This is a genomic window from Streptomyces speibonae (assembly GCF_984686075.1).
The window spans coordinates 4,697,134-4,754,804 of the sequence record NZ_OZ480260.1; the positions used below are offsets into that span (position 1 = coordinate 4,697,134).

At 68.7% G+C, this 57,671-nt stretch carries 44 protein-coding genes, 1 tRNA gene and 2 pseudogenes (2 of these 47 only partly in view); 20 read left to right on the forward strand and 27 right to left on the reverse strand.

The features are described 5' to 3' along the window. A protein-coding gene (gene trkA, locus AC5L3C_RS21355) for a Trk system potassium transporter TrkA (RefSeq protein WP_493650353.1) crosses the window boundary here: on the reverse strand, positions 1-220 show its beginning. The gene continues 1,094 nt to the left of window position 1, outside the view; only the first 220 of its 1,314 coding nucleotides appear in the window; the start codon lies at positions 218-220; its stop codon lies beyond the left edge, outside the window. Between the two features lie 238 nt (positions 221-458). Here trkA and AC5L3C_RS21360 point away from each other — a divergent pair, with 238 nt between their 5' ends. The 5 genes from AC5L3C_RS21360 to AC5L3C_RS21380 all read left to right on the forward strand — a co-directional run bounded on the left by AC5L3C_RS21360 (position 459) and on the right by AC5L3C_RS21380 (position 6,310). Continuing rightward, entirely contained in the window at positions 459-1,505 is a 1,047-nt protein-coding gene (locus tag AC5L3C_RS21360) for a Clp protease N-terminal domain-containing protein (RefSeq protein WP_493650354.1), read from the forward strand. 122 nt (positions 1,506-1,627) lie between these two features. Further along, positions 1,628-3,532 (forward strand): P-loop ATPase, Sll1717 family, encoded by a 1,905-nt coding sequence (locus tag AC5L3C_RS21365; RefSeq protein ID WP_493650355.1) that lies wholly within the window; start codon positions 1,628-1,630, stop codon positions 3,530-3,532. 111 nt (positions 3,533-3,643) lie between these two features. Further along, positions 3,644-5,161: a serine/threonine-protein kinase gene (locus tag AC5L3C_RS21370; protein WP_493650356.1), complete on the forward strand. Its 1,518-nt coding sequence runs from the start codon at positions 3,644-3,646 to the stop codon at positions 5,159-5,161. Positions 5,162-5,303: 142 nt separating this feature from the next. Then, entirely contained in the window at positions 5,304-5,663 is a 360-nt protein-coding gene (locus tag AC5L3C_RS21375) for a hypothetical protein (RefSeq protein WP_493650357.1), read from the forward strand. 149 nt (positions 5,664-5,812) lie between these two features. Continuing rightward, positions 5,813-6,310, forward strand: coding sequence for a hypothetical protein (locus AC5L3C_RS21380; RefSeq protein ID WP_493650358.1), 498 nt, complete (start codon positions 5,813-5,815; stop codon positions 6,308-6,310). Between the two features lie 8 nt (positions 6,311-6,318). Here AC5L3C_RS21380 and AC5L3C_RS21385 read toward each other — a convergent pair whose 3' ends face one another. Both AC5L3C_RS21385 and AC5L3C_RS21390 read right to left on the reverse strand, forming a co-directional pair. Next, a complete protein-coding gene (locus tag AC5L3C_RS21385) occupies positions 6,319-7,098 on the reverse strand; it encodes a GntR family transcriptional regulator (RefSeq protein WP_493650359.1) in 780 nt (259 codons plus the stop codon). 36 nt (positions 7,099-7,134) lie between these two features. After that, positions 7,135-7,785, reverse strand: coding sequence for a TetR/AcrR family transcriptional regulator (locus AC5L3C_RS21390; protein WP_493650360.1), 651 nt, complete (start codon positions 7,783-7,785; stop codon positions 7,135-7,137). Between the two features lie 92 nt (positions 7,786-7,877). Here AC5L3C_RS21390 and AC5L3C_RS21395 point away from each other — a divergent pair, with 92 nt between their 5' ends. The 5 genes and pseudogenes from AC5L3C_RS21395 to AC5L3C_RS21415 all read left to right on the forward strand — a co-directional run bounded on the left by AC5L3C_RS21395 (position 7,878) and on the right by AC5L3C_RS21415 (position 10,623). Continuing rightward, a complete protein-coding gene (locus tag AC5L3C_RS21395) occupies positions 7,878-9,053 on the forward strand; it encodes an FAD-dependent oxidoreductase (protein ID WP_493650361.1) in 1,176 nt (391 codons plus the stop codon). Positions 9,054-9,166: 113 nt separating this feature from the next. Beyond that, on the forward strand, positions 9,167-9,364 hold the full coding sequence (locus AC5L3C_RS21400) for a hypothetical protein (RefSeq protein WP_493650362.1): 198 nt from the start codon (positions 9,167-9,169) through the stop codon (positions 9,362-9,364). A gap of 207 nt (positions 9,365-9,571) precedes the next feature. Continuing rightward, a pseudogene (locus AC5L3C_RS21405) lies at positions 9,572-9,916 on the forward strand (YxiG-like protein); the annotation flags it as partial. A 37-nt stretch (positions 9,917-9,953) separates the two neighbouring features. Further along, positions 9,954-10,166, forward strand: a complete 213-nt coding sequence (locus tag AC5L3C_RS21410; protein WP_493650363.1) for a prevent-host-death protein — start codon at positions 9,954-9,956, stop codon at positions 10,164-10,166. Further along, on the forward strand, positions 10,156-10,623 hold the full coding sequence (locus AC5L3C_RS21415; RefSeq protein ID WP_493650364.1) for a type II toxin-antitoxin system VapC family toxin: 468 nt from the start codon (positions 10,156-10,158) through the stop codon (positions 10,621-10,623). The genes AC5L3C_RS21410 and AC5L3C_RS21415 overlap by 11 nt, the downstream gene beginning before the upstream one ends. Positions 10,624-10,949: 326 nt before the next feature. Here AC5L3C_RS21415 and AC5L3C_RS21420 read toward each other — a convergent pair whose 3' ends face one another. The 6 genes from AC5L3C_RS21420 to AC5L3C_RS21445 form a co-directional block, all read right to left on the reverse strand. Beyond that, complete coding sequence (locus tag AC5L3C_RS21420) at positions 10,950-11,516, reverse strand: Uma2 family endonuclease (RefSeq protein ID WP_493650365.1); 567 nt, start codon at positions 11,514-11,516, stop codon at positions 10,950-10,952. Between the two features lie 201 nt (positions 11,517-11,717). Further along, entirely contained in the window at positions 11,718-13,304 is a 1,587-nt protein-coding gene (locus AC5L3C_RS21425; protein ID WP_493650366.1) for a serine/threonine-protein kinase, read from the reverse strand. A 288-nt stretch (positions 13,305-13,592) separates the two neighbouring features. Beyond that, on the reverse strand, positions 13,593-13,844 hold the full coding sequence (locus AC5L3C_RS21430) for a hypothetical protein (RefSeq protein WP_019753211.1): 252 nt from the start codon (positions 13,842-13,844) through the stop codon (positions 13,593-13,595). After that, positions 13,841-14,191, reverse strand: coding sequence for a hypothetical protein (locus tag AC5L3C_RS21435; protein WP_374985869.1), 351 nt, complete (start codon positions 14,189-14,191; stop codon positions 13,841-13,843). The genes AC5L3C_RS21430 and AC5L3C_RS21435 overlap by 4 nt, the downstream gene beginning before the upstream one ends. A 284-nt stretch (positions 14,192-14,475) precedes the next feature. Next, on the reverse strand, positions 14,476-14,739 hold the full coding sequence (locus tag AC5L3C_RS21440) for a hypothetical protein (protein WP_493650367.1): 264 nt from the start codon (positions 14,737-14,739) through the stop codon (positions 14,476-14,478). Then, a complete protein-coding gene (locus AC5L3C_RS21445) occupies positions 14,736-15,050 on the reverse strand; it encodes a hypothetical protein (protein ID WP_493650369.1) in 315 nt (104 codons plus the stop codon). Before AC5L3C_RS21445 ends, AC5L3C_RS21440 begins: the two co-directional genes overlap by 4 nt. A gap of 155 nt (positions 15,051-15,205) precedes the next feature. Between AC5L3C_RS21445 and AC5L3C_RS21450 the strand changes: the two genes are divergently transcribed. After that, positions 15,206-15,487 carry a GntR family transcriptional regulator gene (locus AC5L3C_RS21450; RefSeq protein WP_469055664.1) on the forward strand — a complete coding sequence of 94 codons (282 nt, stop codon included), beginning with the start codon at positions 15,206-15,208 and terminating at the stop codon, positions 15,485-15,487. A 29-nt stretch (positions 15,488-15,516) separates the two neighbouring features. Here the strand turns inward: AC5L3C_RS21450 and AC5L3C_RS21455 are convergent, their stop codons facing one another. The 5 genes from AC5L3C_RS21455 to AC5L3C_RS21475 form a co-directional block, all read right to left on the reverse strand. Next, complete coding sequence (locus tag AC5L3C_RS21455; protein ID WP_469055663.1) at positions 15,517-16,185, reverse strand: hypothetical protein; 669 nt, start codon at positions 16,183-16,185, stop codon at positions 15,517-15,519. Between the two features lie 110 nt (positions 16,186-16,295). Further along, on the reverse strand, positions 16,296-19,493 hold the full coding sequence (locus AC5L3C_RS21460) for a type I restriction endonuclease subunit R (protein WP_493650370.1): 3,198 nt from the start codon (positions 19,491-19,493) through the stop codon (positions 16,296-16,298). Positions 19,494-19,495: 2 nt separating this feature from the next. Then, on the reverse strand, positions 19,496-20,788 hold the full coding sequence (locus AC5L3C_RS21465) for a restriction endonuclease subunit S (RefSeq protein WP_493650371.1): 1,293 nt from the start codon (positions 20,786-20,788) through the stop codon (positions 19,496-19,498). Then, the gene (locus AC5L3C_RS21470) at positions 20,785-22,794 is read right to left on the reverse strand and encodes a type I restriction-modification system subunit M (protein WP_493650372.1); all 2,010 of its coding nucleotides are present in this window, start codon (positions 22,792-22,794) and stop codon (positions 20,785-20,787) included. Before AC5L3C_RS21470 ends, AC5L3C_RS21465 begins: the two co-directional genes overlap by 4 nt. A gap of 90 nt (positions 22,795-22,884) precedes the next feature. Further along, a complete protein-coding gene (locus tag AC5L3C_RS21475) occupies positions 22,885-25,056 on the reverse strand; it encodes an N-6 DNA methylase (RefSeq protein WP_493653962.1) in 2,172 nt (723 codons plus the stop codon). 342 nt (positions 25,057-25,398) lie between these two features. On the opposite strand from AC5L3C_RS21475, the gene AC5L3C_RS21480 reads away from it, so the two are divergent. The 3 genes from AC5L3C_RS21480 to AC5L3C_RS21490 all read left to right on the forward strand — a co-directional run bounded on the left by AC5L3C_RS21480 (position 25,399) and on the right by AC5L3C_RS21490 (position 31,710). After that, on the forward strand, positions 25,399-27,867 hold the full coding sequence (locus AC5L3C_RS21480) for an AAA family ATPase (protein ID WP_493650373.1): 2,469 nt from the start codon (positions 25,399-25,401) through the stop codon (positions 27,865-27,867). After that, complete coding sequence (locus tag AC5L3C_RS21485; protein ID WP_493650374.1) at positions 27,867-28,235, forward strand: hypothetical protein; 369 nt, start codon at positions 27,867-27,869, stop codon at positions 28,233-28,235. The genes AC5L3C_RS21480 and AC5L3C_RS21485 overlap by 1 nt, the downstream gene beginning before the upstream one ends. 100 nt (positions 28,236-28,335) lie before the next feature. Continuing rightward, complete coding sequence (locus AC5L3C_RS21490; RefSeq protein WP_493650375.1) at positions 28,336-31,710, forward strand: HelD family protein; 3,375 nt, start codon at positions 28,336-28,338, stop codon at positions 31,708-31,710. 249 nt (positions 31,711-31,959) lie between these two features. Here AC5L3C_RS21490 and AC5L3C_RS21495 read toward each other — a convergent pair. The 5 genes from AC5L3C_RS21495 to AC5L3C_RS21515 all read right to left on the reverse strand — a co-directional run bounded on the left by AC5L3C_RS21495 (position 31,960) and on the right by AC5L3C_RS21515 (position 36,196). Then, positions 31,960-32,032 (reverse strand) — tRNA-Arg (locus AC5L3C_RS21495). Positions 32,033-32,244: 212 nt separating this feature from the next. Further along, positions 32,245-33,675 carry a hypothetical protein gene (locus AC5L3C_RS21500; protein WP_493650376.1) on the reverse strand — a complete coding sequence of 477 codons (1,431 nt, stop codon included), beginning with the start codon at positions 33,673-33,675 and terminating at the stop codon, positions 32,245-32,247. After that, positions 33,668-34,675 carry a site-specific integrase gene (locus AC5L3C_RS21505; protein WP_493650377.1) on the reverse strand — a complete coding sequence of 336 codons (1,008 nt, stop codon included), beginning with the start codon at positions 34,673-34,675 and terminating at the stop codon, positions 33,668-33,670. The genes AC5L3C_RS21500 and AC5L3C_RS21505 overlap by 8 nt, the downstream gene beginning before the upstream one ends. 121 nt (positions 34,676-34,796) lie before the next feature. Next, entirely contained in the window at positions 34,797-35,564 is a 768-nt protein-coding gene (locus AC5L3C_RS21510; RefSeq protein WP_493650378.1) for a hypothetical protein, read from the reverse strand. A 176-nt stretch (positions 35,565-35,740) separates the two neighbouring features. Next, on the reverse strand, positions 35,741-36,196 hold the full coding sequence (locus AC5L3C_RS21515; protein WP_493650379.1) for a hypothetical protein: 456 nt from the start codon (positions 36,194-36,196) through the stop codon (positions 35,741-35,743). A gap of 655 nt (positions 36,197-36,851) precedes the next feature. Here AC5L3C_RS21515 and AC5L3C_RS21520 point away from each other — a divergent pair. The 4 genes from AC5L3C_RS21520 to AC5L3C_RS21535 all read left to right on the forward strand — a co-directional run bounded on the left by AC5L3C_RS21520 (position 36,852) and on the right by AC5L3C_RS21535 (position 41,797). Further along, positions 36,852-37,277, forward strand: a complete 426-nt coding sequence (locus AC5L3C_RS21520; protein WP_493650380.1) for a hypothetical protein — start codon at positions 36,852-36,854, stop codon at positions 37,275-37,277. A 74-nt stretch (positions 37,278-37,351) separates the two neighbouring features. Beyond that, positions 37,352-39,382 (forward strand): hypothetical protein, encoded by a 2,031-nt coding sequence (locus AC5L3C_RS21525; RefSeq protein WP_493650381.1) that lies wholly within the window; start codon positions 37,352-37,354, stop codon positions 39,380-39,382. 3 nt (positions 39,383-39,385) lie between these two features. Continuing rightward, positions 39,386-40,159, forward strand: coding sequence for a hypothetical protein (locus AC5L3C_RS21530; protein ID WP_493650382.1), 774 nt, complete (start codon positions 39,386-39,388; stop codon positions 40,157-40,159). A gap of 1,101 nt (positions 40,160-41,260) precedes the next feature. Beyond that, positions 41,261-41,797, forward strand: coding sequence for a hypothetical protein (locus AC5L3C_RS21535; RefSeq protein ID WP_472094515.1), 537 nt, complete (start codon positions 41,261-41,263; stop codon positions 41,795-41,797). On the opposite strand, the gene AC5L3C_RS21540 is transcribed toward AC5L3C_RS21535, so the two are convergent. After that, positions 41,754-42,545: an IS5 family transposase gene (locus AC5L3C_RS21540; RefSeq protein WP_472094517.1), complete on the reverse strand. Its 792-nt coding sequence runs from the start codon at positions 42,543-42,545 to the stop codon at positions 41,754-41,756. The genes AC5L3C_RS21535 and AC5L3C_RS21540 overlap by 44 nt on opposite strands. Before the next feature lie 362 nt (positions 42,546-42,907). Between AC5L3C_RS21540 and AC5L3C_RS21545 the strand changes: the two genes are divergently transcribed. Together AC5L3C_RS21545 and AC5L3C_RS21550 are read left to right on the forward strand one after the other, a co-directional pair. After that, positions 42,908-43,984, forward strand: coding sequence for an IS110 family RNA-guided transposase (locus AC5L3C_RS21545; protein ID WP_493650383.1), 1,077 nt, complete (start codon positions 42,908-42,910; stop codon positions 43,982-43,984). A gap of 1 nt (position 43,985) precedes the next feature. Further along, positions 43,986-44,310, forward strand: a pseudogene (locus AC5L3C_RS21550) (integrase core domain-containing protein); the annotation flags it as partial. A 63-nt stretch (positions 44,311-44,373) separates the two neighbouring features. Here the strand turns inward: AC5L3C_RS21550 and AC5L3C_RS21555 are convergent. The 7 genes in view from AC5L3C_RS21555 to AC5L3C_RS21585 are tightly spaced (at most 32 nt apart) and all read right to left on the reverse strand, a layout consistent with a single transcriptional unit that may run on beyond the window. Next, a complete protein-coding gene (locus AC5L3C_RS21555; protein ID WP_493650384.1) occupies positions 44,374-45,687 on the reverse strand; it encodes an ATP-grasp domain-containing protein in 1,314 nt (437 codons plus the stop codon). Further along, positions 45,684-50,114, reverse strand: a complete 4,431-nt coding sequence (locus tag AC5L3C_RS21560; RefSeq protein ID WP_493650385.1) for a non-ribosomal peptide synthetase — start codon at positions 50,112-50,114, stop codon at positions 45,684-45,686. Before AC5L3C_RS21560 ends, AC5L3C_RS21555 begins: the two co-directional genes overlap by 4 nt. A 15-nt stretch (positions 50,115-50,129) precedes the next feature. Next, positions 50,130-51,911 (reverse strand): non-ribosomal peptide synthetase, encoded by a 1,782-nt coding sequence (locus tag AC5L3C_RS21565; protein ID WP_493650386.1) that lies wholly within the window; start codon positions 51,909-51,911, stop codon positions 50,130-50,132. Further along, complete coding sequence (locus AC5L3C_RS21570; protein ID WP_493650387.1) at positions 51,889-53,142, reverse strand: MFS transporter; 1,254 nt, start codon at positions 53,140-53,142, stop codon at positions 51,889-51,891. The genes AC5L3C_RS21565 and AC5L3C_RS21570 overlap by 23 nt, the downstream gene beginning before the upstream one ends. A gap of 32 nt (positions 53,143-53,174) precedes the next feature. Beyond that, a complete protein-coding gene (locus AC5L3C_RS21575) occupies positions 53,175-53,852 on the reverse strand; it encodes a hypothetical protein (RefSeq protein ID WP_493650388.1) in 678 nt (225 codons plus the stop codon). Beyond that, complete coding sequence (locus AC5L3C_RS21580; protein ID WP_493650390.1) at positions 53,842-54,720, reverse strand: phytanoyl-CoA dioxygenase family protein; 879 nt, start codon at positions 54,718-54,720, stop codon at positions 53,842-53,844. The genes AC5L3C_RS21575 and AC5L3C_RS21580 overlap by 11 nt, the downstream gene beginning before the upstream one ends. 11 nt (positions 54,721-54,731) lie before the next feature. Beyond that, positions 54,732-57,671: the 3' portion of an amino acid adenylation domain-containing protein gene (locus tag AC5L3C_RS21585; RefSeq protein WP_493650391.1), read on the reverse strand. 2,109 nt of this gene lie beyond the right edge of the window; the window shows 2,940 of its 5,049 coding nt (coding positions 2,110-5,049); the start codon falls outside the window, past its right edge — the gene reads right to left on this strand; it ends in the stop codon at positions 54,732-54,734.

Genomic DNA, 57,671 nt, shown 5'->3' on the forward strand with positions numbered 1-57,671 from the left:
GCGAGGTGCACGCCAGCACCAGTTCCGCGTCGGCGATCCCCGCTTCGAGGAGCGTCTCGCGCCGTGTGCCGCTGCCGTGCGTCACCCGCACGTCGTACGCGTGCGACACGGCCTCCAGACGCGCCCGGTCGACGTCGATCACCGTGCACTCGTGCGTCTCGGCGAGCGACTTGACCACCGTGTGCCCGACCTGGCCCACACCCACCACGACCACCCGCATACCGGCATCGTGGCACGCCGAGCCGGTGCCCGCCCGGCACCGACGGGCCCCCGGGGAAGCCCCGCGCGCGTCCCGTCGTTCCCACGGCGGTCCGGCCGTCGTCCCCGCGACGGTCCCGCCGTCGTCTTCCGGTCGCACCCGGGCGAAGGCCGGATCGATCTTTGGAACGATGTGACGCGCGCCCCGATCCGGAAGGCTTTCACCACCACCGGCGAGCAAGGGAAAAGGGAAACGCGACATGGAAGCGATCAAGGAACCGGACTGGACCACCGTGGGCATCCTCGGGTCGGCCCGGGGCGCGGCGGGGGCGACCGGCACGGAGGCCATCGGCACCGACCACTTGCTCGCCGGCATCACCGCGGCCAAGGGACCCGCGCGCGAGGCGCTCGCGAACGCGGGGGCGACCAGGACCGTGGTGGGCGCCGTCCTGCGGGACGTGACGGAACGGAAGACCGGGACGGACGGCGACGACGACGTCGAGCACAGCGTCGCCGCCCAGGACGTGCTGGGCGACGACGGCGGCCGCGACGTCCGCCTCACCGGCGCCGCGGCCCGCGCCCTCACCGCGGCGATGCGACGGGCGGAACGCGAGGGCGCGCCCAAGTTCGGCGCCGTCCACCTGCTCCCGGAGCTCCTGGAGGAGGACAACCGCGCGGTCGGACTGCTGGCCGCCTGCGACGTCTCCCCGGAGGCCGTACGCGCCCACCTGAACGGCGACACCCCCGGCGAGGAGGACGGCCTCGACCCCCGCCTCCGCCCGACCCGCGACATCCTCCTCGGCCGCGGCCACTACCCCCACAAGCCCCGCTGGAAGCGGTGGCTGGTCAAGCGGGTCGGCATCAACTGGGCCTCGCGCCCCGCCTGGTGGGTCACCATGGAGACCCACGAACAGGCCCGCCGCCTCGGCCACGGCACAACCGGCACCGAGCACATCCTGCTGGCCGTCCTCGCCACCCACGAGGTCGCCCTCCGCCACCCGCACATGACCGGGGAGGGCGCGCCGACCCCCGACACCCGCTACACCGGCAGCGAACGCCTGGCCCGCATGGGCCTCGACCACGCCACGGTCCACGACGCCCTGACCGGCGACCGCGTCCCCCTGACCGCCGACCCCCGCCCCGCCGAGCGGTACCTCGAGGAAGCGGCGAGCCCGGACAAGTCCCGCCCCGCCGGCTCCGACACCTCGCCCGACCCGGGCACCGGCCCCCTGGTCGACCTCCTCCTGACGGAACCGACCCGAGCCCGCCAACTGATCGAAGCGCTGAGAACCACCCCCGACGCCTGACCCCGAAAACCGTCAACCAGCCCACGCACGCGCCCCGTTCCCGGCGCCCGGAGCCGCCCGTGCGGATACGGTGAGTCCCAGCGATCCGCGCCGCTGAGGCGGACGACACCAGGGGGAACGGGATGGCTGACGGGCCGCTGCTCGCCGAGCTGTACTTCGGACGCGAGGACGCCGAACGGGACGTGACCGACGGGCTGCTCCTGCGCGGGGCGTTCCTGCCGACGGCCGCGTACCGCGGGGCGGTCGGCGGACGCAAGATGCTGATCATCGGGCGGAAGGGCTCCGGCAAGAGCGCCATCTGCATGCAGGTGCTGGCGGACGGCACGCACCCGCACGGGAAGATCCTCATCACCCCGGACGAGACGGCGGGCGACGAGATCCGGCGGTTCGACCTCCAGGGCCTGCCCGGCGACTCGGCCCGGGCCCTGATCTGGCGGTACGTCTTCGCCGTGCACACCGCCCGCCACCTCGTGGCGCACGCCAAGGAGGAACACGGCCGCAGGCCCGGCTCGGTCAAGGCACTCGCCCGGTTCCTGAAGCAGAACGACGAACTGGCCTCGGGGCGCCTGGGGGAGCGGCTCGCGCAGGGAGCCAGGGGCCTGCAGACCTCGCTCTCCCTGGAGGCGTTCGGCGTCAAGGCCGGTATGGACCTGGCGCGTTCGCCGTCGGAGGGCGCACGGGCGCTGCGTCAGCTCGACGTGGTCGAGCAGGGCGTGGTGCGCGCCCTCGACGACCTGGGGTGCGCGGGCACCCACGGGCCCCTGTTACTGATGGTGGACCAGCTGGAGCAGGTGTGGTCGGCGGAGCCCGAGAGCAACTCGCTGGTGATCGGGCTGCTGTTGGCCGCGAAGCACGCCGCGGGCCGCTACGCCGGGTCGGTCCGGCCGCTGCTCTTCCTCCGCTCGGACATCTACGACTCGCTCTCGTTCGGCGAGGGCGACAAGTTCCACGGTGACGAACTGCGGATCGCCTGGACGGAGGAGTCCCTGCGCGACCTGGCGCTGGCCCGCGCACGGGCCTCCGCCGGCGCCGGGCTCGGCGAGGATCACCTGTGGAAGGAGATCTTCCCCGAGAGCGTACGGGGTGAGGCCACCGCCTCGTTCCTGTTCCGCCGCTGCCTGCCGCGGCCCCGCGACGCCATCCAGTTCCTCAACCTGTGCCAGGAGACGGCCTCGCTGATCAACGGCCGGGACCGGATCACGCAGGCGGACGTCCTCCAGGCGAGCCGCCAGTTCTCCGCGTGGAAGCTCAACGACCTCACCCTGGAGTACCTGGTCGCGCACCCCTTCCTCAAGCGCCTCTTCCCGCTGTTCCAGAACACCGGGTACCGGGTGACCAGGGCCGCCCTCACCGCCCGCTTCGAGGCGGCCGCCGAGACACTGCACCGGCTGTTTCCCGCGTACGCCGACGCGCTGACCCCCGCCGGCGTCATCGACGTCCTGTACGGCGTGGGGTTCCTCGGCGTGCGGCGCGGCAACGACGTGGTGTTCGCCGGCGGCGACGACCTCCCGGTGCAGCCGCACGAGACGCAGTTCGTCGTCCATCCGTGCTTCCGCGAGGCCCTCGGGGCCACCAGCGCCGTCGATCTGCGCCGCTACGAGCCGGCCTCGGCGGGCGCCCGCATCGTCACGGGCACCCTCAGCGCCGCCCTGACGGTGAACACCGCCGTCAACCGTGACGTCCAGCTCGTCCGCGAGCTCATCCGCTCCTGTCACGCCGTCCTCGGCCAGGCCGGGCGCGCGGTGGGGCTGGCGCCGGACGTCAGGGACGAGATCACCGAACGGATGGAGCGGGTACGGGACGACGCGCACGGCATCCTCAGGGAGGCCGGCTCCGTCGACGTGCACGACCACCTCCTCACCGTCGCCCACTACTTCACCGGACTCGCCGCCCAGCTGCTGGACAGCGGTCTGGACGGCACGACCGGCGCCGAGGGCGTCGGGCACCGCATCGAGGAGGAGTCCCGCCGCCTGCGCAGGCTGGCGGGCGGCTCCTACGGCAGCTCGGGCGACTCGGGGGGGTTCTGAAACCCGCGCCCCGTGGAGACCGCGGGGCGCGCATGACTCACGTGATGGATGTACCGGACAGGCAGGCCGCCCCGCCCCACGGTGGCCGGCGGTCGGTGATGGAGGCAACGGGTGCAGGGCGTACTGCTCGCCGAGCGGTTCCGGATCAGCGAGCGACTCGGCTCGGGCGGCATGGGTGAGGTGTGGGCCGCCGAGGACGAGCGCATGGGCCGCACCGTGGCCGTCAAGCTCGTCCAGGCCCTGCGCGTGGCGGAGGCCGAGACACAGGCCCGGTTCCAGCGCGAGGTCCGGCTCGCGGGGCGGCTGTCCCACCAGAACATCGTCACCGTGCACGACTGGGGCGAGGAGGCCGTCGGCGGGCGCCGCACGCTGTACGTCGTGATGGAGCGCGTGCCCGGCGCCTCGCTGCGCCGGCGGCTGGACGAGGCCGACGCCCCGCCTCCCTGGCCGACCGCCGTGGGATGGGCCCGGCAGATCTGCCAGGCCCTCCACGTCGCGCACGGCCGGGACGTGATCCACCGGGACATCAAACCCGCCAACGTCCTGCTCACGCCCGACGGCACCATCAAGGTCCTCGACTTCGGCGTGGCCAAGTTCGTCGGCGACACCCTGAGCACCCACGAACTGACCGTCACCGGCGCGCTGATCGGCTCCCCTCCCTACATGTCCCCGGAGCAGGCCGAGGGGGACCGGGACGTCGATCACCGCAGTGACCTCTACTCCCTCGGCTGCCTCCTCCACCACGCGGTGACCGGCGAGCCGCCGTTCACCGCCAGGAACCCGCTGGCGATCCTCCGTATGCAGGTGGACAAGGCCCCGGTGCCACCGGCCGACCGCCTCCCGGACCTCCCCCGCTCCCTGAGCGACCTCATCATGGCCCTGCTCGAGAAACGGCCCGAGAACCGCCCGGCGCACGCCGCCGACGTACACGCCGCCCTGAGCACGCTGCTGGTCGACCACGTGGTCACGCTTCCCGAGGAGAACCCTCTGGACTTCGTCGGGCTCGGCCACACCGACCCGCTCGCCGGCCGCATCCTGGAGAGGGCCTGGCAGATCTGGCGGTCCACGGAAACGCACAGCGCCGCCCTGCGCGAGGAAACCGACCGACGGCGAGCCGAGGCCGAACAGGTGCTGCGCGGGGCCCGCGTGGACGCCGAGCGCCTTCTGACGGCGGCGTCCGCACAGGCACAGGAGGCCACCGACCACGCCGATCGGATGGTCGCCGAGGCCCGCCGGCTCAAGGACGCGGCGAAGGCGGACACCGCGGAGTACCGCGCCAGGACGGTTGGGTTGCAGCAGGAGGCCCTCCGCCTGCGCGACGAGGTCCAGCGGTTGCGCTCGGACGCGGTCGCCGAGGCCGACAAGATCCGCGCGGAGGCCCGCAAGGACGCCGTGGCGCAGATCGAGGAGGCGGCGAAGTCCGCCGAGGCACTGCTCGCCAAGGCACAGGCCGAAGCCGACGCACTGCGCTCGACCGCACGGGCGGACGGGGGCAGCGTCCGCGCGGAGGCCTTGGAACACGCCGCGTTGACGCGCCGACTGGCCGAGCTGGAACGCGTCCGCGAGGCCCTCCGGCAACGCCGCGCGGAGGCCGCGGACGACCTGCCCCAGCAGCAGACAGGGGGCTGAACGACGCACAGGAGGAGCCCGCCCGGCAGACCGTGATGCGAAGGCGGCGTGACACCGGACGACCGGCGTGAGCGGCGCCGTACCGCCGTACCGCCGCACCGGCCCCCCCACCCCGACGCCCCGGTGCATAGAATCCGATCCCATGCCGAAGCCTGACGAGCTGATCGTTGACATCGCCGCCCGTGTGGAGTCCGGGCAGAGCACACAGATGTCCCTGACCGTGGTGATCGGCGGTGCCGTCATCACCGGTCGCCTGGCCCCCGAAGCCGTATGGCGGCAGCGGGTGTCGGAGGTGCTGACGGACTCCGCCCAGCTGGGCGAGTTCTCCGCCGTCTTCGACAACCCCGTGACGAGGGACGGGCCGCCCACCCACCTCCACTTCCACGTCGCCCGCATCCTCCAGGGCACGGTGGGCGTCCCGTCGACGGGCGGCATGTACCGCGTCGCGATCGAGGACGTCAGCGCCTGGACCGTGGGCGACTTCAGCTACTCCGACAACTGACAAGGCACACCGACCGAACCGCCGTGGGGCTCCGAACCGTGATCGTTTCGGAGCCCCCGGCACGGGATGCGCCTCAACGCCGCGCACGTTGCGGCATCGAGCTCGGACGAAGTGAGTGCCTGACCCCCGATCAAGCAGATGGGAAGCACGTGCTGTCAATCGTCGTTTCGATCGCCGCGGTCGCCATCAGTCTGATCTCGCTGTTCGTGAGCAGGCGCAAGGACCGGCGAGACGTGTTCCTCAAGCTGCACGAGATGCTGATCAGCCCGGATCTGCAGAACGGCAGACGCGTCCTGTTCCAGCTCCACGGCAGAGCCGGCCGCATAGACGACCTGAGCCCGGAGGACTACGCGGCCGCGAACCGGGCCCTGGCCGCGTTCGACGTCGCAGGCCTGTACTGCCACAAGAAGTACGTGAGCCAGGACGAGGTGATCGACCTCTGGGCGGCTTCCCTGACCAGGATGAAGTACGCGGCGAGGTCATTCCTCGACCATCGTGACGCGTTCTGGCCCGGCGTCCCCACGTGGCCGTACTTCCGCCGCCTCGCCGACCACGCGGAGGAGAGACTCAGATCACAGGGAGTGGACATCACCCGCTTCACCGCCCCGACCCCGCCCCCTCCATCGAGCTCCCCGGGCCCCTCGTAGTCAAGCCATCAGGAATCAGCGCGAGATCCCGGGGCGGCGTCGAAGTCGTATTCCAGGACGTAGGAGGCAGCGTCCAGCGTCATCACGTTCACCTCGACGGGGCGCCCCTGAGAGGTGAACGCGGTACGGGAGATGAGGATCACCGGAGTGCCCGTGGCCGTGCTCAACTGGGCCGCCTCGTCCTTCGACGGCATGCGTGAGCGGATCTCTTCGCGGAAGTGCACCGGCTCGTAGCCGAGCTCGCCCAGCCGGGCGTAGGTGCCACCCGGCCCGGTGTCCTCCTGGGTGATGGCGGACCCGGCCACCAGGGACGAGGGGAGGTAGCTCGTCGCGAGCAGGACCGGCTTGCCGTCGAGGACGAAGCGCCGACGCCTCACGCACGTGGTGTCTCCCTCCGCCAGGTCGAGGATCGCGCTGACACCCTCGGGCGCCGTCTCCTCGGAGACGGAGACCTGGTCGACCTCGAGTTCCCGGTCTCCGATGTCCGCCGACCAGATGGAACGGCCGTTTCCCCACTGGTCGCGTGCCAGTCGCTGGATGCCGCGGCGGCGGAGCGGGCGACAGGCCCGGACGAACACCCCGGCGCCCTTCCGGGCCTCGGCGATGCCCTCGTCGCGCAGGACGCCGAGCGCCTGCCGGGCGGTCATGCGGGCGACGCCGTGCGCGGCCATGAGGTCGTTCTCTCCCGGAAGGCGATCACCGGGACCGTACTCACCCGACTGGATCGCATCCCGCAAGGAATCCGCGATCCGCTGATACTTGGGCCGACGGTCGTCGGTAGCAGCCATTCCTGGCCCCTCATCGCTTCGGCGCGCCCGTCGTCCTCAGGATTCATCCGCCGATCGTGACGCCGGCCCGGCCGGCGGCCCGGCCAGCCCGTGCAGCAGCAGATCCGTGAAGGTGTCGATGACGTGCTCGTCGTCCTCGCCGTCGGACGGCGGGAGCATGGCGTAGTTGAGGGTGACGAGCATCGCGCCGATCGACGCCGCGACGAGCTCGGGATCACCGGGCAACTGATGACCGCGCTCGACCAGGTACTCCAGATGCATCCGGATGGTCTCCGTCTGCTCGGTCAGGTCGCGCCAGGCCCGGCCCGTGCCGGGGTCGTCGGCCACCATCGCCTGGAACAGCGCGAGCGTGACCGGGCGGTTCTGCCGCATCACCGTCCACGCGGCACCGACATGCTCGCGCAGCTGGGCGCGGTCCGTCAGGTCATGGTCGCGGGGGTGCTCCAGGCCGGCCATGCGTTCGTCGATCTCATCCTCCATCTCGGCGAGGAGCGCCTGGAGCAACTCGTCCTTGCCGGCGAAGTGTTCGTAGAACGAGCCGGTCGAGCGCCCGGCCGCCGCGGTGATGTCGGTGATCTTCGTATTGAGGTAGCCGCGCTCGGCGAACAGCCCCCGCGCCGCGTCCAGCAGCGCGGCACGCGTCTGGGCCGCCCGGACCTTTCGACTGGCGGTACCCGCCTGCGGCATGTCGCCCTCCATCGGCAGTTGACAGATGCCAGCGTATCGGAACACACTCTAACTGAATCGAAATTCAGTGAATCCAAATTCAGGGAGGCGTCATGCGGACGATCGTGATCGGTGGGGGCATAGCCGGGGCCGCCATGGCCATTGCGCTGCAGCGGACCGGGCACGAGGTGACCGTCTACGAGACGTACGCAGTTCCGCCCGAGCAGGTCGGCGCCCACCTCGGCCTGGCGATCAACGGCCTGCGTGCGCTGGAAGGGCTGGGTCTCCTGAGCGAGGTGCAGGCGGCCGGGTACCCCATCGAACGGATGCGGTTCTTCACACCGCGCGGCAACCTCGTGGGCGACGCGCCGCGCCTTCGGCGCGAAACCGACTCGCGGCGCAGCGTCGCGATCTCTCGCGGACACCTAGTCGGGATCCTGCGGCGCGCCGCGATCGACGCGGGCGCGAAGATCGTCACCGGCGAACGCATGGTGGACGCGTCGGAGTCGGCGACCGGTGTGTCGGCCGCATTCGCTTCCGGCCGGACCGACACCGCGGAGCTGCTCGTGGGCGCCGACGGCATCCACTCCACCGTGCGCAGCCTGATCGACTCGTCCGCGCCGCGCGCGGAGTACGCGGGGCTCTACGGGGTCGCCGGCATCTCCAACATGACGGGTCTCGAGACCGGCATCTGGAACCTCACCTACTCGCGCAGCGGCGCCTTCGTGCACACCACCATCGACGAGAACACCCAGTGGTGGGCGGCTCAGATCGGGGATCCCGTCAAGCCCGACTTGCGAGGCATTGACGACGCGGAATGGCTGCGGCGCATCACTGAGCTGTTCCCGGAGGCGATGCCGCAGGCCATCATCGGATCCGCGACAGCGCTCGTGGCGTCCGGCTACTTGAGCTACCTCGACCCGGTCGAGACGTGGCACAGCCGGCGCATGATCCTCGTCGGCGATGCCGCCCACCCGGTCGGCGTCGGGCACGGAGCCTCGGTCTCGCTCGAGGACTCACTGGAGCTCGCGGCGGCGCTGAGCAACGCCCCGACCGTCCCAGCGGCACTCCAGGCCTTCGACGCGGCACGCCGCCCGCGCATCGAGAGGCTGCTCAAGCACGGGAACAACGCCCGTGAGACCAAGAGGCCCAGCGCCATGAGGCGGCAGATCGACCTGGCGAAGATGCGCCTGGTCCTTCCGTTCTTCGACAAGGTGCAGGGATACCTGTACGACTACCAGCCGCCCGCCCTGCCCGCCGTCGGCAAGCCGCAGTCCGCCAGGCATTAGACGAGCCGCAGCCCAACCCTCGCTCGTGAAAGCGGAGTTCACGCGGAACACACCCCAGTGTGGCGCCACATCGAGGACGATGCGGCGCCACACGCATAGAGAAGGAGAAGCAGATGCTCAAATCACGAGTGAGGAAGAACCTGGCCATCGGGCTGGTGATCACGACCGTCATGACGACGGTGATGGTGGGCATCGCGGACCACGGCGACAGGATGGAAGAACTCACGAGGTCGCTGATCATCGGCTTACTGATGACGGGCGCGGTGACGGGCGGCGCCTGGGTGGTGGACCGAAAGCGCTCGGCCCCATAACCGACGTCCGCCGCTGACGCCGGCTCCGAACGCTGGAACGAGGCGCCTCCCCATGCGGGAGGCGTCCCCTCTTGCGGCACGAACCTCAGCGGACGAGGAAGCTCCCGGCCAAAAGCCTGTCCGAGCGAACCTCGTGGAGTCCTCAGCCCCTGGCACCGGTGGATATCCGGCTGTCAGGGGCTGATCGCGTGTGTCAGAAACGGTCGCATGGACGCCGCGTTGCTTGAACGAATGTTGGACGAGACCTGTGACCACGCCATCGTCCACCACGGCCACACCAACTACATGCGCGACCACGAGGTCGTCGTCCACGTGACGGCGGATCCCCGCACCGACGTCGAGCCGGCGCATCTGCGGTATCTCTTCCGGTACTGCGTCGAGACCCGGTGCGAATCGTCCGTGCTGCCGGAGACCTGGCGTGCTTCTTTGGGCGACCGCCTGATCGATCACGAGACCGGCGTCGACCTCGACGGATACGTCTGGGGCCGTGAAGTGGCACTCCTCGTACCCAGGTGCGGAGGCCCTTCCGCATCGCAAGCGACCCGCCGTTGGGCGCAAGCCGTCTTGTGTCAGCCGGTCCCGAGAGATCATGGATGCCATACAGGGTGGTCAGTCGTTCACCGTCACCCGCGACGGACATCCGATCGGCCAGCTCGTGCCGCTGCGTCGACGCCGTCGGTTCGTCTCCCGCGAGGAGTTCGCCGCGATGTCCAGGACCGCCCCCGGCATCGACCTCGACAGGTTCCGCGCCGATCAGGACGTCACGGCCGACACCTACCCGGACGATCCCTATGACCGCTGACCGCTCGACGTATCAGCAGGGACTCCTCGACACCAACATCATGATTCTGCGCCGCTGGGTGGCCCCCGAGGAACTGCCGGACGAAATGGCGATCACCGCCATCACCCTGGCCGAGTTGTCCGCCGGTCCGCACGAGGTCCGTCGCAACGACGAACAGAGCAGCTACGACGAACACGCCGAACGCGCCCGCAGGCTCGACGTCCTGCAACGCGCCGAAAACGGGTTCGACCCCCTCCCCTTCGATGCCGAAGCAGCCCGCATCTACGGCCGTATCCGCGCCGCAGTGATCAGCGCCGGCCGCAAGCCACGCCGCCGGGTGGCCGACCTGATGATCGCTGCCATCGCCGTCGCTGAGAACCTTCCCCTCTTCACCACCAACCCCGACGACTTCAAAGGGCTCGACGACCTCCTCACCGTCGTGCCGGTCACCCGCCCGAGGGCGCCCCACGAAGTCTGACGGCAGGGCACTGGCGCGGGTGGGAGCACACCGGACTTCATGTCCGCGCGTGGCACGGGTGTGATCACGCAGCAGGGCCGGTTCGAGGGACCAAGCCCTTCGAACCGGCCCTGTGTCGTGTGCCCCCGGCTGGATTCGAACCTGCGACACCCGCTTTAGGAGTGGGATCGAATCCCTGCCGAGGACTGCCTGGCGCTGCCGTACGGTGCTGTTTTCCCTGGTCAGAACCGCGCGGCAAGCTGTTTGATCCGGTTCACGCCCGCCCTGTAGCGGGCCATCCGCTCACGCATCGCTCACGCGTCGCCGACTGCTGATCAGCGCGTGGGTCAGACCTGGTCGAGGTCGACTTCCACTGGGAAGGGGGCCACGACCTTGAGGACGCCGGTGAAGACATCCCCGTCCCGGTAGGTCTTCGTCGCGGGGTCGAGAACGTAGGTGTACACGAGAGGGACGCCTGTCGCGGCCTGCTCGATCCGCCAGTAGAAGCCGATGCCTGCCTTGGCGTACTGGTCGACCTTCACGATCCGGTCGGTGGTCTCCGAGCCCGGCGACACGACCTCCGCGACCAGCAGCACGTGCTCAGGACGAGTGGGACTGATGTCGATCGTGTCTGCGCGGTACACGACGACGTCCGGGCGGCGATTGGTGAGCGGGACGTCCTGAAGCCGGACATCGAAGTCCGTGTCGGCGTTCCATTCCGGGCCCGCGGCCGCATCCAGGGCATTCGCCACAATCCGGGCCAGCCGGTTGTGCCGCTTGGAAGCGCTGGGACTCACGACGACCATCCCGTCCACGATCTCGATGCCGGCGCACTGCTCCTCGGACCAGGACTCGTACTCCTCCGCCGTGATCTGCTCATGCATCCACGCCGGGGCCACCATCTCGGCCGTCATGAAGCACCTCCCGGACACTGTGCTGCGGGCCCGATCCCGCTGGATTCAGCGTACTGTCTGCCGTCCTTCCGGCACCCTGATCTCGCTCACGCTCCCTCTCCTCGGCCGACACCCGGCCATCGAGCCAACGACAAGTGGGAAACCGGCACGGTCGACTTGTCGCCGCAAGATTCTGGCACTGCTGCTTCTGGGCGAAGAGGGTCAGGAAGCCGAACCGTCGAGGTCGAGGCGGATCACGGCGAGAGCCTCGGCGATCTCGACGGTCATCTCGTCCTCCGGGCCGAACACCATGCACAGGTCCTGGTGGAGCGGTTCGAGGACCTGCCGCGCCTCGGCGGTCCGGCCCTGGGCGAGCAGCAGCATGCCGATGTTGTGCCGCAGCTCCACGGCCTCCTCGCTCACGTCGCTGTCGACGGCCCGCACGACGTTCAGCACACCCTGGAGCGCGGCCAGCGCGTCGGTGACCTGGCCGAGTTCGGCGCGGCAGCGGGCCGCCTGGGCGCGGCAGGCGCGGGCCTGCTCGCCGGTGGGCCCGGCGATACGGGCGTAGGCGTCGGCGAGGGCGTCGAACTCAGGCAGGGCGGCCCTGTAGTCGCCGCCGAGGAGGCGGATGGCCGCTCTCTGGCGGCGCAGCGCCAGGACCTGCTTGCTCTCGGAGCCGAGGGCGAGGGCGGCGGGTTCGATGACCTCGCCGAGCACCTCGGCGGCCTGCGCGAAACGCTCCTCCTCCAGCAGGGCGTCGGAATGCGCGTACGCCTCCTTGATGTCCTCGCGCAGCCGGGCGGGGACGGGCACCGGCGGGGCTCCCGGGAGGACGGCCGTCGGTGACGGACCACCGGGCGCCGGGGCCTGGGCGCGGGCACGGGGCGCGAAGGGGCGACGGAACACGTCCGTCGGGTCGGGCGCCCCGGCCGGCCCGGCGTCCGCCGTGCCGGGCTCCTGGCCCGGCGGCGGGAGGAACGGCAGCAGCCGCGCGTACACCTCCTGCGTGTCGGCGGGCCGCGCCTCGGGCGCCTTGCGCAGCAGGCGCAGGACCAGCTCCTCCAGCGCCTCGGGGACGTCGGGCCGCAGCTGTCGCAGCGGGGTGGGGGCGGCGTTGACGTGCTGGTACATCAGCAGGTACTCGCTCTCCGCCTCGAACACGAGGCGCCCGCCGAGGAGTTCGTGCAGCACACAGCCGAGCGCGTACAGGTCGGTCTGCGGCGTGATGCGTCCGCCGCGGACCTGCTCGGGCGACATGTACTGGTGGGTGCCGATGGGGCTGCCGGTCGCGGTCAGCTTGGTGACATCGGTCCGCAGCATCGCCGCGATACCGAAATCGAGGACCTTCACCGTGCCGTCGCGGGCGACGAGGATGTTGCCCGGCTTGAGGTCCCGGTGGATCACCGGAACGTCGTGCGCGTACGACAGTACGGTCGCGACCTGCGCGGCGACGGCGGCCGCCCAGCTGACCGGCAGCGGCCGGCCGGGGTCGAGGTAGGCGGACAGCGGCACGCCGTCGACGAGCTCCATCACCAGGAACAGCCGCTCGTACGACGCGTCGAGCACCGCGTCGTACACCTGCGGCACGCCGGGGTGCTGGATGCGCGCGGTGATGCGGGCCTCGCGCCGGAAGCGCTTGGCGAACTCCTCGGCCAGCTGCGGGGAGGTGACCGACGCCTGCCGGATGAGTTTCACGGCGACGGGCCGGTCGAGGACGGCGTCGTAGCCGCGCCACACGTCGCCCATGCCGCCGTGGCTGAGCTCCTCCAGGAGTTCGTAACGGTCGGAGATCGCCTCCTGCGGCACCTTGCCCCCGGTGTGCGTGATGAACAGTCACGGTCAGGGGTCAAGTGTGACCGCTGCGTCAGGATGCCGTCCAGGGTTCGCGGTGCGACAGCGCTCGGGCGCGGTGGTGGACGACGGGTAGGAGGGCGCGCCGCCCGGTCGGCATCCCGCCGACCGGACCGTCTGAGCCGTACTTCACCACCGCCGTTGGGCCCAGTCGCGCGGGCGGCTGGGCCCTCACGTCTTGCAGGGTCAGCCGAGACAGCAAAACGCCCCCCGCTCCGAAGAGCCGGGGGCCACCTGCTGAGGTCAGATCCAGGTGACCTGGAGGACGTAGCCGCACTCAAACCGGGGGACGATGAGGAAGACGAACATGCCTCCGGGGACATCCACGGTTTCGCTCTTCGGCCCTATGCCTTCGTACCTCGTGCCGTCGAGGTAGAGAGCTTCAGCGGCGCGGATCAGCTCGTCGGCTTTCTTCTCGACCTCGGCAATGAAGGCCGGCGGAGCTCCGCCGGCCACGTACTCCTCGCTAGGGTCGTACTCCCATCTCCAGGTCACTCGGACACCGCCTTGTACGCGGCGCGGATGATGTCGCCGGAGATCCTTACGTAGCGGCGGCTTTCTTCGAGAGTCTCGGCGGCGTTGGCCATGTACTCGGCGCGGCGCAGCTCACGCGCCGCCTCGGGAAACCGCTCGATTTCGATGTTGGCGGCCCACGCGATCATGAAGAGCTGGAGGGGCTTGATGCTGCTCTGCTCGATGGCGGCGGCGACGGCCCTGCGCTGATCGGCGTCCATTTCCGGCAGTCGCTCCGGCGCTATGGCGGCAAGGGCGGCCCGGAGGGCCTCGGGGGTCCGCGCGGGGCGCGGGATCAGCTCCGTGTCGTGGTCGGGCTGTGTGCTCACGATGTCCTCCAAGGGATGCCCCGGCCAGCATATCCAGCCGGGGCACACGCATCAGATGTCGTCGTCCAGCCCCTCCTCGCGGCGGATCATCCGCCAGGCCGCCGTAGGAGACGAACTGCGCGAGGAAGCCGTACTCCCTGACGTAGTCGTTGAGGTCGGCGCGGAAGCCCTCCGCCGTCTCCTGGTCGTCCTCGTCCTCGCTGTCGAGCAGCGCGGTGGAGCGGGCGACGGCGGGGGAGAGCAGAAGGCACCACCGGCCCTGCGGCCGACTTGCCGCTACGCCATCACTCCCTGTCCGCCGCCATGATGCCGACGCATTCTTCGAGCGCGGCGTGCAACGGCGTTACGAAGGCGGCGAGCTCGGCGTCCGACGCCTTCCCCACCTCCAGCACTGCGCCGACGACCGTCACCAGGACAGCGGCGGCCTTCAGCGTGTGCACGTCGGCCAACTCCTCAAGACGGCCGCCCGGGTGCGTGACCGCCAGGGCCTCCTTGCCGGTGTCCGGGTCGAGGCCGAGACTGCGCAGACGCGGCGTACTCATGCTCATGCGGCGACCTCCCACGGAACCGGAACGTAGTCCTGCCCCAGCGTCGCCAGCACCGCCGCCCTGCGCCGCTCGCGCTGAAGACGCCGCCGGTCACGTTCGTCCCGCTTGCGTTCCCACTCGACGACGTACGGCCGGACCAGGGGCATGCCGTCGACGGTGATGACGTCCGCCGGATGCGGACACGTGATCACGGGCGGGGGTTCCGGAGCGGGCGGACAGGAGGAGGGGAGCAGTGGCGGCGGCGCTGCGGCGCGATGGGCACCCCGGGCGGGCAGGAACAGGGCCAGAATCGCGGCCAGTAGGCTGCGCATAGGTCGACTCCTTGTCAGTCGGCTCAGCCCCGGCATGGAAGCTCTCACCCTTCCAGCCGGGGCGTTTCTTTGGGCCATGGTATCGCCTTGTATCGATTCGTCGCGAGACGTATCTCAAAGAGCGTGGATCAGTCGGCTTGCCTAGCGTCAAGTCCATGAACCCTGATGCTGAGATCGACCATGGCGCGCCGCTGACCCCGTACCGGCAACTGGCCGAGATCCTGCGTGGGCAGATTCAGCGCGGTGACTGGCAGCCCGGGCGGATGCTGCCGAGTGAGGCTCAGCTTGTGCAGCGTTACGGGATCGCGCGTACGACCGTGCGGCGGGGGCTCGGCCTGCTGGCCGACGAAGGCTGGGTGTACGCCGTGCCCCAGCGGGGTTGGTTCGTCGCCGACCCCCTGCCGCCCTCGCCCGAAACTCCCGCCCCCTCGGCATAGCCAAGCCCGGTCGGGCCGATGCGGCGCCGCTACTTCACATCTTTGGCCAGGACGGCGACGGCAACCCTGCCCACCACCCTCGTCAGCACGTAGTTGGTCGAGCTGCTGAACGCGACACCCACGCCGGCCGGAATCGCCTTGGCCATCGCCTTCTGGGTGAAGGTGATGGACACCCGCTTGAACAACTGCTTGATCGTGACCAGGGCGGGCCCTGTGAGGTACTGGTAGACCAGCTTCTGGGCGATCTTCTGTACGGCCGCCTTGCCGCCCTTCGACGCCATCTGTTCCACCGAGCCCGCCAAGGCGATGGTGAAGGCGAGGTGCTTCTTGTCCTCGGTGCTCAGCTCGGTCTCGAACACCTCGACCAGGCACATGCACATGTCCACCTGGAGCTTGAGCGCCACGGCGACGTCGGTGGCACCACCGCCCAGGATCGCGACCGCGGTCCCGACCCCCGGAATCACGCTAGGGGCGGCGGTGACGGCTCCAGCGGCTGCCGACGCCTTGGAGTACCGGCCTATGATCTTGGCCGCGATCCGCCGCTTGTCCTCCAGGCTCTCGGGCCTCCGCTCGTTCTTGTCCTCGAAGGACACGCGGTAACCGTCCACGACCTTGGCGGCCGCCGCCGGTGTCATGACGATGGTCTCTACGGCCTTCTGGAGCCGAGATCCCTCGGGCTCGTCCACCGCGTCGCTCATTTACCCCTCCCATTTGTCGCACCTCGTGGCGAGGGCAACCCGTACTTCCGGCAGTGCTGGTGACGTTCTCGAAGGCCGCCCCGGCCGCCCCCTTGGCTGGGGCGTACACGTCAGACGTCGTCGTCCAGCCCCGCCTCCCGGCGGATCATCCGCCAGGCGGCCTTGCGGGCGCTGCGGTCCAGGCTGGACTTGAAGCCCTTGTCGGGGCCGAAGTACTGGCGGCCCAGTCCCGCGATGGTGTCGATGTGGTCGGCCATCTTGTCCGCGAAGACGTTGTCGAAGACGAGGCCGAAGTTTGCTTCGTCGTTGACGACGGCCGCCGCTTTCACCTTCGGGTCGGCCGTGGCCTCCTCGAACGGGCGGATGAAGTCCTGCTCCGTGAAATCGGTGCCGAAGCGTTCGTTGAACTTCTCGATCAACTCGGAGAGCAGCGACTTCTCCGCCTCCTTCGCGCCGCCCGAGCCGTCGCCGAAGCCCGGCATCGTCGCCGGCCCCTCGGGGGTGAGGGAGACGTCGTACTCGCCGGTCTTCTCCACCCGCATGTGGCTGAGGTCGACCTCGCCTATGTCCACGCCGCCGTCCGCGCGGCGCGGCAGCCGGTTGAGGAGGTAGCGGCCGTAGAGGTGCAGCCGTTCCAGCTCGGCGTCCCGGTAGGGGACGATCTGCGCGAGGAAGCCGTACTTCCTGACGTAGTCGTTGAGGTCGGCGCGGAAGCCCTCCGCCGTCTCCTGGTCGTCCTCGTCCTCGCTGTCCTGCAGAGCGGTGAAGCGGGCGACGGCTGGGGAGAGCAGCCGGTACAGCTCGGCGTGCAGCTTCTCCCACTTGGACTGTGAGCCCGCCGCCTTCTCCTTGGCGGCGAAGTACGCGGCGGCGAACTCGTCCATCTCCTGCCCGGACAGGATCGCCGCCTGCATGACCCGGCTCTGCGCGGTGTAGAGCAGGTTGGGGTCGGAGGGGAGGGTGTTCGCCTCCTCGAAGTACGGGCGGAAGAACTCCTTTATGTCCTCGGCGTCATTGACGAAGTCGAGGACCGCCAGGTCGGCCTGGGTCTTGCGCTCGGCGGTCCGGTTCAGCCGGGACAGGGTCTGGACGGCGGAGATGCCGGTCAGTGACTTGTTGACGAACATCGTCGTGAGGAGCGGCTGGTCGAAGCCGGTCTGGTACTTCTCCGCCACGACAAGGATCTTGTACTCGCGCCGGCCCGGACCGCCGGCTCGAGCGGCCTTGTCGTCGGCACGCGTGTACGCGAACGCCTTCGGCAGCGCGCTCTCCGACAGCCCGCCGTTCTCCTTCGGCTCGGTGGTCTCCTCGCCGTCGATGGTGAGCGAGCCGGAGAAGGCGACCAGGACACCCAGGTCGGGGTACTTGGTGTCGTAGTCCCGGTCCTTGATGTAGCTCTTGATGGCGCGCGCCATCTGCACGGCGGACTGCCGGGAGGCGGTCACCACCATCGACTTGGCCCGCCCGCCGAGACGGCCCCGGCTGTGCGCCACGAAGTGCTCCACGATCACCTGGGCGTGCTGGGCGACCGTCGAGTCATGGGTCAGCGCGTACCGGGCGAGCAGGCTGTTCGCCTTCGACGGGTCGACCTCCCGCTCGTCGGGGTTCTGGTTCACCAGCTTCCAGTACGTGCTGTACGTGACGTAGTTGCGCAGCGGATCGAGGATGAAGCCCTCCTCGATCGCCTGCCGCATGGAGTACGTGTGGAAGGGCCGGTAGGTCGCCTTGCCGTCGATGTCCTGGAGCGTGCCGAAGAGTTCCAGGGTCTTGGCCTTCGGCGTGGCGGTGAACGCGAAGTAGGAGAGGTTCGCGGCGCGGGACCGCTGCTCGGCCCGCTTCTTGAGCTGCTCGTCCAGCGTGTTGCCCTCGGCCTTGACCGTGGTAGCGCCCGCGTCGTCCGAGTCGGAGTCCAGGCCGAGGTCGCGCAGGGCGGACCGTACGGCGGTGGCGGCGTCGCCGGACTGCGAGGAGTGCGCCTCGTCCACGATGATCGCGAAGCGGCTGCCCTGGATCTCGGTGGGCTTGCGCTGGAGGTAGTCGAGCAGTGCCGGGAACGAGTGCAGGGTGACCGTGACGATCTTCCCGGTGTCGCGGGAGAGGGCCTTGGCGAGCTGCTCGCCCTTCGCCCCGTGCTTCTCGTCGATCTTCACGACGAGGCCGGCGGTCTGCTCGAAACTGCCCACCGTTTCCCGGAGTTGGGCGTCCAGGTTGCGGCGGTCGGTGATGACGATGACCTTGTGGAAGACCGGCACGCCTGGCTTGAGCCCCTTGGCGACGGCCTCGGGGTCGAGTTCGCGGGGGTCGGTGGGGGTGTGCAGGTCACTGAGGCGGTGGGCGAGCCAGCCGATGGTGTTCGACTTGCCCGAGCCGGCCGAGGCCATGACCAGGTAGTCGTGCCCCGCGCCGTGGGTGGCGGCGTGCGCGGTGAGCTTCTTGACCACGTCCCACTGGTGGAACCTGGGGAAGATCATCGTCTTGGTGGTGCCGCCGCCGGGCGACTTGCTCTTGTGCAGGTGCACGAACCGCTGGAGCAGGTCCAGCCAGTTGTCCGGCTGCCAGACCTGCTCCCAGAGGTAGGAGGTCGCATACGTGCCGAAGGCGGTGGGGGTCGGGTTGCCCGCGCCGCCCGGCTGTCCGGGGCCGTTGGAGCCGGTGTTGAAGGGGAGGAAGCGGGTGTTCTTGCCCTTGAGCTGGGTGGCGACGAAGACCAGGTCCGGGTCGACGGCGAAGTTCGCGACCACGCGCCGCGTGAAGATCAGCTCGGTGGGGTCCCGGTCGGCCCGGTACTGCTCCTTGGCCTCTTCCACCCCCTGCCTGGTCAGCGGGTTCTTCAACTCGGCCGTGGCGACGGGGATTCCGTTGAGGAAGAGGGCGAGGTCGAGCCGGTTGCCCCAGTCTGCCTGCTTCGTGGCGTACTCCAGCTCACGGACGACGGTCAGCCGGTTGGCGCGGTAGCCGTCCAGCACGGAGCCGTGGGCGACGAGGTTGGGCTTGAAGTACGCGACGCGGAGCAGGACGCCCCGGTCCTTGACGCCGTTGCGGAGCACATCGAGCAGCCCGTTGGTGGCGATGGCCTGGTCCAGGCGAGCCGCGAACCCACGCTGCGCCTCGTTCGGGTCACCGCCGTAGAGGGTGAGCAGCTCGTTCCACTCGTCGGGCTGGGTCTTGCCGATGAAGGTGAAGAGTTCGTTGGTGTCCAGACCGAGATCGGCCCGATAGTCCTGCGGGCGAGCTTCACGCCAGCCGCGCTCGACCATGGCGGCGACGATGGCGTCACCGAAGGCGGACTCCGTGTGGATAGGGCTCATGGCTACGCGGTGACTCCGTCCGTTACGTTGCGCCCGCTGGCGGTGGAGACGTCGAACTGGCCGGTTACGGCGGCGGTGATGAGGGTCTGGCGGCGTTCGGTCAGGAGTGCAAGCTGGCTGTCCAACAGTCGGCGGACCTTCAAATCTCGACTCGTCGACCGGTCGAGCTGTGTCACCAGTTCACCCTGCACATCTGGTCCAGGAAACGGGAACCTCTGAGGCCGCAACTGCTCACGGGTGAGATGCGTCATCGTGCTGGTATTTCCCTGGACCTGAAATACCCTGAGGCGTTCAGCCGCAACGAGACAGTAATAGAGCCACCGCGGCAGTTCTGCACCACGAGCACGGATGCGATGCAGCGCCTTCTGGTAGTAAATCTCGGGGACTTCCCCGCGCCAGATCGCCGCTCTTCCTGGCCAGCTTCCACCTTCGTTGACGAGCAGGTCGCCCGGCTTTAGACGGTACCGCGCCTGTTCCTCCGGCGGAAAGTCCATCATGGCGAGGTGGCTGACGTCGATCCGGTCCCACTGGACGTTCGCCACGCGGAGGTAGGGGCGCAGGTGTTCCCCGTGGGCGCGTTCCTGATTGAGCATTTTGCCAAGCTCGACATCGAAATAGTGAGAGACGCTGCCAACTCTCCAAGTGGCAGGAATGGAGCCCAGCCATTTGAGACCGCTGTCTTTCCGGCCTCCCTCAACATAAGCTCCGCGAACTGCATCGTAGATCCGCCTGAAGGATGCGTCGTCGAGCAACTCCAACTGGCGCTTGCGTAGTTCACAGAGACGGTCGATTCGGGCGGTCTCGGCGTCGAGGAAGTCGGCGATGCGGCGCTGCTCTACCGAATCAGGCACCCTGAACTCGATGTTTGCATACCGTTCCGCATTGAAGTTCTGGATCGTTGAGGCAACCGATTCGGAGCGAATTGTATGCTGGAATGGCTCGCTCCGGGCGACGTAGGCGAGGAAGCGAGGTTCCACGCTCGACAGAGGGCGGAACCTCACCAGATATCCAGCAAATGTTGCGCCAGCATCGGCGGCACGAACGAGGTAGGACTGCCCGGGAGGAGTGCCGCTTCGGGAAAGAAGAAGGTCACCTGCTTCGAGACTGAACCGTGCCTCCGGCAGCCCGGATACGAAAACACCCTCTTCGGGAGGGGTTAGCGTGCCACTGCTGATATCCGTTGTCCGCAGTAGACGCACCCCCGTCTCAACATAGTTTTCTGCCGAGATGTTCAGTCCGTACTGGCCGGCATCTACGCATAGGTTCTTCAGGCGAACTTTACTCCAGAAAGTCACCTTGTCACCTCACCCAGCAGCGCCTGAATCTCCGCCTCCAGCGCCTTCAACTCCGCGTCGATCTCTTCCAACGGCCTCGGCGGCTTGTACACGTAGAAGTGTCGCGTGAACGGGATCTCGTACCCGATCTTCGTCTTCGTGTGGTCGATCCACGCGTCCGGCACATGCGGGAGCACCTCCCGCTTGAGGTACTCCTCGACGTCCTCACCGAGCGGAACGTTCTCGTAGTCCCGCAGGTCCGCATCCGGCTCCGGCGCACCCTTGACCCTCTGCACCTCGCCCTCCGGATCCCGTACCCCGATCGCCTCCCGTACCGCCTTCGCGAACGGCGCCCCCGACGGCCACGTCAGACCGGCCGCGACCACCGCGTCCTTGAGGGCGATGAACGCCTCGGACTTGGTCGCCCACGACGAGCCGAGCAGCGTGCGTACCGCCGCCACGAACTCCTCGCTCCGCTCCAGCTTGGCCACCGGCTTGGCCTCCGCCAGTGCCGCCAGCGTCTCCTCCGTCACCTCGAACCGGAGCTTCAACGGCCGCTCCACGGTGATGCGCTGGTAGCCGAAGTTCTCGTTGGAGAAGACCTTCACCTTGCCGTGCAGCGGGTGCTCCGGATCGTCCGCGACCTGGAGCGCCTCCGCGTACAGCCGGGTGATGTCACCGATGTGGTCCGGGCGGCCGTTCGTCCCGTCGCCCAATTCCTTGCGCTTGTCGCCCAGGGACTTGCGCATCTTCACCCACTGGTCGCGCGCGTCCAGCAGGACGACCTTGCCCTTGTGGTCGGCGTCCTTACGGTTCGTCAGGATCCAGAAGTACGTGGAGATACCCGTGTTGTAGAAGAGCTGGTCCGGGAGGGCGACGATCGCCTCCAGCCAGTCGTTCTCCAGGATCCAGCGGCGGATGTTCGACTCGCCCGACTCGGCCGCGCCCGTGAACAGCGGGGAGCCGTTGAAGACGATGGCGATGCGGGAGCCGCCCCCGCCGTTCACGTCCACCGGCTTCATCTTCGAGATCATGTGCTGGAGGAAGAGCAGCGAGCCGTCGTTGATGCGCGGCAGACCCGCGCCGAAGCGGCCGGCGTCGCCGAGCGACTTGTGCTCGTACTCGACGTCTTCCTTGACCTTCTTCCACTCCACGCCGAACGGGGGGTTGGCGAGGATGTAGTCGAACCTGCGGCGGGCGTGGCCGTCGTCGGAGAAGGAGTTGCCGAAGCGGATGTTCTCCGGGTCCTGGCCCTTGATCATGAGGTCGGAGCGGCAGATCGCCCAGGACTCGGGATTGAGCTCCTGCCCGTACACCTCGACCGTCGCGTCCGGGTTGAGGGCTTTGATGCGGTCGTCGGCGGCGCTGAGCATGCCGCCCGTGCCGCAGGCCGGGTCCATGACCGTGCGGACGACACCCGGCACGGTGAGGGCGTCAGCGTCGGGCGCCACCAGCAGGTTCACCATCAGCTTGATGACCTCGCGCGGGGTGAAGTGCTCACCCGCGGTCTCGTTCGACTGCTCGGCGAAGCGGCGGATCAGCTCCTCGAAGATGTAGCCCATGTTGTGGTTGGGCACGACGTCGGGGTGCAGGTCGAGGTCGGTGAACCTGCCGATGACCTGGTAGAGCAGGTTCGCGCCGTCGAGCTTCCTGACCTGCTGGTTGAAGTCGTACTTGTCGAGGACCTCGCGGGCGTTGTCGGAGAAGGCGCCGACGTAGATCTGCAGGTTCTTCGCCGCGTTCTGCGGGTCGGCCGCGATCTTCCGCAGGGTGAGGCCGCTCTTGTTGTAGAAGGAGTGGCCCGAGGCCCTGCGCAGGAAGTGGCCGGTGTCGATGTCCTGGCCGGCGAACCTGGCGACGGTCTCGACGACCTTCTCGCGCGTCGGCTCAAGGACGCACTCCAGGCGGCGCAGCACGGTGAACGGCAGGATGACCTTGCCGTAGTCGGACTGCTTGTAGTCGCCGCGCAGAAGATCGGCGACGGACCAGGCGTGGTTCGCCAACTCCGTGTGTTTGTTGCTGTTCAAGAGGTCCCGGCTTCCTTTCGAAGAGCGCCGTCGAGAGAGGGGACGGCAGGGATCCAGTGTGGTCGTGCGCGAGGGGACGCGTGGGGCGTTTCAGACAGAACGGCTGTCCGCGGCGCCCGACGTATCCGGGGTGTCCCGTGGTAGGAGTACGCCGGCGGTGAGGCCAGTCGTCAGGGTGGCCGCGGTGTCGGCGGCGAGGTCGGCGGTCCGGCGGACCGCTGCGCGCAGTTCGTACACGCGGCGGAAGGCCTCCCCGTATCGCCGCTGTTCCTCCAGCGGCAGCAGCGGGACGCGCAGACGGCCCGGTGTGACCTGTACGTGGGTGCTGCCGGTGGACGCGGAGGCGATGTTGTCCTCAGCACCCAGGAACCCGGCCAGGAACCACGGGTCGAGGCGGGCCGGATCGGGGCGCAACAGGTGGACGTGCGGACCGAGCAGGGCTCCGGCGTCCTGGTCGTCCGCGACCCGGGTCATCGTGGCCGAGCCGCCGCCGATGGCACGTACGAGGACGTCTCCGGCGACGACGGAGTGTGCGTTGTCGGTGTCGATGTCAGCGCCCCCGCTGGAAGGGGGGTCTCCCGCAGCGATGTCGCCGCTGGTGAGGACCAGTCTGTCCACAGGTGCGGCGGATCCGCCCTTGGAGCCTCGCGTGCCCGACGGGGCCGCCCGCAAGACGGTCAGGGCCCCGCCGCGCGCCAGGTCGGAGACGGTCGCCGTACGCCACTCGCGGGCCGAGTCCCCGGGCGTCGGCCGCCACTCGCCGGACTCGGCGGCGGCTGCCAGGGCCGCGACCGCCTCGGTCAGTCGGCTGCGCAGGTCGTGGGCGCGGCGCGCCAGGGCGGCAGGGTCGATGTCGGCGGCTACCCGGATCTGACGGGCCGGGGTGATGTCGACGACGTCGTCGAGGAGGTCGACGAGCGGCACCGCGCGGGCGACGCCGGGCTCGTCGGTGTAGGCGTCGGGGTCGGCGGTGAACGCGGCCCACTGGCCAAGGACCCGGTCGGTCAGCTCCGCCCAGTCGAAGGGGGCACCGGGCCGGCGGGAGCGTGAGCCGCCACGGGTGCCGGCACCTGCCGTGGCCGTGGCGGACGGTGTGCCCGCGGCGGCGGCCCGCTGTTCGCCCTCCCCGTCGACGAAGAGCACCGTCGTACGGTCCGGGCCGCCTGGCTCGGGGCGTTGGAACACCCAGATCTGCAGGGCGATGTGAAGCGGATACGCGGCACGGGCCGGAAGCGAGACGACGGCGCGCAGGGCCCCGCTGCGGATGAGTTCCGAGCGAATGCGGCGACCGGAGGCGCGGAAGGCGAGCGCGGGCGGCAGCAGCATGACCGCGTGGCCGCCGGGCTCCAGGTGTGCGAGGGCGTGCTGCACCCAGGCGAGTTCGGATTCGAAGCGCGGCGGAACCCCGTACGCCCACCGTGGGTCGTAGGCCAGCCCGTCGTGACCCCAGTCGCGGTCGCCGAACGGCGGGTTGCACAGGACCGCGTCCACGGTGAGGTCGGGGAAGGCGTCGGCGCGCAGGCTGTCGCCCACGCGGATCGAGGACTCGGCCTCGGGTGCGGCGATCAGCAGCCGTACCGCGGTGCGTTGGCCCTGGACGGGGAGCGAATCCTGCCCGAACAGTTCCCGCGCGCCCTGCCGCGCGGCCGCGGCGAGGAGCGTTCCGCTGCCGCAGGCGGGGTCGAGGACTCGGGTCGCACCCTCGGGCAGGAGTCGTGCCATGAGGCGGGCCAGACCCTCGGGGGTCTGGTAGACGCCGCTGGCGGCGCTCTCGTCCAACTCGCGCTCGGCGAGGACGTCGAGGGCGGCCTGGGCCCCCGCCTCACGGACGCAGCCCAGCAGGGCGCGGACCGCGCCCGCGTCGTCCGGGCCGTAGCGGACCGGCTCGGCTTGCGGCACGGAGGCCGGTAGCTCCTGCGCGGTCTTGTCCGCCCGGGCGATCAGCTGGTCGTCGGGCAGGGCGGCCAGGTCGGCCAGTTCCTCCGGCGTGCGGCGGGACGCGGCGGCCACCAGCGGGAAGAGCCGCGCGGCCACCCCCGAGCCGGGCCCCAGCAGCCGTAGCGCCGTCCGGAGTTCCTCGGTCGGCGAGACGGCGGAGGTATGGCCGCGCCCGCGCAGCCAGGCCTGGACGGCCGACAGGTCGTAGAGCGGGCTGGATTCCGTGCCCGCGCTGGGTGCCGGGAAGTCGTCGTGGCGGCGGCGCCAGTTGCTGACGGTGGCGCGTGTGACCCCCGCGATCCGGGAGATCTCGGCGGCTGTCACGTGCGCGGAGGGCGCCGGTCGGGGCGGTGGCTGCTGGGGCATGGCGTGGAGTTCCGCACCTCTCGGGCCTGTCGGACAGGGACAGTTAACACGCTACAACGCTCGTCAAGTTCATCAAGTTGTTTGACAGTGCTTTCAACGACATGCTTACCTGGATGCGCTTCCGGTTGGAAGCGTGCGCCAAGCCACCCAACCGCACCTGAAACGCGCCGACGCCTTACGCGCCACGCGCCCGATCTCTCCTGGCCCCTTGCCGCCGCAACGCCATGCCTCGGGGTCATGTCCGCTCCGCGTCCATTCCGTACCGCAGTGCCACCCACCGCACACCTGGGAGGAACCCGCATGACCGTGACGGAACAGCCCCGGCATAACACACACCACCCCACCGACCCCGCCCGTCCGGCCTCGTCCGGCCAGCCCGTGCCCGTTGGCGCTCTGGTGGAGGCCCGCCTGGAGGAGGCGGCGCTCACCGAGCCCGTGAAGGTGCTCCTGAAGGAGGCGCTGGGTGACGGTGAGCCCCGGGGAACCGCCCCGGTCGGCGGCCGGATCTACCTCGAATCCGTCGCCGTCGCCCGGTTCCGCGGCATCGGACCGCGCGCCTGGCTCAAGCTCAGCCCGAGGCCCGGAGTGAACCTGGTTGTGGGGCGCAACGGCTCCGGCAAGTCCAGCATCGCCGAGGGCATCGAGACGGCCTTCACCGGCGTGAACATGCGCTGGCAGGGGCAGCACGCGGTGCGCAGCAGCAACTGGCGCAATCTCCACGACACCGACGGCAGGCCGGAGATCGAAGTCAAGCTCGCTGTCGAGGGCGACGCCGGCCGCAGCACTCTCACCCGCACCTGGGACGGCGACGACTTCGCCACCTCCCGGGCCGAGCTCAAGCGCCCCGGGCACGGCCGCACCCCGCTCGACCAGGTGGAATGGACGCAGGCCCTGCGGGACTTCCGGCCCTTCCTGTCGTACGTCGACCTCGACCGCATGATCAGTGGCAAGCCCTCCGAGATGTACGACGCCATCGCCACCATCCTCGGCCTGGGGCAGCTCAGCTCCGCCGACGGCCGGCTCCGCCAGGAGATCAAGGCGCTCGAAGACGCGGAGAAGGAGGTGAAGGCGGAGCTGCCGGGTCTCAAGGACGCCCTGTACGAGTTGGAGGACGACGAGCGCGCGGTCCAGGCACTTGTCGCCATTGACACGGCGCGAACCCCCGACTTCGAAACCGTGGACGCCCTGGTCGCCGGTGTGCCGGCCGACGGGGACGACGGCCTGATCGCCCGCCTGCGCTCCGAGGCAGAGGTGCGGGGGCCCGAGCTGGCGGAGGTCCACGCCGCCCTGAAACGCCTGCGCGATGCTCTCGCCGATGCCGAGGACCTGCGCGGCACCGGCGCCGAGGACGCCTTGCGGCGCGCGGACCTCCTGGAGCGGGCTGTGGCACACCACGACCGTCACCCCGATGCTGCCGCCTGCCCCGTGTGCGGGACCGACGGGATGCTGGACGTGGCATGGGCCTCGGACGCGACCGCGCAGATTGCCGCACTGCGGCAGGAAGCGGAGGCGGCAGCCAGCGCGCGCAGCGAACTCCGGTCGGCCGCACGGGCCGTGCAGGACCTCGTCCACACGCCCCGCCAGATTCCCGCCTCTCTGGTCGACCCGTGGCGCGCCTGGAGCGACTGTCGGACGATCAGCGATCCCGCCGACCTCGCCCAGCGCGCCCACGACGCCGCCGTGACCCTGGCCGACGCCTGCGCCGCGGTCAAGGAGAACGCCGTCAGGGAACTGGAGAAGCGGGACGAACGCTGGCGCGGGCTCGTCGCCCGCCTGGCGGGCTGGGCGGAGAGGGCGCGCGCCGTGGACGCGAACAAGCCCCGGCTGCGGGACCTCAGGAAGGCGAGCAGCTGGATCAAGGCTCTGGCCGCCGAGCTGCGGGAACAGCGGATGGAAGGCTTCGCCGACCAGTCGCAGCGCATCTGGGAGCGGCTCCGCCAGGAGAGCAACATCGACCTCAAGGCCGTGAGCCTGAAGGGCAGTGAGAAGGCCACCGTCCGCAAACTCGTCATGGATGTCACCGTCGACGGCCAGGAGGCATCGGCTCTCGGCGTCATGAGCCAGGGCGAGCAGCACTCCCTCGCGCTGTCTCTGTTCCTGCCCCGTGCCGCCACCGCCGACAGCCCGTTCGGCTTCATCGTCATCGATGACCCCGTGCAGTCCATGGACCCCGCCAAGGTCAACGGACTGGCCCAGGTCCTGCACGAACTCGGCGAGCGCCGCCAGGTCGTCGTGTTCACCCACGACACCCGCCTCCAGCGGGCGTTCACCAGCCAGGAACTGCCCGTGACGGTGTTCGAGGTCGAGCGGGGCAAGTCGTCCAAGGTGAAGGTCAGGCTGGTGACCGATCCGGTACGGCAGGCGCTCGATGACGCGCGGGCCCTCGCCAGTACCAGCGACCTGCCGTCGGCGGCACAAACGCATGTGCTGCCCAGCCTGTGCCGCATCGCCCTGGAGAACGCCTTCCTGGAAGCCGCCTGGGTCCGGCATCTCCGCTCGGGTGCGCCCGAGGACGAGCTGCAGGCCGCCGTCGGCAGCGCCGACAAGCTCATGAAGGTCGCGGCGCTGGCCCTGTTCGGCGACGCCGGCCGGACCGGCGACGTCTACCGAGAACTGCTCACCCTTTGCGGACCGCGTGCGGTGGACCTCCTCAAGGAGTGTCAGAACGGCGCCCACGCCACGGGAGCGCAGATCACCGACCCCCACCGCTTCGTGGACGACATCGAGACCATGGCGCAGAAAGTGCGCAAGCCGGGGGTGACCGCGTGATGAGCACTCCCACCACCTCGGTCGAGGAGCTCCTGCTGACGGCCGATCAGCTGCTTGTCGCCCGTACGGGGGCCACGGCCGCCGGCCGGCACCGTGGAGCCTCCCTCGCTCTGCGGACCGCCCTGGAGCTCTCCATCGACCGTGTGCTCGACGCCGCGGTGCCAGGACTCGCCGACACCACGATGCGGGCCAAGATGCTGTGCCTCCACTGCTACACGGCGGCGGAGACCGCTCGCCGCACCAACGCCGTCTGGTCGCACCTCTGCCTGGGATGCCACTACCACCAGTACGAGATCGGCCCCACGCACGACCAGGTTCGCGCCTGGCGGGCGGAGGTCGGCGAGCTGGTCGGGACGTTGACCATCTGACTGTTTGTTACCGACAGGTCTCTGATAGTTATTTCGACGGGGCCGGGCGTATGCCCGTCGCAGCGTCCTCCGGGGTGCTGCAAGGGGAGGGGACATGTACATGGGCACCACCACGCGCGAAGAGATCATCGCCGTCGAGCAGAAGGCGGTGGACCGTGCCTACGACTGCTATGCCGCGCGGCTGGCCGAAATGACCGGGGGCTCGGTCGCCCTGGCCTCCGCGAGCGGCAAGGACAGCGTCGCCAACCGTCTCGCGGCCGAGGAGCAAGCCGCGGCGTACGGGGGTCTCGGCAACGCATCGCTGGTCATCAGCCGCGTGGACGTGCAGGACGGCCCCGGTGGGGAGCCCGAAACCTTTTACATCGGCCGACGTGCCGTGTCCGACGTCCGCACCCGCGACACCGTCGTCGTGGAGTGGACCAACGCGCTCGCGAAGCAGTGGCTCGACGCGCTGCCGGACGCTCCGGGAGAGGTGTTGCTGCGGCGGCGACTGCACTGCGCGCAGCGCGTCGTCAAGGGCTATGCCGACGACATCTCCGTCGCCGTCACTGCCCCGCGGCCGGCCGCGGATGACGCCGATCCGGCGTCATCGTCGGCGGACCCGGCCACCGATGCACAGCGGCAGCAGGGGACACGGCCGCGCGTGCTCACCCCCGCCGACATCGCCCGCGTCCAGCGCCAGAAGCCGCCGCAGCCCGACGACTTCCTCCTGCGCGAGCTTCAGCGCTCGCGCAGCGGCAGCATGCGGGACATCGTCGAGACCATCCGCCGCGACCAGATGGCCCCGGTCACCGGCTCGCCCTCGGACATCCTCGTCGTGCAGGGCGGCCCGGGTACCGGCAAGTCGGCGGTCGGCCTGCACCGCGTGACCTGGCTCGTCAACAACGGGCACTTCAAAGCCCAGGACGTCCTCGTCGTCGGCCCCCATCAGCGGTTCCTGGACTACGTGAGCCAGGTGCTGCCCACGCTCGGCACCCGGAACGTCAACGCCGTGCAGGTGACCCGTCTGTGGGACGGCGAAGTCCTCGGCACCGACACCGCCCAGGCCCGGGTGGTGAAGTCCGACGAGCGTATGGCGGCCGTCCTGCGGCGGCGCGTCGAGATCGAGTGCCGTCCCGAGGCCGTCGACGAGTTCACCACCACTGCTTCTTACGAGGGGGCCAAGCCGGAGCTCACCGTCACCGTCGGCAGCACGACCCTGCGTGTCCCGCGCTCCGACATGCTTTCGCTTCTCGAGGACGTGCGCCGAGGCGACGGCTCCTACCGTGAGCGCCGCGACCGATTCCGCGGGCTGCTCGTCGACCGCCTGCTGCGGGAACTCGTCGCCGTCGCCCCTCGCCGCAGCCGCGACGACACGATCCGCCGCGACCTGGAACGCAACCGTCAGGTCGAGCGCCTCATCGAACGTGTCTGGCCTTCGCCCGGTGCCAGGGAAGCCCTCCGCACCCTCTACGACTCGGAAGACCTCCTGCGTACCTGCGCCGAGGGCATTCTCGACGCCTCGGAGCAGGCCGCTGTGCGCCGTCCGCGGGGCGACACGGCCGACGCAGATCCCTGGACGCTCGACGACCGGGTCTGCCTCGAAGAACTGCGGTATCTCATCACCGGGGAGACGCCGCAGCGGTACGGGCACATCGTGGTCGACGAGGCACAGGACCTGACACCCATGCAGGCCCGCTCCCTGCGCCGGCGCTCCGCCGCGCAGGGCTCCATGACCATCCTCGGTGACCTCGCCCAGGCCACCGGCCCCCACACCCACACCGACTGGGACCGCCTCGGCACCCTCCTGTCCGACCACGGCGACTGGCGCGTGGCCGAGTTGAACACCAGCTACCGGGTGCCCGCCGAGATCATGGAGTTCGTCGCCCCGCTGGCCCGTACCGTCGCCCCCACGCTGCCGTACCCGCAGGCCGTGCGTGCGGCGGGAGAGGACGCCGTACGGACGGTCGCGACGGAGCCGTGGAAGCTCCTCGACGACACCGTGGCCCATGCCACCCGTCTCATCGGCACCAGTGACGGACACACCCTGCGCTCTGTGGCGGTCATCGTCCCCGACGACTCCGGCTGGCTCGACGAGATCAGCCGCCAGCTGGACCTGGCCGAGGGCATCACCGAGCAGGGACGGGAGGCGGTCTCCGTGCTGGCCGCCGCCCAGGCCAAGGGCATGGAATACGACCACGTCCTCGTCGTCGAACCCGCCATTATCGCCGACCGGGGCCCTGCCGGACTCCGCCAGCTGTACGTCGCGCTCACCCGCAGCACCCAGAGCCTGACCGTCCTGCACACCGCCCCGCTCCCGGAGGCCCTCACGAACACTGACGGCGGCGGTACCGAATCAGCACCCACCGAAGGCGAACCAGACATGGCAGACGCTGACGTCCCCGACATCGGTACGGAGGTCCGAGTCCGCGTGACCGGCCGGGCACCCGGTGGCCGGTACAGGGTCAAGGCCCTGTCGCCCGCGATCGACGTCCCTCTGGTCCTGACCGTTCGCCACGGCTCGGTGCCCCCGCGCCCTGGCGCGGTACTGGACTGCTGGGTGTTCGCCCACGAGACGAACCACTGCCTGCTCACCGCGGACCAGCGTGGCCGCCAGCCCATCTCGCCGAGAATGGCGGAACGCTACCTGGCGGCGCTCAGCGTTCTCGACGAACTGACCAACGGTGACGGAAGCGTTCCGCAGAACGCCCGTGATCGTCTGTCCGAGCTCAGGGGCATGGCCAACCGCGTCCTCCGCCGCGACCAGGCGGACTGGGTGGACGTGCGTCGCGTGCTCGGATCCCCGGACAAGCACCGCCTCAGCCTCCTGCGCGACCTCGCGGCACACACCAACCGCATGCTCAAGGACGGCGCCCTGGACCTGAACCGCCTCCAGACGGACCTGGCACGCGTCGGCTGGGCCCAGGCCCTGCACGAAGCCCGGGAGGCACTCCAACGCCGGGTCACCACGGGCGAACCCGAAACCGACGACGCACCCTCCACTGCTGAACAGCAGTCCGAGCAGAAGGAAACCGAGCCCGTGACCCCCGCCGACCTGCCCGCCACGCCCGCACCAGCGCAAGGGCTTCTGCACTTGCTGGAGAGCGCGGCGACCGCCGACCGCACGTGCAGAAAGCACGAGGCGGTACGGCACGCTCTCAAGTCCGCCCTGCTCTGGGAGGACCTGCAGCCGACCGACTCCCCGGTCGTCGACGTCAGCCGGATCGCGGACGACGGGCACTTCCTCTACGAGGTCCTCGGTGCCGGCCGCTCCACCTACGCCGACCTCCGTGCGGGAGCCACCCGTCTCCTGGAGATCAACCACACTCTGCCCGCTCCTGCCGACCGCCTGTACCTGGTGCTCTCCGAACCGCCCGCCGAGGACTGGTCGGCCGACACCGTGTTCGGTGTCTTCGGGGTTCAGGTCCTGTGGCGCACCCCCGACAGTTGGGGCGGCCACGACGCGGAAACCGCCCTGGGCTCCGGAGAGGCGTAACCACCTTCGACAGAAGGGCGATTCTCCCGTGCTCGCTCGTGCGCTCCTTGGGTGCGTGAAGCGGAGCCAGAGCCCGATGGCCCGGAGAAGGCAGGGCCGGAGTCCGTGCCGGATGATGCTGATCCGCTGGAGAGACTTCGGGGGAGCAGCTCTCCGTCCGCTCACGCAAACGGCCCCGGACGAGGAGTCCGAGGCCGAGCATGAGTCCTCCCTGGGGAAGAAACCCCAGGTCAGAGCGGTGACGCGTTGTGCCCCCGGCAGGATTCGAACCTGCGACACCCGCTTTAGGAGAGCGGTGCTCTATCCCCTGAGCTACGAAGGCGGGGCTTGATCGAAACCTTGCTCGGAATGCGGTGAACCGCACCTGACTAGGTCTGTTTGTCAAGCCCTGAGCGTCCCGGGGCCGACAGCTGCGGCGTGGACCGGGCAGAGCCCGGGTGGTATGCCACAGTGCCCGCCAGGGCGCTCGATCCACAGGGTACCGGATCGGGGCTCGGGCGGGCGCTGGTGTGGGTTGGTTGGCGGCTGAGGTGGTCAGGCCGTGGGGCTCAGCAGGGGTGTGGCCTGGTAGTGGAGGGCGCGACTGGTGGAGTTCTGGGCGAGGGCGAAGCCGAGGGCGAGGAGCTTCTGGGCCTGGACGCCGTAGGAGATGAGGCGTCCGTTCCACAGGGAGGCGTCGAGTTGGGAGTGGCCCGACTCGGCGTCGCTGCGGTAGGGGTAGATGAGCTGATGGGCGCGGGTGTACTCAGGTATTTGCTGGAGGTGCTCAGCCCGGTGGAATCCGCGTTCTTCGTCGCTGTGGCCGGCGGGGCGTTCACCGGTGCGGCTGGTGGTGCCGACGGCGACGCGGTAGGAGTGGGGGCCGCGGCGGCAGGGGATGTCCAGCAGGTGGTACCAGCGGAAGGTCCGGGTGCCTCGCCTCTCCAGTTTTCTGATGGGGACCGGGATCAGTTCTGTCGTCCCGTCCGCGAAGTGGACCTTTTCCGCGATGCGTCCGTCAGCGGCCCACAATTCGTGGATGCAGCGTCCTGGGCGCAGGGATTCGTAGAATTGCGGTTCGTTTCCCTTGTGCTGTTTGTTGATGACGAGTCCGCCTTCCCGGGATATGGCGTCTCGGTGTCTGCCGCGCATGGCACCGTCGTAGAGCACTCCCATGCATCCGGGGGCTGCCCTCATGATGTCGAGGACGCCGTCGACCGCGACGGCTGCTTCTCCTCCGGGGTGCTTGTGGGGAACATAGCGGGCGTCGAGGAATACTCGAGACAGGTAGTTCTCGTTCTTCCGGGCGGAGAAGAAGATGTATTTGGGTCCGTAGGCTTCGTTTCCCCCTCCTTCCTTTTGCGGTGCCGATGCGGGGTCGACGCGGTGGTAGCGGATTTCCCCGGTTCTCAGGTCGACGCTGCGCTCGGCGCGCGCGAGGGTCGGGGACTTGAGGACCGTTCCATCGGCTGCCATGAGCTGGTGGCGTCGAGGGTTGCTCCAGGAGCGGGTTTCGTCTTCCGGGAAGATTCCCTGTTCGAGTGCCTGATTCAGGGCGAGGTCGCGGTACAGGACCCACAGGTCGTCGGCGTGGTCGCGTAGGCGGCGCTGGGCGCGGAGCCACTGGTTGCGGCTCGGTCCGGTGTCAGGGAGGAACAGGGTGGCGTCGGCGCCGAGTTGGGCGCGCGCGCCTGTCCTGAAGATTCTCCATACCTCGGGGTGCTCGAGGTGTGCCGCGGTGCGGCGAGCCGAGGCGAGCACGCTGCGGGCGGCGAGGAAGAAGAGGAAGGTGACGTCCGGGTGTTCGCGTCGGCGTCCGGCCCTGCCGGGAGGGGGGAGAGCCTCGGCAAGGGTGTAGAGGTCGGGGTTGTGGGCGCAGTCGGTGAGCCGTTCGTGCAAGGTGCGGCGGTCTCGTTCGGTGAAGGCGCGCTTGCGTGGTGTGCGCTGGGCCGGTGGAAGGGGGTCCTGGAAGATGTCGTCAGGCATGACAGCCCCCTCGTTCCGGCTCCGGGGTGGTCCAGTCGAGGCCGATCAGGTCGGCGGCACGGTCGAGGGAGCGAAGGCCGAGTCGGCGGGCCACGTCCTCGACCTTCCGGGTGGCGTCCCACACGCGGACTGCCGTGTATGCGGTCAGGGATGCCGGTTTGACGTGGGGGTCGGCGCTCAGGCCGATGCGGCGGATGAGGTCGGCCAGGGCGACGCAGGCTCTGGCCTGCAGCTGTTCGTCCGGGGCCGGGGCTGAGGAGACGGCGAGTCGTGCGTCCGGTGCTGTTTCGGCGCGTAGCCGCTGTCGGGTGACGAACGCGGCGCGGGCCTTGAGGACACGCAGGGCCCAAGGGTCGAGCGGGCACCAGCGGGGGTCGGTGCGTGTGGAGCCGTGCATCCAGACCGCGGCGGCCTGCTCGTCCAGGTCGCGGACATGGATGTGGCCGATCTCCCCAGTGTGCCCGCCGGACAGTGCAAGGGCTGCTGCCGCGGCGTGCCGGCTGGGGCGGGAGACGTACTCGGCAGCCTGGCGTACGGCGATGGCCTCGTCCTCGTCCAGCGGTCTGACCCGGGTGCGGGTGCGTTCGGGCAGCCGGATGCCACGGGTGGGATCGGTACCGCTGAGACCGAGGTCGAACAGGATCCGGTAGAAGGAGCGCAGGACCGCGCGGCGCTGGTGGAGGGTGGCGTTGGCGGAGTCGCCGATCCGGCCGTGCCGGGTGCGGCCCTGGGCGAAGACGAAGTCCTCGGCGATGTCGGGCGTCGCCTCGCTGAGGAGGGTGACGCCTCGATTGTGGCTGTAGCGCGCGTAGCGCTCCAGCAGTTGCCGGAAGGCGCGGTTGCTCTGGGGGGACATCTGTCCCTGGGAAGTCATGTCGTTCCAATGGGTGACGGCCTGCGCGACGGCATGCTCGAACAGCACGTCCGCAGCGGGGTGTGCGGACGTGCTGGTGCTGTCGGGCGGGGGTCGGTCGGGTAGCGGCGCGCACGGTACGGGCATGGTGAAACCTCCCAAGGTGGTGCAAGTACACACCAGAATTGGGGTGGTGATCAGCGCATGCACACGCTGGCGCGCAAAGAGGTGACGTCGGCCGGCGCCCGCGGAGTGCGGACGCCCCGGGTCAGGCCCTCTGGCGGGCCAGTACGTCGTAGATCGCGGCGAGCGACTGCATGACCGCCCGGTAGTCCTCGGCGGTCAGCTGTCCGAGCTGGTCGATACTCAGAGGCAGCACCAGGCCGAGCTGCGGGTCGGATGGCGCGGCGGCGTCGGAGCGGTGGGAGTCCCGAGGGGTCTCCTGCGACGTACTGCCGGCCGGCGTCGTCAGGCGTAGGCTCCCCCCGTCGGACCGTTCTACGTACCGGGCGAGCTCCAGCCAGTCCACCAGGTGGACCCACGGGGTGAGGCGGGACGTCGGATACGGCCTCATCGCCTTTGCGATGTCTTCAGCGCTGAGCGAGGCGTCCGGAGTCACGGACGAGACGAGCAGCTGGTGCACCCAGCAGTCGCGCCAGGCATCGCCGAGCAGTGTGCGTGCCGCTTCCCGGTCGGTGGGCCAGGCCCGGCCGACGCGTGCGCCGGCCACGGTGGGAGCCCATCCGGCGGGTCCGGAGGTCAGCAGGCCGGTGTCGGTCAGGAAGCGCAGGGCGGCGGTGACGTCGCGGGTGAGTCCCGTCTCGCGGGTGAGGTCACGGATCTTGGCTGCGGAGCGGCCGGTCGCGCACGTGGTGACGGTGGCGGCCAGGAGGTCGATCTGGCGGTCGGCCGGGACACTGACGGGTGGCATGCGGTAGGAGGCCATCTTGCCCGTGGACGCGGCGTGGGTACCGGCGTCGTGTGCGGTGGCGCGGTGGCGGGAGTGTCCGGCCGGGCCGGAGGTGGAAGCACTCATGTCGTGGTCTTACTTTCCGTACGTCGCCGAGGACCTCGGCGGTTTCGGAAAGGGCTCACTCCAAACCGGCCGCATGGCCTATGCTGACCACCGGTGTGTGAGCCCTTATCTGGAGGCATGCGCCAACGGCCGCCGTGGGCTGCGAACTTGCGGCGGCCGCTCTGCTTGTGTGAGCCCTATGCGTCCCTTGTGGCCCCCGATCCCGCGAGCCGGTACCGAGACTCGGCGTCGCGCACCACGATTCCCTCCTTGTGGAGCTTGCTGAGCCGGGCACGGATGCTCGACGCGGACCTTGTCACGCCAAGAGCCTGTGCCTTGCGCATGATCTCCAGGGGGAGCAGGTCGCTCTGCCCGCGCAGGATGTGGAGGATGCACTCCTCGATCGACATCTTCCGGTTGCCCTCGTCAGTCGGGGCCGTTTCGCGGGGGTCGGCCTTGCTGTCGGCGCTGTCGTCTTCACCGGTGTAGGCCCGCATCGCGCGCAGCAGTGCGGTGTTGTCCGCCAGCCGCATCTCGAGCGTCGCGAGCCGCGAAGCTGCCTCGTCCCGCTCACGGCGGACCGCTTCGATGTCCTCGCGCAGCGCTTCTGTCTGACGTCCCAGGTGAGACAGGAAGTCGCGGGTGTCGTGCACAGGTGCCTCTCCCACGTTCTCCCTCAACAGACATAGTCCTGGTGATCCGCGCGACAGCATAGACAACAACAACTCCCGTTGTCTCCCCGGCGATTGGAAGCGCAATGGGTCATGTGGTGCGCTGCAGACCGCTGTGAGGGGAGCGCGTACGGCTGACCTGGAGATACGCGCCGGCTCACATCGAAGCGCAGCCGCGCCCGGCGAGTGAAGCGCTCGCCCGCGCTCGCGGTGAGTTACCGCGACGAAGGCGCCAGTGGCGCATCTATGGCGGCCTCGGGACGCTGAGGGAGTCCGACGGGGCCAACCGTCCTGTCGGCGGAAACGTCGTGTCAGACAGGTTGCGCGCAGCACTCACGTGGGGCCGGTAGCGCAATCCCGCCACATTCTGACTGCCGGACTGACACCCCACGATGGCCGGTCTCCGCGTCACACGGACGGAGTATTGAGTGCTTTGTGCAGGCGTTCGGTTGACTGGGTGATCCGGAGTCGAGGGATCCACTGCCTAGCAATGGCTGGATCGTGCCCGTACATGCGTCAGTCGCTTCAGGACAAGGCGAACCATTCTGATTGTGGTGATCTTTGGGTTTTTGCACCCTGTGGTGGCTGATGTGCCGCCGATCTACATGATTTCAGGGGGAAAGCCATGGGAGACCCGTTGAACCTGATGCAGGTGGCCGCGGGCGGAGCCGCTGTGCTCGTGGCAGAGATGGCCAGGAGCAGCTGGGAAACCGTGCGCGGAGCGATGGCCAGGCTCTTCCGGAAGGGGGGAGAGGAGACGGCGGAGCAGGAGCTGCAGCTGCTGGATGCCGCGCGAGTGCGGCTGGTCGAGAGCGCGGACAGCGACCGCGCCTCCGTCGTGAAGACGTTGGAGCAGGAGTTGCAGATCCAGTTGGCCGCGTTCCTGCAGAAGAACCGGGCGGCGGCTGCGGACCTTGCGGCCTTGGTGGACAGGTCGGACGAGTCCGGTGCGATCCGAGAACGGGTGAGTGTGCGCGACACCACCAGCAGTCAGGTGCTCATCGCCGGTGGCTCGGTCACCGCCGGCGACTTCACCTACCGAGCGTCCGAGGATGAGAAGTGAGCGACATGAACGCGCCCGGGCCGGAGGCTGTGCCGCCCCCGCCGCCGGCTGCACCCGCCGCTCCTCCTTCTTCCGTGCCGACCGCCCCGGAACGGGACGCACCACGGATCGACGTCCACGAGGTGGAGCGGTCGCAGATCATCATCGCAGGCCGCGATGTCAACATGCGCAAGCGCCTGCCCGAGACCGGCATCCCTCAGGCCGACTTGGACGTGGTGAGCCTGGCCTGGGTGGACACCGACCACGACGGCGGTGCAGTAACCGCCCCCGGCGATGCCGTGTCGCAGCTGACGTCGGACGGACCAGCTCTGGCAGTGATCGCCGGCCTGGCCGGTTATGGAAAGCGCACAGCCGCAATCAGGGCCCTGTGGCAGGTGTCCCGCACTGAGAGCGGCAGCGACGGAAAGCCGCTGCCGCTGAGTGTGGTCCAACCTGACTGGGACAAGGCCGAAGCTCCGGACATCGGTTCTCTGCCGGACCGGCCGGGCACCGGCTACCTGCTGGATGTCGCAGCGGAGATCAGTAGCTGGGACAAACCCGACGAGGTCGCCAAGGCCCTCGTGACCCACGCGGAGAAGCTTCGTCGCGTCGGCTCCTTCCTGGTCGTCGTCGCCGACGAACATTCCTGGCCCGAGGACGAGTCCGGGACCCTGGGCAGAGTCGTCGTCAGGGCGAAGAACAGGCCGGCCCCTCATCGAGTGGCGGAGAAGCACCTCGAGCACCTCCACCGCATGCCGGAGCGCATCCGCTGGCTCAACACGGCCACCAACGCCGATGGCGCGGGGATGGTGGGCCAAGCCGCACACCTGCTGTCGGACGCTTCCAGCCCCACTGACGCCGTGCGGCTGGCCGACGAACTCGCCCGGACCGAGAACTCGGCCGACGGGCTGAAGACGGCGATGGCCGCCTTCCAGCAGTGGCGCACACAGGTCGTCAACGTCTTCAAGCAGACCGGTCCCAGAGACAGAGCGCTCCTGATCGCGACTCTCTTCCTGAGCGGCGGCGATGCCACCAGTATTCAGAACGCCTCCTACCGACTCCTGGGCAAGGGCCCCCAGGAAGACGTGGAGGTCATTCTCAGCGGCCCCGACCTCGCCACCCGGCTGCGCGGCATCGGTGCTCAGGTGACAGGACGGCAGACGACCCTCGACCACCGGCCCGGCTACGCACAAGCCGTGCTCAACCATCTGTGGCAGCAGCGCCCCGACATCCACAGGCATCTACTCAAGTGGCTGGACACCATCACCTCACCCGGTGAACCCGGCGCCTCACGCCTGGCCGCCGTCAGCACACTCCTCGTCGAACTGGCCATCACCCAGAACGACATCAAGGTCATCGACCAGATCCGCATCTGGATCGACAACGGCAACACCACCACCGAGCACCGAGAATTGATCGCCGGTGTGTTCGCCCAGGCGGCCGAGGCGGACACCCTGGGCCCGAAGGTCAGGTCAAGGCTCCTGGACTGGGCCCAAGTGGACGCGGCGTCCGTGAGCACGGTCGTCGCCCTGGTCTGCCAGAGCGAGTTCGCCGAACACTACCCCCGGCAGACGCTCGTACGCCTGCGCCACATCCTCGACCGGGCCGATGCGGACACCGCCGTACGCACTGCGGAGACGGCCTTGCGCACCATGGCCGCGCGCCCGGGACAGCTTCCCCGGGTCTGGGCCACGGTCAGCAAGTGGGCCACCGAACCCGGGCATCTGGCCGGTCACCGCGCCTTCCTGTCCCTGCTCGACCCACGGGACGACGCCCATGCCCTGCAGGTCCTGATGGCAGCCGCCGACGAAGCACCAGAGATCAGAGCAGCCCTGCTGCGTGGCTGGCACGCGGCCCTGGCCGACACCCGAGTCGCATCCCAGTGCCGCGATCTGATGATCGCCTGGGCCCGCGCCCGTGCGGAGGGCCTGGTACCGCAGGACCTGGTCACCGACATCCTGCGACAGGTGGTCACGGAACACCTGTACACCAGCCCCGTGGCAGCCTTCGTCTTCGGTGAGCCGGGCGTCCAGTACGACGAACCCGTCATTGCACTGCGCAGGGACCTCCAGCTTCCCGTTCTCGCACCGTCACCGCCCCCGGCCGCAGAAGCCACGGAGTCCTGAGCCGTGGCACCCACCCGCTGGGCGCACCGCCGCACCCGACGAGCACTACGGCGCATCCTGTCCCGCTTCGAGGCCCGGCTGCCCAGCAAAGTGCCCGGCATCGGATTCACCGCCCGGATCAGGGCCACGGTCCTCACCGAGCCTCCATACCCCCAGCAGACGGAGGAGCTGGCCGCGGCCATCCGGGCCGCCCTGCGGCAGGCCGCCTGCGACATCTCGCCGACCTGCGACCCCGCCGACCTGGCTACCGCCCGCGACGTCTGTGCCCGCCACCTTGCCTGCAGGCGGTCGCTAGCGACCGAGCCTCCGCTCGAGTACAAGGCCGAGCTGAGCCTGACCCTGCTGCCCGACGACCAGGCCGCCGTACGGTCCCTGCTCACCGCACAGAGACGCCAGGCCGTCACCGACCTCCTGCGCCGACAGGCGGCCGAGGCCACGGCAGAGGAGCTTGCCCACCCCGCAGCGCTGCTCGTCCGGTGGATCCAGCAACAGCCCGATCACTGGGCCACCCTCCCTGTACCCGGGACGCTGGACGAGATCGCGGCCGCCTTCGCCCAGCACCGCCCCGAGCGCGAACGTACGGTCGACTACGCGGCCCTCGAGGTGATCCGAGAGTTCCTGGACAGCTTCCAGGACCCGCCGCAAAAGCGCATGGTGTACGAAGTCCTCACCGCTGGGATGCGCCACGCGAAACGCCCTGAGCACGCGGCCAGAGCAGAGGCCCTCCTCAAGGCAAACGGACACCCGCACGCGACCAAACCGCCGAGCGGCACATGAACGGCTCGCGGCCGGCCGGGCGAAGCCGGTGAGCGCGACGGTCTGGCGCTGGCTGCTCGCACCACGGACCAGCTGGCACGCCTGGCGCCTGCTCCGAACCAGCCGGAACGACCTGTCGTTCGACACCGCCTGGCGACACACCCGGCTGCGCCTGCACCCGGACGAGGCTCCCTACCGGCGACACGGGCACCGCTCCGACAGCGTCACCGGGAAGCCAGGGAAGCGTACGGGTGACGAGTCAGGACCGAGGGGAGCGTAGGCCGGTGCAACCGCACACGGTCAATCGGTGTGGTCGGCCCCTGCTCAAAGTGTCTCCAGGGCGGGCAGGTCGGCGTTGGCCCCCACACCGTGCACCACTGCAGAGGCGGTGGGGCAGGGGGCGACCGTCAGTGCACGGGGGGCTTCCGCGTCACTGCTGTCGGGGACCACGGCTTGGGTGGGAACCTTGGCGTTGACGAAGACGGCGGCGGCGAGCATGGCGAGCAGGAGGGCGGCGATGGACCACCAGAAGGCGGTGGTGTAGCCGTGGACCAGCCCGTCCAGCTGTACGTCCTGTGAGGTGGTGCGGTCTGTCAGGTAGGTGGCCGTGACGGAGGCGGCGAGGGTGTTGAGCAGGGCGACGCCGATGGCTCCGCCGATCTGCTGGGCTGTGTTGACCAGGGCTGATGCGGCGCCCGCGTGGTGGGACGGACGCCGTGGGTGGCCAGGGAGGTGGCGGGCATCAGCGCGACGCCCAGGCCAAAGCCGAAGAGGACGACTACGGCCCCCTGGACGGCGCCGTGTTCCACTCCGACAGTGAGTATGTGAGGTACCGGATGTTCCCGGGCTTCTTGACCCGCACAGCGATGGATGCGCCAGGATGCCGGTGCCGGGATGCTCTCGCGGCCTCCTGACCCGCACTCTGACCGACGGCGCTGTCTTTCCTCGGACTTGTCGGTGGCCCGGGAGCATCCCGGCGAGGCGCTCGCCTCGCCGACGGGAGTGACTTAGAAGCTGTTGTCTTTCCGAGTGTGATCAGTGGGTTTCCGCAGGTCGTGGATGGGTGCGGTAGGTCCGTGAAAGTAGTGGCCTGTCACGTTGTCGTTCCGTGGGAGGCCGTGAATGCCCTCGATCATCGGACTGCTGGAACAACAGGAACATGCTGCTCGACGCCGGGTCGACGGGCTTCGTGAGGAAGCCGACCGCGTCCAGGCCGAGTTGGCCGCGGCCGAGGAGGAATTGCGGGAGTGGTTGATCGCCCGGCGGCGAGTCGACACGGTTCTGGCTCCCGACGGAGCCGCCGGTGCCGGCGTTCAGGACGCTGCCGGTCCGCGGGAAGCGGGCGGGTGGCCGACATCCCGTGATGCGGCCCGGCCGAAATCGCAGGTGCCGGTGTGGCGTGCGGGGATGGCCTCGTCGGTGCTGTCGGTCGACTACCAGCGGATCGTTCAAGCAGTCGCGGACCGGGCCCGTCTGGAGCAGGGGCCTGTGACGTGCCAGGAAATGGCCGCGGGGTTCGGCATGGACGTGGTGCCGGCACGGGTGGAGGCATTGCGGTCGAAGGCGAAACGCCTGGTCGCCCGGGGCTGGCTGGCCGAGCCCACTCCCGGACAGTTCACCCTCGCTCCCGGTGCGGCCGGGCCAGGCGACGGATCATGAGGGCGGTCATCGACCAGTAGATCATCACCTCGGCACTGGTGACACGGCGCTCGAAATCGCGGGCCAGGCGGCGGCTGCGCATCAGGTGCGCGAACAGACGCTCGACGATCCACCGCTTGGGCAGCACCACGAACCCCTTCACGTTGTCGCTGCGCTTGACGATCGCCACCACCAGGGCGAACGTGGCCAGGCAGTGCTCGACGAGGCTGCCGGTGTAGCCGCCGTCGGCCCAGACGAGGGCCAGGCGGTGGTGGGCAGCGGCAACCTGTTCCAGCAGGACGCGGGCAGCGGCCCGGTCGCCGGCATCCGCGCCGGTGACCATGACGCCGAGCAGCAGGCCGAGGGTGTCGACCACGACGTGCCGTTTGCGGCCGTTGACCAGCTTCCCGCCGTCGAAGCCACGACTGTCGGCGCCGACCACGGCGTCCGCCTTGACCGACTGCGAATCGATCATCCCGGCCGTCGGCCGGGGATCCCGCCCCGCCTTCTCGCGGACCTGCCCGCGCAGCCGGTCGTGGAACTCCCGGACCAGGCCGTGGTCGCGCCAGCGGCGGAAGAACGCGTAGACCCGGTCCCACGGCGGGAAGTCGACCGGCATCGCCCGCCACTTGATCCCGTTGTCCACGAGATAGGCGATGGCGTCCAGCATCGCCCGGTGGCAGTACGCCTCCGGCTGCCCGCCCCGGCCGCGCATCCAGCCAGGCTCCGGCAGCAGCGGCCGCACCACCGCCCACTCCGCGTCCGTCATGTCACTCGGGTAACGGCGCTCGTGCAGCGCATGGTCGGCAGCGTTTCCGAACCGGTGAGCCAGACAGTCACACTCCCGGGTGCCCGCGGTGGACTGCACAGGCATCGGCACGCAAGACTGCGACACCAGGGCCTCCTGATGCTCGGTGATTCGACACCAGCGAGCTGTTCAGGAGGCCCTCCTCTCATGCGCCGAGCACACCACGACCACCCGATCGGGACGACCGTTCGATCACCAAGTCCCGAGAACGGTACGACAACGGCTTCTTAAGGAGAGCCTGGCCAAGGTCCCATCACTGTCTTGTCCGCCGCCTCGGTGAACGCGCGCCGACCCACCGCGTTCTCTTCCGCGAGGAGGCCGACATGGCCGGCATTCCATCTACCTCACGCGCCGTCATCGGCGGCGTGGACACCCACAAAGACCTGCACGTCGCCGCCGTGATCGACACCGACGACCAGGTCCTGGGAACGGAGGCGTTCTCCACCACCCGCGCCGGTTACCGCGCCATGCTCCGATGGATGCGCACCTTCGGCGACGTGCGCCGCATCGGCATCGAGGGAACCGGCTCCTACGGCGCCGGGCTCCTGCGTCACCTGCAGCAGGCCGGCATCGAGATCCTCGAGGTCAACCGGCCCGACCGCTCCGACCAGCGACGGCGCGGCAAGGACGACACCCTCGACGCCGAGAACGCCGCCCACGCAGCCCTGGCCGACCAACGCACCATCACGCCCAAGACTCGCACCGGAATGGTCGAGTCCTTACGCGTCCTGCGTATCGTCCGCTCCACCGCGGTCAAGGCCCGCCGGGTGGCGCTGCAGATGCTCCGCTGCCAGATCATCTCCGCTCCGGAAGAACTGCGTGACCAGGTACGCAACCTGACCCGGATGCAGCTGATCCGCACCTGCGTGGCCTGGCGTCCGGACGAGACCGCCTTCCGCGACCCCGTCTCGGCCACCCGTATCGCGATCAAATCCCTGGCCCGCCGCTACCTTGAACTCAACGACGAGGTCGCCGATCTCGACGCGATGATCGAGCCTCTGATCCGTGAACTGGCACCCTCGCTGCTGGAGCGGACCGGCTTCGGAATCGAGAACACCGCCCAGTTGCTGGTCACTTGCGGCGACAACCCCGAACGCGTCACGGACGAGGCCCGCTTCGCCAAACTCTGCGGCGTCGCCCCATTGCCGGCTTCCTCCGGCAAGGTTCAGCATCACCGGCTCAACCGAGGTGGTGACCGCCAGGCCAACTCCGCCATTCACATGGCCGTCGTCTGTCGGCTCCACTACGACGAGAACACAAGGAAGTACGTCGAACGCCGCACCGCCGAGGGCAAGTCGAAGATGGAGATCACCCGCTGCCTCAAACGATATGTCGCCCGAGAGGCGTACTACGTGATCAAGCAGGACAGCATGCCGAACCGATTAGTTCAGAGGGGTTGACCTACAGGGGAGCGTCTACGGGGCCCAGTACGGCTCCCGGGCCTTCGCTGGCCTCTGCGACCAGCTCGGGGTGACCCGGTCGATGGGCGCGGTCGGCACCAGCGCCGACAACGCGGCCTGCGAGAGCTTTCACGTGCCCCTGAAACGCGAGACTCTCCAGGGAGCCAGCGACTACGGTGAAGCCCGGTACTTGCCGCAGGGCCGTCTTCGCCTGGCTGGCCCGCTACAACACCCGCCGCCGGCACTCCGCCAACGGCCATCTGAGCCCAACGAGTACGAACGCCGACACCACACCGCTAAACTCACGCTCGCCGCGTGATCAATAACCGCGTGCCCCCCTTCACGGGGGAAGGCCCTCCATCCCCAACCAAGGCGTCGTGGTCCTCGGTTCATGACTTCGCACGGCCTGCCTCGTCCAGCCTGGTCCGGTCACCTGCTGCGAAGGGGTCGAGAACTTCTTCCGCGGCCGCCAGCAGGTCGTCCATCGTTACTGTCGGCTCCCGCTCAGGCGGTTTGGTTCGTATCCCGATGGACTCCGCGACCTGACGTGCCCGGAATGTGGCGGCCGCACTGTTCTCAGCGCGTACAACGACCGCTCCGGACCGGTCCTCCGACCAGTGCAGGGGGCTGACGTACTGACCGGGCTCGACCTTGACCTCGACCTTCACCACCCCGTTGGCCGTCCGAGCCTCGTCGACTCCTTCAACCGCCTCCACGCGCCCAGCTGGCGGGGTGAGGAAGCGCACGGCTGCGGCGCCCTTGGGAACCGCTTTCGGCAGGGCTACGCCGGCCGACCCGGCCAGAAGGTAGGTCAGCCGTTCCAGGTCAACATCATGGACCATGGCGACGAGCTCGTTGATATAGCCGCCAGCACAGCGATTGTGGGACTCCACCACGCGGGGTCCAGCCTCGGTGAGGATGACCTCTGTGTGCGCGGGACCTTCAACCAGAGCCACGGCGTCCAGTGTTCGCCGCGTAATGTCGGCGACCGCTGAGGCCTCCTCCTCTCTCAGCGCTGCGGGGACCACATGGCCCAGGGCGACCACGCCGTCGCCATTGTCCTTACCCGTGATAGCCAGCACGGTGTGTCGGCCGCCGACGGAGAACGTCTCCACGCTGAGCTCAGCGCCGACGAGTAGTTCCTCGACCATGAAGTGACGCACACCGAACGAGGTCAGCCAATCCCAGGTTTCGGCCACCTCGGAGAGCGAGAGAACCTTGCGGACGGCGAGGCTCCCCGAGCCCATCGTCGGCTTCACCACGGCGGCACCGTGGTGGGAAACAAAATCTCGCAGCGCGTCCTGAGTTGTCCCCGGCTCGGCCGCGACCGCTCCAATGCCCCGCGCGTTCAGCCGCGTCCGCAGGGCGAGTTTGTCGTGGAGCACGCGGGTCACCTCGGCCCCGTTCCCGGCAAGCCCAAGGACGGTGGTGAGATGCCCAGCTACCAAGGGGCCTGCTTCGGTCTGGCTGAGCACTCGTGTGAACGGGCTGTGTTCGTGCAGTGTCCGAGCCAGAGCCGTGACGAGTCCGATGTCCTGGTAGTCGATCAGATGGGTTTGAACGCAGTGTTTCCCGGCATCAGGCTCGAACAGGGCAGGCTTCTCAATGTTGACCACGCGAAGGCCGCACTCGGCCGCCTTTCGGGCGCTCTCGGCGGTGCCGCCGAGCAGGAGAATCCGCGGGGGTGATAGGTGTGTGGTCATCGCTGCACGACCTTGCTCGGCGGGGACGGAAGAAATCCGGAGTCGGCGAAGTGGCGCACATAGCCCGCGAAAACCTTCTCGTCGATGTCGGGGCAAGAAATGCCCTTGCCGCGTAGCATCCGGGAGACCTCGGCCGAATCGAAGCGTGCGCTGCCCTCAGGGTCGTCGTCCTGCCCGTCCTCGCCCATGACCCCGAGCAGAGGGAAGGCAGCATTGTCCGGCATCACCTCGATAGCGTGCAACCACTCCCGTACGGGGACCTCCACGATCGGATGGCCGAACCCTCGCAGACACTCGACTGCCTTGCCGAATGGCAGGAGCCGTTCGCTGGAGAGATGAAAGTTCCTGCCCACCGCGCCGGGCTCGGACGACAGCGTGACGACAGCCCGGCTTACGTAGTCCACCGGAACGAGGTCGAAGGCGACGTCGGCGAGCAGCGGAGCCAGACCCGCCTGTGCGCAGCCCTTGAGGAGCAGCCAGAGGAAGTCCGCGTTCTGGCAAGCGCCGGTGGTGGACTCCCCCGCGATGCGGGTGGGCCGGTATACGGACACGGGCAGGCCGCGCTCACGAGCACTTCCGACCAGCTTCTCGGCCACCCACTTACTCTGTGTGTAGCCGTGTACCAGTCCGTCGAGTGGGGGGAGCGGTTCGTCCGCCGCGATCCGGTGGCCCTTGATCCCGGGTCCGGAGAACACACCGACCGTCGAGATGTAGTGGACTGGCACTGTGCGATGGGCGGCAGCCAGCCGCAGCACCTCGACCGTGCCCAAGACGTTCGCTGCCCGGGACTGGGCGTACGTCTGAGCGAGGTTGACGGTGGCTCCCGCATGGTGGACGACGTCTATGTTGCGGGCGAGCCAGTCGAAGGTCTCCTCCGATAGCCCGAGCCGGGGCAGCGCCAGATCACCCGCGAGGACCAAGATCCTCTCCTCGGCCGCCGGGCAAGTGATTCCGTACTTCTCCAGAGTGGAGCGAAGTCGCTCAACCGCGTGGGCCCGATCGGTTCCCCGTACCAGGCAGTACACCGTGGCCGAGGTGCGTTCAAGCAGTTCACGCAGGAGGAAGGCGCCAAGGAATCCTGTGGCACCAGTGAGCAGGATATCCTTCGGGTCGGAAGCGACCGGGACCACCTCCGACGCGGTTGCAATGTCCGGCGGCAGGACGAGATCGTCCGACGGGTCGGGTGCATCGGACCGCTTGCCGAGCTGATCCACGAGCATCGCCAGCGCCGCTGGCGTGGGCGCAGTGTAGACGGCGTTCATCGGTAGCCCGACGCCGAACTCCCCTCGCAGAGCAAGGGCGAGCTGCACGGCGAGTAGGGAGTCACCCCCTTGGTCGAAGAAGTTGTCCTCAACACCGACGGACTCCAGCCCGAGAACTCCCGCACACAGCACGCTCATCCGTTTCTCGGCGGCGGTACGAGGACGTATCGTCGCCGCGGGCGGCGCGGTGGCAGTAGACCGCGACCGGGCGATGGCCGACCGATCCACCTTGCCGCTGGGTGTCAGAGGGAACGAGTCAAGGGGCACGCAGGCCGTCGGAACCATGAAGGAGGGCAGGCGCTCACGCAGCGCCGCACGCACCGTGTCGGGTGAGACGCTGCCTTCCGCCGTCGGTAGATAGCCTGCGATCAGCCGCTCTCCCTCACTGGGCGCCGCGCAAGTGGTCACCACGACGGCGTCAGCCACCCCGTCGATGGCCTTGACGGCCGACTCGACCTCACCGATCTCAACCCGGTGCCCGCGGATCTTGACCTGGTCGTCGGTGCGGCCGAGGAGTTCGATACGGCCGTCGGCTAACAGCCTGGCCACATCGCCCGTACGGTAGACGCGGCCCGGGGCCGGAGCATGGCGGTCCTCCAGAAACCGCTCGGCCGTGAGCTGCGGCAGTCCCAGATAGCCCTGTGCGACGGCTCTGCCTCCGACGTAGAGCTCGCCCGTGGCGCCGAGCGGTCGAGGGCACATCCTGTCGTCGAGTACGTAAACGCGTGCGCCGGGGACGGGGCGCCCCACGGGGGGGCGTTCCGGCCATGCCGAGGGGGGCCCGTCCAGGCGCTCCGCAGTGACCACGTGGGTTTCCGTCGGGCCGTACTGGTTCTCCAGCGACGCGCGGGTGAGGTCGGTGAAGAACCTCCGGATCGCGGGGGTGACGAAGAGCTGTTCTCCGGAGGTCACCACTTCCATGAGTGAGGGGCATGGGCGCCCTTGGGTGCAGGCGTACCGGGCGAGTTGCTGCAGAGCGACGTAGGGAAGGAAGATCCGCCCGATGTGCTGTTCCGTCAACACGGCGTACAGTCGCTCTGGGTCTGTGCGCACCGTGTCCTCGACCAGGACCACGGTGCCCCCTGACGCCCAGGTCGAGAAGACTTCCTGGAACGCGACGTCGAAGCTGAGCGGAGCGAACTGCACAGTGCGCGAGCCGGGGCCGCAAGCAGAGCGGCGGTGCTGCCAGTCGACCAGACCGGCCAAGGTACGGTGCTGCATCGCCACGCCTTTAGGGCGTCCGGTAGAACCGGACGTATAGAGGACATAGGCAAGGTCGTCGGCGGTGGGCTGACGTCGCGGCATGGTCTCACTGGCGGGTGGCCGGTCAGTTGGGACATGGTCCCTGCGGACGTCATCCAGCCAGATCACGGGGATGCCGTCGGGCAGACTCAACCGCTCGGCCTTCGAGCGTGAAGCCAGCACCACCGTGGCGGCGCTGTCTCGCAGCATGTACGCGATGCGCTCGGGCGGATAGCCGACGTCCACCGGTACGCAGGCACCCGCCGCCTTGAGCACCGCAAGTACCGCGACAGGCAGGGCGAACGACCGCTCCACGCAGATGCCCACGCGCTGTCCTTCGTGTCCCTGCTTGACAAGCAGCGACGCGAGCTCGTCGGACTCGGCGGCGAGGCCGTGATAGGAGAGGCTGCGGTTGCCCCACACCGCTGCGGGCTCATGCGGACTGCGGCGCGCGCGAGCATCGAAGACCTCGTGCGCCAGAGGGGGCGAGGAGTCCGGCAACTGGCCGGACGTCCAGAATCCGCGGATCAGTTGTTCCTCCGCCTCGGGCAGGATAAGCAGGTCTCCCAGCTCACACTCCGGGTTCGACACGGCGTCCGCCAGCAGCACCTGGTAACGCTCCACGAGGCGCTCCGCGGTCCGCCTGTCGAACAAGTCGGCCGAGTACTCCAGAAAGCCGCGGAATCTTTCGCCCTCCGGGACGACGCTCAGGAAGACGTCATACTTCGCCGTGCCGTTGTGAAGGTGGAGCGGATCGGCCGTGGCGCCAGGCAGGTTCAGCCTGGCGCGCTCTGCATGGTCGGCGGTGAAGACTATCTGGAAGAGTGGGAACCGGCTGAGCGTCCGCTCGATCCCCAACTCGCCGACGAGACGGCTGAAGGAGACCTCGCGGTGTTCGACGGCCTCTAGGACGACCTCTTGCGCCGCGGATACGAGGGACGCGAACGAGTCTGTTGCCGTGACCTTCTGCCGCAGCGGCAGCACCTCGGCCAGGCAGGCGATCACCGAGTCCAGCTCGGGTTCGGTCCGCAGGGAGACCGGCGTGCCGATGATCAGGTCCTCCTGTCCGCTCAGCCGGTACGTCAATGCGGTGAGGGCGGCGAGCAGCACCACGTACGGTGTGCTGTGCCGCCACTGAGCAAGGCGACGGATCCCGCGCGTGACCGCGGCGTCGAGTGTGAACTCGATCTGCCCGCCACGGTGGCTCAACACGGCAGGCCGCGCGTGATCGGTGGGCAGGGCCGACTCGTCGGGCGCGTCGTGCAGCACCGACTTCCAGTGCGTCAGGTGGTATTCGTCCGTGATCCGCGCCGCTCGCCGCTGGCGCTCAGCGTAGGCACCGATCTGTCGTCGCAGCTCGGGGAGCGGGAACTCGGTGCCCTCCAGCGCAGCCCGGTAGCAGGCGCTGAACTCCGTGTCGAGTAAGTGGAGGCTCGCACCATCCATAACGGCGTGGTGGAGGGTGACGACGAGGACGGACGTGGGTTCCCTGTCTCCCCTCATCTGATCGGCGCCCGTCACGAGGCCCACGGGTTCGAAGAGGTATGCCCGTAGCAGCGGTGGGGAGTCGAGGGGGAGCGGCCCAGTAATTGCCTCCCGGATTGCGTCCCGGAGCTGGCCGTCCGGCACCGGCCGTCTGTTGACTGTGACGGGCCGGGTGGGCAGCACCGTCTGCACGGGGCGGTCCGCGACCAGGTGGAGCCGGCTGCGCAGTGCCTCGTGGCGCCGGACGATCTCGGCGAGCGCCGCCTCGACCGCACGGACATCGAGACGGCCGCGAATGTGGAGGGCCCAAGACTCGACGTACCGGGAGCGACCCTCTTGGAACTGGTCGTTGAGCCAGATCGACTCCTGCTCGAACGACATCGGGTGGGTGTGGGGCGGCATGTCGCCCGCCGCCCACGCATGTTGCTGGCTGGTCACCGTTGTCCGATCTGCTCAGGCCTGCCGGGGGGTGGAGGTGGATTCGACCTGCTGGAGGTAGTCGTCGAAGCGCGGGTGGGAGAAGACGGTCCTCAGGCTCACGGCGACGCCAATCTCCTGCAGCAGGGCGCTGGACAGCCGGGCTGCCGACAGCGAGTCGCCGCCCAGCGTGAAAAAATCGGAGTCGGCGCCGACTTCGGGCGCTCCCAGCACTTCCTGCCACAGCCGCCGCAGAACCGGTCGCACGGTTGCGGCGTCGAGGGACGCGAGGCGGCCTTCCAGCTGTGCCGCGGCCGCTGTCCGGAGGGCTCGCATATCGATCTTGCCGCCGGCGGTGACGGGGAAACGTTCCCAGCTGAGGATCTCGGCAGGGATCATCGCCTGCGGCAGCACGGTACGGAGCCGGTCAATCATGGACTCGCGGTCCGTCGGATGCGGGGCGCACACGCAGCCCACGAGACGCTCGCCGACCTTGAAAACCTTGGCATCGGTGACGAGGTGGTGGGCAGTCAGGGCCGCCGCGATCTCGCCGGGGTCGATGCGTACGCCTCCGGCCTTGATCTGGTCGTCGAAACGGCCGAGGAAGTAGAGCAGGCCGCGCTCTTCGCGCACGCGGTCCCCGGTCCGGTACCAGGGGCCTTCCCCGGCTCCGTCGACCGGTCCGAGGTGGAATCGTTCTCTGGGTAGCGGATCCGCTCCGCAGTAGCCAAGAGCCACTCCCGCTCCCGCTATGAGTAGTTGCCCCTCCGCGCCGGGTGGTACCGGGGCGTCCTGCTCGTCCACGACCACTGTCCGTACGCCGGACAGCGGCGAACCGATGGGCACCCGTTCCCCCGTGATCAGCTCGGGCCGCAGCTCGCAGGCAACCGAGGTGATTGTGGCCTCGGAGACTCCGTAGGCGTAAATGAGCCGGGGGCGCCCAGCGGTGGCGCACCAGTTCCGGGCGGTCTCGACCGGCAGTGCCTCGCTGCCAGTAACGACAAGGCGCAGTCCGGGGAGGGTGGTTCTGGTCTCGTCGAGATGGGCCGCCCAGCCGCTGAAGTATGAGGCGGGCAGATTGCACACCGTGATGCCCTGCTCGTCGATGATCTGGGTGAGACGCTCGAAGCTCACCTCGCCGAGGCCGCCGGGCAGGATGTCGATGCTGGCGCCGCTGGCGAGAGTCGGCCAGATCTCCTCGGCGGCTACGTCAAAGGCGAGCGTGGCGGCCTGTAAGACCCGATCCTCGGGGGACAGTCCGAGGAGAACGCGGACAGTCTCGGCGTGCCGGGTCAGGGAATGTCTGGCGATGACGACTCCCTTGGGAACACCTGTGGTTCCGGAGGTGTAGACGATGTATCCGGGAGGATCACCGTGCGCCGCGAGGACAGCCTGCCGCTCGCGAACCGGTTCCTGGTGCCGCACCTCCTCATAGGTCGTGACTTTGTGCTCGCCGCCGCGGAACGGCTCGGGGTCCTCGGCGAACACGGTGCGTACGGACGCCTCGTCGAGCATGCGGTGATGGCGGACCGTGGGTGGCTGTTCCCCCAATGCCAGGTAGGCCGCGTCGGCCAGCAGGACACCCAGCAGCGTCGCCACAACCTGCGGGCTCTTACGGCCCTGGACCGCCACCACGTCCCCGACGCCGATGCCGTCGCTGCGCAGGAGGTGCTCGACGCGCCTGGCGTACTCGTCTAGTTGGGCATACGTCCAGATCTCGGACCGAGTCACCAGCGCTGGCCGGTCCGGGTGGCTGCGCACACGAGCGGTGATCGCGTCGGCCAGGTCGATGGGCTCAGTTGCTTCGAAGTGCTTCAAGAACTGTCCTCTCATCAGCAGTTGGATCAGCAGGGGCTCCGGTGAAGCCGGTCGTTCGTGTCCGCAGCGCCCAGGCCATCGCCGGTACGACCGCCACGGCCACCGCGAGGAAACCCGCGGAGAGGGTCACCCAGCCTCCTGCGGCGTACCGCTCCACGACGAGTGTGACCAGGACAGGCCCGACCACGAGATTCACCGAGCTGCCCAGGGCGAAGACTCCGCCCCAGGTGCCTTGGGCATCTTGCGGGGCCAAGTCGTACCGGAGCTTCCAGCCGGCGGCGGAACTCCAGATCTCGCTCAGTGACAGCAGCACCACGGAGGCTGTAAGGCCGAGCACGCCGACTAAAACGGGAGTACCGCCACTCGCGGCGATCGATAGGCACGAGGCCGTCGACGCAAAGCTCGCAAGAATTAGCAGACGCCGCACTCCCCTGAAGGTCTCCGCGCCGCGGCTGAGCGGCACCTGCAGCGCCACGACCAGGACGGCGTTCAGGCCGTATAGCCAGGCCCCCAACCCCCTGGGTAGGCCCGAGTGGGACACGATCCACAAGGGGATCCCAACGCGCAGAATGATGTCCCCCACCGCCAGCAGGCCATAGAGAACTGACAGTGCCAGGAACGGCACATCGCGCACGGCGCGGCGGATCGGCGCCTTCGTGGCCGACGTGGGCGGCGACGGCCGCTGTGGGAGTCCCGCGCACAGCACAGTGGCCGATGCCTCTGCCAGAGCGCTGCCCAGAATGAGCGCGAGGTAGGCAGGCCCGTTGTCCAGAGTGAGGGCGAGACCGCTGCCGAGCGAACCGAGGATGATCCCCACGTTGAACGCGCTGCGCAGGTATGCAGAGACCGTTACCCGGACTGTGCTGTCTGCCATCTCGGCAACCAGCGCCTCACGGCAGATCCAGCCGCCCTGTACACAGATGCCGAGTAAAGTCACCACAACGACGAACTCGGCGAATCCGCGGACCATGGTCGCGGCAAGAAGCAGCAGCACCTGCGAGACACCCATAGCTAGGGTCGCTCGGCGCGCTCCGAGCCGGTCGGAGAAGTTCCCCAGGCAGATCGACAGCGGCAGCCACACCAGCCCGGCCACGGCCAGGCCGACGCCGACCTGCGCCACCGGAAGCCCGACGTAGCGGGTGAAGTAGATCGCGCTCCCCGATGCATATATACCGAATCCGATGCTGGCGAGGAAGTTGACCACCGCCAGTCTCAGCAGGGGGCCGGGCAAGGGAATTTGCGTACCAAGGAGTTGAGGCATGGCTATGACAGCGGTCGGGCGAGGGTGGCAGGGGCCTCGTGGTGGATGCGACCAATCTGGTTCCCGAAGTGGGTCACTGTGACGCTGCACGGTTCCTCGGACCGGCCCTTATCTTCACAGCCATGGCCCTGCAGGTAGAGAGTGCGGGCAGCAATTTCCAGGGCCTCTGTGTGTAGCCGTCGGAACAGCCGGGCGGTGATCTCGTCGGCGTCCTCGGGAGGCTGCGAGGTGCCGAAGAGGTCGGAGTCGAAGTCGCACCGGCGCATCGAGTCCGGAACCTCAACCGATGGCTCAGCGCGGCCCTGGACAACGCTTCCGTGATTGCCACCTGTCTCCACGAGGCCACAGATCTCGGCGTTCAATACCTTCGCCGCATACCCCACCTGGGCAAGAAGAAGGTCTTGGTCGCCGTCGAACTCTCCCTCGTAACCGCTGTGCGGCGCGTACTCACGGACGACACGCCATACCACGGCCTCGGCAGCTATTGCTTCACCTGGTTCGCCCCCGAGCGCGTAATGCGCCAGCTGGCCCGGCAAGGCAACGTCCTCAGCTTCCCTGTTCGCTTGGCTCCCTTCGAAGTGGCCTGAGACCCACCGCATGCGCCCGTCCTCGCCGGCGATCTCCACGATGGCGCCGGCCGGACGCGGTCGGACACCCTCGTCTTGGGGCTCACCCTTCATATTCGGACCAGTCCCCCCAGCCCTCTCCCTGGATAGCGTGATGTGGGCCGACCAGCGTCAGGCGTTTGTCGAAGCGAGGTGTGAGCGGACTGGTGTCCCGATCTACGAGGAACCCTGGACGCGTCGGGTTGAGCGGGGCGTTGTCGACGGGGTTGTAGGTCACCAGAAGAAGTGCCCGGCGGTCCGGTGACTCGTTGTTCGAGGAAGAGTGGATGATGTTCGGATGGAAGGCGTGAATGGAGCCGACCGGACCCGTGATGGAGGTCTTCCCATGGGTCTCGGCCAACGTCTCCGCTCGCGCCACGTCCACCGTGTATGCAAGATCTGTCGACACGTGGGTGTGCCAGTCCCCCTGTGTGCCGGGGGCGCTCTGCTGCGGGGGATCGACGATCCCCAGGCGATGCGTTCCGGGAAGGACGACCAGCGGCCCGTTCCTCGTGTGGGTATCGTCCAGCGAGATGGCCAGATTGACCGCGTCAGGGCGGGGCATGCCGTCTTCTGTGCTCCAGAAGGTGAAGTCCTGGTGCCACGGCCAGGCCGCACCTTCCCGCGCCTGCTTTAAGTTCACCTTGAACTGGTAGACGTACACCGGCTTCCGCGTCAGCGCTTCGGCCAGGGCAACAAGATACGGATGGCATACGAGTGCCGCGCATACGTCGTCGAAGGTGTGGCAACCGTGGACTGCACGGACCGTCTCGCCATCTTTCTCATGGACGACTTCCGGCCGGAGCTCGCGGCTGATGGACTCCACGCGGTCGCGGAGCAGCCCTGTAGAGAGGCTACTGAACCGGTACTGAGAGCGGCACCAGCCATCTTTGTCGTAGGCAGACACAAGGTCAGCCATGAGTGGGTCAGCGGTGACGGTCATGTGTGTGCTCCTCAGCGGCTGGTCGAGGTGGGGCGCATGCGGCGCAAGACTGGGCGCGGGGCGGCCTGGCGGGTAATGCGGACGGCGACGCCCTGCACTGTGGGACTGTCGAAGAGATCGCGGATGCTCAGCTCGCAGCGGAGTTCCGTGCGGATCCGGCTGATCAGCCGGGTGGCCAGCAGGGAATGCCCGCCGAGCTCGAAGAAGTGGTCCTGGGTGCCGACCCGGGGTACGCCCAGGGTTTCGGCGAACAGGCGGCACAGTGTCTCTTCTTCGGCAGTGCGCGGCTCGGGCCCACGCGGCTCCGGCACATAGTCGGGCGGCGGCAGTACCCGGCGGTCCACCTTCCCGTTCGGGTTGAGCGGAATGGCGTCCAGGATCATCACAGCGGCGGGAACCATGTACTCGGGCAGGGTCGCGGCTGCGGCCCGGCGGAGTTTCAGCGGATCTGGTGCGATTCCTGTTCGCAGTACCACGTAGGCCACCAGCCGCATATCGCCAGGCCGGTCCTCTCTCGTAATGCAGACGACGCGCGCCACCTCCGGCAGATTCGCGAGCACCGCCTCCACTTCGCCCAGCTCCACCCGGAAACCGCGGATCTTCACCTGGAAGTCCGTGCGCCCCAGGAACTCCAGGTTTCCGTCGGGGGTCCAGCGCACCAAGTCGCCTGTTCGGTACATGCGCAAGCCAGGGGGGCCGTACGGGTCAGCGACAAACCGCTCCGCAGTCAGCCCCGGGCGGTTGAGGTAGCCGCGGGCGACCTGGTCGCCGGCAAGGTATAGCTCACCGGGCACTCCTGGGGGGACGGGTTGAAGTGACGCATCGAGAGCGTAGGCCCTTGTGTTCCAGATCGGCGGGCCGATCGGTGGCGTTTTCCCTGTGGTGATCATCGCGTCAGGCACGGTGAGGCCTGTCACCACGTGGGTTTCCGTGGGGCCGTAGTAGTTGTGCAGTTGTCGGCCCGATGAGGGCATGCAGAGTTCGCGGATGGCGGGGTGAAGTGTGAGGGCTTCGCCCGCTTGAGCGATGTGTAAGAGTCCGGACAGGCTGTGTCCCAAAGCCCGGGCGGCTTCGCCGATGCCTTCGACAACGGGAGTGGGGGCGAAGAGCTCGTTGATGCCCTGCCGGTCGAGCCAGCGCACCAGTTCCTCAGTGTCCTTGCGGACGTCATCCCGGGGAACGGCGAGGGTCTTTCCGGAGGTCAGTGCGGAGAAGATCTCCTGTGCTGCAGCGTCGAAGCTCAGTGAGGCGAACTGGGCCGTTCTCGTGCCCACAGAGCCGTCCATGATCGTGGCGTGCCAAGCCAGCAGGTTGACCAAGGCTATCGAAGGAAAGACCACTCCCTTGGGCCGTCCAGTCGAGCCTGACGTGTACAGAACGTAGACGGGGTGGTCTGGGAGCAGCGGAGTGGTGCGCACGTCGTCGGTGATGTCAGAGTCTGGGTATGCGGCCAGCTCGCGCTGGACATCTTCGATGAAGATCCTGCGCACGTCGTCCGGTGTTTTCGCTGCCATACCGTTGGTCGTCAGCACGCAGACCGGATCGCTGTCCTTGAGCATGTATTCGGCACGCTCGGCCGGGTAATCGGGGTCCACCGGCAGATAGGCCGCGCCAGCCTTCACGATCCCAAGGAGTGCCACCATCAGCTCCAGGGAGCGAGGGGCGACGAGTGCCACGACACCCTCTGGGCCGACTCCACGGTCGATCAGCAGGTGCGCCATCTGGTTGGAGCGCGCGTTCAATTCCGCATAGGTGAGCGATTCGCCCTCGTAGACCACGGCCGTGGCGTGGGGTGTGCGCGCTGCCTGGGCCTGGAGAAGATTGGGCAAACTGTCGTACGCGATCGCGCGATCCGTATCGTTCCAGCCGTCCAACAGTTGCCAGCGCTCCTTGACCGACAGCATCTCCAGTTGGCTGATAGGCAGGTGAGGCTGGGCCAGGGCCGACTTCAGCAGCCGCTGTAGATATTGGGTGACCCGCTCGACGGTCCCGTGGTCAAACAAATCAGTCGCGTACTCGACCGTCACATCGAGGCCGTCTGCCTCGCCTCTGGGCGCCGTGCGTTCGTTGAGGCTGAAGGACAGATCGAACTTGGCCGTATCGAGTCCGGTTTCATCTAGTTCAACGTCCAGCCCCGCGAGGTCGAGCGACGGCGGCTCGTTGTTCTGAGCGACCAGCAGTACCTGGAAGAGCGGGTGACGCGCGAGTGAGCGGCCCGGGTTCAGCGTCTCCACCAGCGTTTCGAACGGCACGTCCCGATGCGCGAAGGCGTCGATGTCCGCGTCGCGCACCCGCTCCAGGAGCGTACGGAATCCGGGGTCACCCGACGTGTCCGCTCGCAGCACCAGGGTGTTGGTGAAGAACCCGACGAGGTCTTCCAGCGCCTCGTCGTCCCGTCCGGCCACCGGGCTGCCGATGGGGATGTCGGTGCCTGCGCCCAGGCGGGTGAGCAACGCGACGAGGGCGGTCTGGAAGGCCATGAAGACGCTCGCACCCGCGCTGCGCGCCAGCCGCTTCAGTTCGCCGTGGAGTTCTGCGTCGATGTGGAAGCGGACTGAGCCGCCTCGGTATGAGGCGTGAGCCGGACGCGGGCGATCGAAGGGGAGTTCCAGTTGCTCGGGGGAACCCTGCAGTGCCGTGCGCCAGAACTCCAGCTGCTGTGCGCACAGGCTGTCTAGCTGATCGGAGGTGCCCAGAAGGTTGCGCTGCCAGAGTGTGAAGTCGGCGTACTGGAGGGGGAGGGTGGGCAGGTCCGGGGAACGGCCTGCACGCCGCGCCGCATAGGCGGTGAGGAGATCTCGTGCCAGCGGGGCTATGGACCATCCGTCGCAGGCGATGTGGTGTACCACCAGAAGAAGCAGGTGCTCAGTGGGAGCGGTGGTGACGAGACGGGCCCGCAAGGGCGGCTCGACGGACAGATCAAAACCCTCCCGGAGGAATGCGTTACGTAT

What these genes read in the sequence shown, in the direction of transcription:
- AC5L3C_RS21360 (WP_493650354.1), top strand. Translation starts at nt 459, where the DNA reads ATGGAAGCGATCAAGGAACCGGACTGGACCACCGTGGGCATCCTCGGG.
- AC5L3C_RS21365 (WP_493650355.1), top strand. Translation starts at nt 1,628, where the DNA reads ATGGCTGACGGGCCGCTGCTCGCCGAGCTGTACTTCGGACGCGAGGAC.
- AC5L3C_RS21375 (WP_493650357.1), top strand. Translation starts at nt 5,304, where the DNA reads ATGCCGAAGCCTGACGAGCTGATCGTTGACATCGCCGCCCGTGTGGAG.
- AC5L3C_RS21385 (WP_493650359.1), bottom strand. Translation starts at nt 7,098, where the DNA reads ATGGCTGCTACCGACGACCGTCGGCCCAAGTATCAGCGGATCGCGGAT.
- AC5L3C_RS21390 (WP_493650360.1), bottom strand. Translation starts at nt 7,785, where the DNA reads ATGCCGCAGGCGGGTACCGCCAGTCGAAAGGTCCGGGCGGCCCAGACG.
- AC5L3C_RS21395 (WP_493650361.1), top strand. Translation starts at nt 7,878, where the DNA reads ATGCGGACGATCGTGATCGGTGGGGGCATAGCCGGGGCCGCCATGGCC.
- AC5L3C_RS21400 (WP_493650362.1), top strand. Translation starts at nt 9,167, where the DNA reads ATGCTCAAATCACGAGTGAGGAAGAACCTGGCCATCGGGCTGGTGATC.
- AC5L3C_RS21410 (WP_493650363.1), top strand. Translation starts at nt 9,954, where the DNA reads ATGGATGCCATACAGGGTGGTCAGTCGTTCACCGTCACCCGCGACGGA.
- AC5L3C_RS21415 (WP_493650364.1), top strand. Translation starts at nt 10,156, where the DNA reads ATGACCGCTGACCGCTCGACGTATCAGCAGGGACTCCTCGACACCAAC.
- AC5L3C_RS21420 (WP_493650365.1), bottom strand. Translation starts at nt 11,516, where the DNA reads ATGACGGCCGAGATGGTGGCCCCGGCGTGGATGCATGAGCAGATCACG.
- AC5L3C_RS21440 (WP_493650367.1), bottom strand. Translation starts at nt 14,739, where the DNA reads ATGAGCATGAGTACGCCGCGTCTGCGCAGTCTCGGCCTCGACCCGGAC.
- AC5L3C_RS21445 (WP_493650369.1), bottom strand. Translation starts at nt 15,050, where the DNA reads ATGCGCAGCCTACTGGCCGCGATTCTGGCCCTGTTCCTGCCCGCCCGG.
- AC5L3C_RS21450 (WP_469055664.1), top strand. Translation starts at nt 15,206, where the DNA reads ATGAACCCTGATGCTGAGATCGACCATGGCGCGCCGCTGACCCCGTAC.
- AC5L3C_RS21455 (WP_469055663.1), bottom strand. Translation starts at nt 16,185, where the DNA reads ATGAGCGACGCGGTGGACGAGCCCGAGGGATCTCGGCTCCAGAAGGCC.
- AC5L3C_RS21460 (WP_493650370.1), bottom strand. Translation starts at nt 19,493, where the DNA reads ATGAGCCCTATCCACACGGAGTCCGCCTTCGGTGACGCCATCGTCGCC.
- AC5L3C_RS21480 (WP_493650373.1), top strand. Translation starts at nt 25,399, where the DNA reads ATGACCGTGACGGAACAGCCCCGGCATAACACACACCACCCCACCGAC.
- AC5L3C_RS21485 (WP_493650374.1), top strand. Translation starts at nt 27,867, where the DNA reads ATGAGCACTCCCACCACCTCGGTCGAGGAGCTCCTGCTGACGGCCGAT.
- AC5L3C_RS21490 (WP_493650375.1), top strand. Translation starts at nt 28,336, where the DNA reads ATGGGCACCACCACGCGCGAAGAGATCATCGCCGTCGAGCAGAAGGCG.
- AC5L3C_RS21500 (WP_493650376.1), bottom strand. Translation starts at nt 33,675, where the DNA reads ATGCCTGACGACATCTTCCAGGACCCCCTTCCACCGGCCCAGCGCACA.
- AC5L3C_RS21505 (WP_493650377.1), bottom strand. Translation starts at nt 34,675, where the DNA reads ATGCCCGTACCGTGCGCGCCGCTACCCGACCGACCCCCGCCCGACAGC.
- AC5L3C_RS21510 (WP_493650378.1), bottom strand. Translation starts at nt 35,564, where the DNA reads ATGAGTGCTTCCACCTCCGGCCCGGCCGGACACTCCCGCCACCGCGCC.
- AC5L3C_RS21535 (WP_472094515.1), top strand. Translation starts at nt 41,261, where the DNA reads ATGCCCTCGATCATCGGACTGCTGGAACAACAGGAACATGCTGCTCGA.
- AC5L3C_RS21540 (WP_472094517.1), bottom strand. Translation starts at nt 42,545, where the DNA reads ATGACGGACGCGGAGTGGGCGGTGGTGCGGCCGCTGCTGCCGGAGCCT.
- AC5L3C_RS21545 (WP_493650383.1), top strand. Translation starts at nt 42,908, where the DNA reads ATGGCCGGCATTCCATCTACCTCACGCGCCGTCATCGGCGGCGTGGAC.
- AC5L3C_RS21555 (WP_493650384.1), bottom strand. Translation starts at nt 45,687, where the DNA reads ATGACCACACACCTATCACCCCCGCGGATTCTCCTGCTCGGCGGCACC.
- AC5L3C_RS21575 (WP_493650388.1), bottom strand. Translation starts at nt 53,852, where the DNA reads ATGAAGGGTGAGCCCCAAGACGAGGGTGTCCGACCGCGTCCGGCCGGC.
- AC5L3C_RS21580 (WP_493650390.1), bottom strand. Translation starts at nt 54,720, where the DNA reads ATGACCGTCACCGCTGACCCACTCATGGCTGACCTTGTGTCTGCCTAC.